Annotated in this window: 43 protein-coding genes, 1 tRNA gene and 2 pseudogenes (2 of these 46 running past the window's edge); 23 read left to right on the top strand and 23 right to left on the bottom strand. The window is 42.1% G+C overall.

The genetic code is table 11. The features are described from left to right. From ftsH2 to CYLST_RS10395, 8 genes and pseudogenes are all read right to left on the bottom strand, one after another. Positions 1 to 1,686: the 5' portion of an ATP-dependent zinc metalloprotease FtsH2 gene (gene ftsH2, locus CYLST_RS10425; RefSeq protein WP_015207685.1), read on the bottom strand. The gene continues 201 nt to the left of window position 1, outside the view; only the first 1,686 of its 1,887 coding nucleotides appear in the window; the start codon lies at positions 1,684 to 1,686; its stop codon lies off the left edge, out of view. A gap of 427 nt (positions 1,687 to 2,113) precedes the next feature. Further along, positions 2,114 to 2,611: a hypothetical protein gene (locus CYLST_RS10420; RefSeq protein WP_015207684.1), complete on the bottom strand. Its 498-nt coding sequence runs from the start codon at positions 2,609 to 2,611 to the stop codon at positions 2,114 to 2,116. A gap of 193 nt (positions 2,612 to 2,804) precedes the next feature. Continuing rightward, complete coding sequence (gene gltX / locus CYLST_RS10415; protein ID WP_015207683.1) at positions 2,805 to 4,250, bottom strand: glutamate--tRNA ligase; 1,446 nt, start codon at positions 4,248 to 4,250, stop codon at positions 2,805 to 2,807. A gap of 81 nt (positions 4,251 to 4,331) precedes the next feature. Beyond that, a tRNA-Asp gene (locus CYLST_RS10410) sits at positions 4,332 to 4,405 on the bottom strand. 267 nt (positions 4,406 to 4,672) lie between these two features. Beyond that, positions 4,673 to 6,199, bottom strand: a complete 1,527-nt coding sequence (locus CYLST_RS10405) for a serine/threonine protein kinase (protein WP_015207682.1) — start codon at positions 6,197 to 6,199, stop codon at positions 4,673 to 4,675. A 93-nt stretch (positions 6,200 to 6,292) separates the two neighbouring features. Then, positions 6,293 to 7,897 carry a serine/threonine protein kinase gene (locus CYLST_RS10400; protein WP_015207681.1) on the bottom strand — a complete coding sequence of 535 codons (1,605 nt, stop codon included), beginning with the start codon at positions 7,895 to 7,897 and terminating at the stop codon, positions 6,293 to 6,295. 373 nt (positions 7,898 to 8,270) lie between these two features. Continuing rightward, a pseudogene (locus CYLST_RS36770) lies at positions 8,271 to 8,420 on the bottom strand (esterase-like activity of phytase family protein); the annotation flags it as partial. 242 nt (positions 8,421 to 8,662) lie between these two features. Beyond that, positions 8,663 to 10,111, bottom strand: a complete 1,449-nt coding sequence (locus tag CYLST_RS10395) for a TM0106 family RecB-like putative nuclease (protein ID WP_015207680.1) — start codon at positions 10,109 to 10,111, stop codon at positions 8,663 to 8,665. Positions 10,112 to 10,201: 90 nt separating this feature from the next. On the opposite strand from CYLST_RS10395, the gene CYLST_RS10390 reads away from it, so the two are divergent. The 7 genes from CYLST_RS10390 to CYLST_RS10360 all read left to right on the top strand — a co-directional run bounded on the left by CYLST_RS10390 (position 10,202) and on the right by CYLST_RS10360 (position 16,476). Continuing rightward, entirely contained in the window at positions 10,202 to 11,368 is a 1,167-nt protein-coding gene (locus CYLST_RS10390) for an aminotransferase class V-fold PLP-dependent enzyme (RefSeq protein WP_015207679.1), read from the top strand. Between the two features lie 2 nt (positions 11,369 to 11,370). Next, entirely contained in the window at positions 11,371 to 12,453 is a 1,083-nt protein-coding gene (locus CYLST_RS10385) for a hypothetical protein (RefSeq protein ID WP_015207678.1), read from the top strand. 84 nt (positions 12,454 to 12,537) lie between these two features. Beyond that, entirely contained in the window at positions 12,538 to 12,951 is a 414-nt protein-coding gene (locus CYLST_RS10380) for a secondary thiamine-phosphate synthase enzyme YjbQ (protein ID WP_015207677.1), read from the top strand. A gap of 247 nt (positions 12,952 to 13,198) precedes the next feature. Next, positions 13,199 to 13,948, top strand: a complete 750-nt coding sequence (locus CYLST_RS10375) for a hypothetical protein (protein WP_015207676.1) — start codon at positions 13,199 to 13,201, stop codon at positions 13,946 to 13,948. Between the two features lie 332 nt (positions 13,949 to 14,280). Further along, positions 14,281 to 15,069 carry a Nif3-like dinuclear metal center hexameric protein gene (locus CYLST_RS10370; protein WP_015207675.1) on the top strand — a complete coding sequence of 263 codons (789 nt, stop codon included), beginning with the start codon at positions 14,281 to 14,283 and terminating at the stop codon, positions 15,067 to 15,069. 312 nt (positions 15,070 to 15,381) lie between these two features. Beyond that, a complete protein-coding gene (locus tag CYLST_RS10365; RefSeq protein WP_015207674.1) occupies positions 15,382 to 15,597 on the top strand; it encodes a hypothetical protein in 216 nt (71 codons plus the stop codon). 567 nt (positions 15,598 to 16,164) lie between these two features. Then, entirely contained in the window at positions 16,165 to 16,476 is a 312-nt protein-coding gene (locus tag CYLST_RS10360) for a DUF6679 family protein (RefSeq protein ID WP_015207672.1), read from the top strand. 170 nt (positions 16,477 to 16,646) lie between these two features. On the opposite strand, the gene CYLST_RS10355 is transcribed toward CYLST_RS10360, so the two are convergent. Together CYLST_RS10355 and CYLST_RS34365 are read right to left on the bottom strand one after the other, a co-directional pair. After that, positions 16,647 to 18,302 (bottom strand): MBL fold metallo-hydrolase, encoded by a 1,656-nt coding sequence (locus CYLST_RS10355; RefSeq protein WP_015207671.1) that lies wholly within the window; start codon positions 18,300 to 18,302, stop codon positions 16,647 to 16,649. A 571-nt stretch (positions 18,303 to 18,873) separates the two neighbouring features. Then, complete coding sequence (locus CYLST_RS34365) at positions 18,874 to 19,014, bottom strand: hypothetical protein (RefSeq protein WP_015207669.1); 141 nt, start codon at positions 19,012 to 19,014, stop codon at positions 18,874 to 18,876. A gap of 296 nt (positions 19,015 to 19,310) precedes the next feature. Between CYLST_RS34365 and CYLST_RS10345 the strand changes: the two genes are divergently transcribed. The 3 genes from CYLST_RS10345 to CYLST_RS10335 all read left to right on the top strand — a co-directional run bounded on the left by CYLST_RS10345 (position 19,311) and on the right by CYLST_RS10335 (position 21,488). Further along, on the top strand, positions 19,311 to 20,078 hold the full coding sequence (locus CYLST_RS10345) for a Uma2 family endonuclease (protein WP_015207668.1): 768 nt from the start codon (positions 19,311 to 19,313) through the stop codon (positions 20,076 to 20,078). A 211-nt stretch (positions 20,079 to 20,289) separates the two neighbouring features. Next, positions 20,290 to 21,066 carry a hypothetical protein gene (locus CYLST_RS10340; protein ID WP_015207667.1) on the top strand — a complete coding sequence of 259 codons (777 nt, stop codon included), beginning with the start codon at positions 20,290 to 20,292 and terminating at the stop codon, positions 21,064 to 21,066. A 14-nt stretch (positions 21,067 to 21,080) separates the two neighbouring features. Further along, positions 21,081 to 21,488: a hypothetical protein gene (locus tag CYLST_RS10335; RefSeq protein ID WP_015207666.1), complete on the top strand. Its 408-nt coding sequence runs from the start codon at positions 21,081 to 21,083 to the stop codon at positions 21,486 to 21,488. Positions 21,489 to 21,522: 34 nt separating this feature from the next. Here CYLST_RS10335 and CYLST_RS10330 read toward each other — a convergent pair whose 3' ends face one another. Continuing rightward, positions 21,523 to 24,546 (bottom strand): Tn3 family transposase, encoded by a 3,024-nt coding sequence (locus CYLST_RS10330; RefSeq protein WP_015207665.1) that lies wholly within the window; start codon positions 24,544 to 24,546, stop codon positions 21,523 to 21,525. Positions 24,547 to 24,699: 153 nt separating this feature from the next. On the opposite strand from CYLST_RS10330, the gene CYLST_RS10325 reads away from it, so the two are divergent. From CYLST_RS10325 to CYLST_RS10315, 3 genes are all read left to right on the top strand, one after another. Then, complete coding sequence (locus tag CYLST_RS10325; RefSeq protein ID WP_015207664.1) at positions 24,700 to 25,320, top strand: tyrosine-type recombinase/integrase; 621 nt, start codon at positions 24,700 to 24,702, stop codon at positions 25,318 to 25,320. A 364-nt stretch (positions 25,321 to 25,684) separates the two neighbouring features. Further along, the gene (locus CYLST_RS10320; protein ID WP_015207663.1) at positions 25,685 to 26,563 is read left to right on the top strand and encodes an ATP adenylyltransferase family protein; all 879 of its coding nucleotides are present in this window, start codon (positions 25,685 to 25,687) and stop codon (positions 26,561 to 26,563) included. A 22-nt stretch (positions 26,564 to 26,585) separates the two neighbouring features. After that, the gene (locus CYLST_RS10315) at positions 26,586 to 27,836 is read left to right on the top strand and encodes a nucleotidyl cyclase domain-containing protein (RefSeq protein WP_015207662.1); all 1,251 of its coding nucleotides are present in this window, start codon (positions 26,586 to 26,588) and stop codon (positions 27,834 to 27,836) included. A 259-nt stretch (positions 27,837 to 28,095) separates the two neighbouring features. On the opposite strand, the gene CYLST_RS10310 is transcribed toward CYLST_RS10315, so the two are convergent. The 3 genes from CYLST_RS10310 to recN form a co-directional block, all read right to left on the bottom strand. Further along, on the bottom strand, positions 28,096 to 29,616 hold the full coding sequence (locus tag CYLST_RS10310; RefSeq protein ID WP_015207661.1) for a hybrid sensor histidine kinase/response regulator: 1,521 nt from the start codon (positions 29,614 to 29,616) through the stop codon (positions 28,096 to 28,098). Further along, positions 29,616 to 35,597 (bottom strand): hybrid sensor histidine kinase/response regulator, encoded by a 5,982-nt coding sequence (locus tag CYLST_RS10305; protein WP_015207660.1) that lies wholly within the window; start codon positions 35,595 to 35,597, stop codon positions 29,616 to 29,618. Before CYLST_RS10305 ends, CYLST_RS10310 begins: the two co-directional genes overlap by 1 nt. Positions 35,598 to 36,343: 746 nt before the next feature. Continuing rightward, positions 36,344 to 38,095: a DNA repair protein RecN gene (recN, locus tag CYLST_RS10300; protein ID WP_015207659.1), complete on the bottom strand. Its 1,752-nt coding sequence runs from the start codon at positions 38,093 to 38,095 to the stop codon at positions 36,344 to 36,346. Between the two features lie 265 nt (positions 38,096 to 38,360). Here recN and CYLST_RS10295 point away from each other — a divergent pair, with 265 nt between their 5' ends. After that, positions 38,361 to 40,340, top strand: a complete 1,980-nt coding sequence (locus CYLST_RS10295) for an ABC1 kinase family protein (RefSeq protein WP_015207658.1) — start codon at positions 38,361 to 38,363, stop codon at positions 40,338 to 40,340. A gap of 76 nt (positions 40,341 to 40,416) precedes the next feature. Here the strand turns inward: CYLST_RS10295 and CYLST_RS10290 are convergent, their stop codons facing one another. Beyond that, complete coding sequence (locus CYLST_RS10290) at positions 40,417 to 40,851, bottom strand: hypothetical protein (protein WP_015207657.1); 435 nt, start codon at positions 40,849 to 40,851, stop codon at positions 40,417 to 40,419. Positions 40,852 to 41,101: 250 nt separating this feature from the next. After that, entirely contained in the window at positions 41,102 to 44,125 is a 3,024-nt protein-coding gene (locus tag CYLST_RS10285) for a valine--tRNA ligase (RefSeq protein WP_015207656.1), read from the bottom strand. Positions 44,126 to 44,187: 62 nt separating this feature from the next. Between CYLST_RS10285 and CYLST_RS10280 the strand changes: the two genes are divergently transcribed. From CYLST_RS10280 to CYLST_RS10260, 5 genes are all read left to right on the top strand, one after another. Beyond that, on the top strand, positions 44,188 to 44,613 hold the full coding sequence (locus CYLST_RS10280; RefSeq protein ID WP_015207655.1) for a GxxExxY protein: 426 nt from the start codon (positions 44,188 to 44,190) through the stop codon (positions 44,611 to 44,613). A gap of 42 nt (positions 44,614 to 44,655) precedes the next feature. Further along, positions 44,656 to 45,921: an MFS transporter gene (locus tag CYLST_RS10275; RefSeq protein WP_015207654.1), complete on the top strand. Its 1,266-nt coding sequence runs from the start codon at positions 44,656 to 44,658 to the stop codon at positions 45,919 to 45,921. Positions 45,922 to 46,037: 116 nt separating this feature from the next. Continuing rightward, positions 46,038 to 46,964: an N-acetylglucosamine kinase gene (locus CYLST_RS10270; RefSeq protein WP_015207653.1), complete on the top strand. Its 927-nt coding sequence runs from the start codon at positions 46,038 to 46,040 to the stop codon at positions 46,962 to 46,964. A gap of 92 nt (positions 46,965 to 47,056) precedes the next feature. Continuing rightward, positions 47,057 to 48,427 (top strand): McrB family protein, encoded by a 1,371-nt coding sequence (locus tag CYLST_RS32255; RefSeq protein ID WP_051056114.1) that lies wholly within the window; start codon positions 47,057 to 47,059, stop codon positions 48,425 to 48,427. Positions 48,428 to 48,519: 92 nt separating this feature from the next. Beyond that, positions 48,520 to 49,719, top strand: a complete 1,200-nt coding sequence (locus tag CYLST_RS10260; RefSeq protein WP_015207651.1) for an McrC family protein — start codon at positions 48,520 to 48,522, stop codon at positions 49,717 to 49,719. Positions 49,720 to 49,946: 227 nt separating this feature from the next. Here CYLST_RS10260 and CYLST_RS10255 read toward each other — a convergent pair whose 3' ends face one another. After that, the gene (locus CYLST_RS10255; protein ID WP_041233050.1) at positions 49,947 to 51,203 is read right to left on the bottom strand and encodes an FGGY-family carbohydrate kinase; all 1,257 of its coding nucleotides are present in this window, start codon (positions 51,201 to 51,203) and stop codon (positions 49,947 to 49,949) included. A gap of 157 nt (positions 51,204 to 51,360) precedes the next feature. On the opposite strand from CYLST_RS10255, the gene psaM reads away from it, so the two are divergent. Together psaM and CYLST_RS10245 are read left to right on the top strand one after the other, a co-directional pair. Further along, entirely contained in the window at positions 51,361 to 51,456 is a 96-nt protein-coding gene (gene psaM, locus CYLST_RS10250; RefSeq protein WP_006196319.1) for a photosystem I reaction center subunit XII, read from the top strand. A gap of 255 nt (positions 51,457 to 51,711) precedes the next feature. Continuing rightward, complete coding sequence (locus CYLST_RS10245; protein WP_015207649.1) at positions 51,712 to 52,122, top strand: slr1601 family putative cell division protein; 411 nt, start codon at positions 51,712 to 51,714, stop codon at positions 52,120 to 52,122. A gap of 205 nt (positions 52,123 to 52,327) precedes the next feature. Here the strand turns inward: CYLST_RS10245 and CYLST_RS10240 are convergent, their stop codons facing one another. After that, positions 52,328 to 53,050, bottom strand: coding sequence for a tetratricopeptide repeat protein (locus CYLST_RS10240; RefSeq protein ID WP_015207648.1), 723 nt, complete (start codon positions 53,048 to 53,050; stop codon positions 52,328 to 52,330). Positions 53,051 to 53,435: 385 nt separating this feature from the next. On the opposite strand from CYLST_RS10240, the gene CYLST_RS10235 reads away from it, so the two are divergent. Next, positions 53,436 to 53,900, top strand: a complete 465-nt coding sequence (locus CYLST_RS10235; protein WP_015207647.1) for a hypothetical protein — start codon at positions 53,436 to 53,438, stop codon at positions 53,898 to 53,900. A 12-nt stretch (positions 53,901 to 53,912) separates the two neighbouring features. Then, a complete protein-coding gene (locus tag CYLST_RS10230; protein WP_015207646.1) occupies positions 53,913 to 54,470 on the top strand; it encodes a glutathione S-transferase family protein in 558 nt (185 codons plus the stop codon). A 41-nt stretch (positions 54,471 to 54,511) separates the two neighbouring features. Here the strand turns inward: CYLST_RS10230 and CYLST_RS10225 are convergent, their stop codons facing one another. From CYLST_RS10225 to CYLST_RS10210, 5 genes and pseudogenes are all read right to left on the bottom strand, one after another. Continuing rightward, positions 54,512 to 55,003 (bottom strand): YajQ family cyclic di-GMP-binding protein, encoded by a 492-nt coding sequence (locus CYLST_RS10225; RefSeq protein ID WP_015207645.1) that lies wholly within the window; start codon positions 55,001 to 55,003, stop codon positions 54,512 to 54,514. A gap of 178 nt (positions 55,004 to 55,181) precedes the next feature. Next, positions 55,182 to 55,601, bottom strand: coding sequence for an MAPEG family protein (locus CYLST_RS10220; RefSeq protein WP_015207644.1), 420 nt, complete (start codon positions 55,599 to 55,601; stop codon positions 55,182 to 55,184). Positions 55,602 to 55,739: 138 nt separating this feature from the next. Further along, a complete protein-coding gene (locus CYLST_RS10215) occupies positions 55,740 to 56,243 on the bottom strand; it encodes a hypothetical protein (protein ID WP_015207643.1) in 504 nt (167 codons plus the stop codon). 81 nt (positions 56,244 to 56,324) lie between these two features. Then, positions 56,325 to 56,501, bottom strand: a pseudogene (locus CYLST_RS35840) (hypothetical protein); the annotation flags it as partial. 94 nt (positions 56,502 to 56,595) lie between these two features. Then, on the bottom strand, positions 56,596 to 57,671 hold the 3' portion of the coding sequence (locus CYLST_RS10210) for a phosphotransacetylase family protein (RefSeq protein ID WP_015207642.1). The gene runs 19 nt beyond the window's last position; only the last 1,076 of its 1,095 coding nucleotides appear in the window; its start codon lies off the right edge, out of view; it ends in the stop codon at positions 56,596 to 56,598.

Here is a 57,671-nt window from a genome sequence, read left to right as displayed (position 1 = left end):
GGATGCGATCGCATCAGAATACTCAGATCGGGTTGTCCAGTCACGACCTAAGAACACTTCACCCTGTTGGCTTTCCAGTGACAAGGGACCTAAAGTGGACATTCCGAAGCGAGTCACCATCTGCCGTGCCATTCCCGACAACTGCTGCAAGTCGCCACCAGCACCCGTTGTCACTTCCGCAGCCCCAAAAATCACCTCTTCAGCGGCGCGACCACCTAAAGCACCAGTAATCCGGGCTTTTAACTGAGAACGGGAAATCAAACCCTGTTCTTCATTGGGGGTAAACCATGTCAAACCTTGAGCTTGTCCGCGAGGAATCAAAGTTACCTTTTGTACAGGGTCATGGTCTTTGATCAAAGTACCCACCAAGGCGTGTCCAACTTCGTGGTAAGCAATCAAGCGCTTGCTCTTGCTATCTACCAAGGGAGTACCTTCCATCCCTGCGACTACCCGATCCACAGCGTCATCAATTTCGCCGAGGGTGATAGCTTCTTTGCGTCTTCTGGCTGTGAGAATAGCTGCTTCGTTGAGCAAGTTAGCTAAATCAGCGCCAGTGAATCCGGGGGTACGCCGGGCGATCGCTTCTAAGGAAACGCTGGGGTCTAATTTCTTATTCCGAGCATGAACGCCTAAGATTTCCAAGCGTCCCTTAATATCTGGTGCATCGACAGTTACCTGGCGGTCAAAGCGTCCGGGACGCAACAATGCTGAGTCTAGTACGTCAGGACGGTTGGTAGCAGCAATAATAATAATCCCTGTGTTGCCTTCAAAACCGTCCATTTCAGTCAGCAGTTGGTTGAGAGTTTGCTCTCTCTCATCATTACCGCCACCAATACCAGCACCCCGTTGCCGTCCTACGGCGTCAATTTCATCAATAAAGATGATACAGGGGGCGTTGTCTTTAGCTTTCTTGAATAAGTCGCGGACACGGGAAGCACCCACACCGACGAACATTTCCACAAATTCTGAACCAGAAATGCTGAAGAAAGGTACACCAGCTTCGCCGGCGATCGCTTTTGCGAGTAAAGTTTTACCTGTTCCGGGAGGCCCAACTAACAGCACTCCTTTGGGAATACGTGCGCCAACGGCGGTAAATCTTTCTGGCTGTTTGAGGAAGGTGACAACTTCTTGAAGTTCTTCTTTTGCTTCTTCAATCCCTGCTACGTCGTCAAATTTGACTCCGGTTTTGGCTTCCATTTGAAAACGAGCTTTGGATTTGCCAAAATTCATCGCTTGACCAGGGCCACCGGGGAGGTTGTTAGAACGGCGGAACAAAAAGAACAGCCCAGTAATCAACAAAACTGGAAACACCAGATTGCCCAACAATCCCCAGATTGCACCATCATTCCGCATCGGATGGGCATCAAAACTCACTCTCTTTTCTTTGAGTTTATTGATTAATTCAGGGGCGTTAGCAGGCAGATCCACCCGCCAGCGTTGGATGCGATTCTCAATATCTTGATCCACAGCTTCGACAATTGCTGTCCTACCGCCGTCGTAGAGATCAACATTGGAAACGCGATCAGCGTCCAAGTATTCCAGAAAGCGACCATAGGTCATGCGGGTATTGGCTGCATTCTTAGTCGCGTCCGCAGGCGCACCTGCAAATGCCCCTTGCCAGAAGAAAAAGCCAATTACCAAAGCCAGCGTAGACCAGAGTGCTACGACTCTCCAGGAGAATTTCATCTTTTATTTGCCTCTAAGTGCCTGTAAAATTCATCAGCCTTAGTAACCGAATAAGGAAGGATGAAGAGTGAAGTATAAAGTTTTCCATTTTAGCCCAACGGCTAAAATGCCCGGTTCGTGAGACCTGTTTTTATCTTTCATACTTAATCTTTCATCTTTCAGTCACTGTGCTGTGTAACGGATGTTTATAAATCCATTTTCTTTAATCTGATATTTGCTCATGCATCACCAAACAGCCAAAAAGGCCTTACGGTAGATTCATCAAGCCTATCAATAATCTTAACTAAATTTAACTTAATTCTCATACAATATTTCATTACAAAAAAAATCGGGCGGTTGTTGAGAGCAGAGCAAGCAGGAGAAATTAGGGGAGAAATACCTTCCTCTTCTCCCCCACTGAGGACTCAGCACTCAGCAAGCCCTTGACCTACTTCGCTTCTGTAATTTCTAGAGTGTAAGGGAAATACTTGCCCTCGTCGTAGGAACCAACCCAAATTTGGTAAGTTCCCTTGAGCCATTCACCAACAATGCCAGGATTTTTGCCATTAAAATCGTCATTACACCAAGTACCGCCAGGCCCCTTGATGATGATAGTGGTGTCCTTAGGGCTTTGTATTTGCAACTTCAGATAGTCAAATTTACTTGTTAGTTCTAGGGTATGGTCTGGTGCTTGATCAACAAATCCAGTACAAGGTCCAGTGGGTGTTTCTGCCCTCCCAGCTACCTGTTTTCCAGGAACAGAGCCGCCACTCATCCCGCGAACTGTCAGGGGGTCTGGGGAGAATTTCTGGTTGATGGTGAGATCTCCAAATATCGGCGGTGGCGCTTCTTGAGCATCAGCAGCAGCATTAATTACCGATGTGATGAAGAGCGTAACTATCATGAACGATAATCTTATCCCTCTATTGAGCGCTGTTTTCGGCATTGTAATTACATTCATTTCTAAGTGTTCTTGAAGACATGAATTTTACACGCCAGGTTCCCAAAATGAGAGGAATTGACTACTTATTTTCGATTTAATATTTGGGATGATGATCTTTGGCTCTACTTGATGAATAGGGGAACACAAATGTGTACCCCTAAAATCTCAAATATTTCCTCGCACCCGCTACTGTGCCTTAATTGGCTGCGGCGATCGCTTGACTCAAGCGCGGTTTATCTAAACCAATCTGATTTAATAATAGCCAGGATTGGATCAGGTCGGGGCCGTGAACATCTCCAGTTAAAGCGGCTCGGAGCGATCGCATTACCAAGCCTTTCTTCACATTTTGCTCTTTCACCACCTGCTTAATCATGTTTTGGGCGGTGTCTGCTGACAATTGGGTTTGAGCTTCCAAGGCTGTGAGAATTCCCTGAAGCACCGCAGCCGAACCAGCTTGTTGAAGTTGTGTACTTCCTTCCTCGCTAAATTCCACGACATCGCTAAAAAACAGTTTGCTCATCGCGACAGCATCCACCAACCGAGTCAGACTAGCGCTCAGTAATGTAACTAGCTCCTCTAACCAAGGGCGCTCTCTGCCGCCAGCAAAATTATACCCGGCTCCTTCCCAGTAAGGTATGAGCAAATCTGTGAGTTTATCTACTGGCATACTGTGGAGATACTGGCTATTCAACCAATCTAGTTTGTCCCAGTCAAACTTAGCCCCCGCTTTATTAACACGCTCAAAGCTAAATTCCTTAGCTGCTGTATCTAAGGTGAATATTTCCTGAGTTGAGTCTGGGGGAGACCAACCCAGCAATGTCATGTAATTCACCAAGCCTTCGGCGGTGAAACCCATTTGCTGAAAGTCAGAAATGGAAGTGACGCCATCCCGTTTAGAAAGCTTGCGCCCTTCCATGTTCAAAATCAGCGGTGTGTGGGCAAATTCTGGGATTTTTGCACCCAACGCTTCATAGAGCAAAATTTGCTTGCCGGTGTTGGCTATATGGTCTTCTCCGCGAATCACATGACTGATTTGCATATCAATGTCATCTACTACAACGACAAAGTTGTACAGTGGTTGCCCAATGCCATCTTCAGAGGCGCGAGCAATGACCATATCACCACCGAGATCGCTACCTTTCCAAGACATTTTGCCCCGTACTAGGTCATTCCAGACAATTTCCCGCTCATCTTCAATTTTGAAACGAATCACAGAAGAGCGACCTTCAGCTTCAAAAGCTGCCTGTTGTTCTGGGGTGAGATTGCGGTGACGGTTGTCATAGCGAGGAGCATCGCCCCTCGCTTTTTGAGCTTCTCGCATCGCCTCTAGTTCTTCAGAGGTGGTGTAGCAGCGGTAGGCTAACTTCTGTTCTAGTAGTTTTTGTACTGCTTCTTTGTAGAGATGCAGGCGTTGGGATTGGTAAAATGGACCTTCATCCCAGTTCAAACCCAGCCAGCGCAGTCCCTCCAGGATATTATCTGTATATTCGGGACGCGATCGCTCTAGATCTGTGTCTTCAATCCGCAAAATGAACGTCCCGCCGTGATGGCGGGCAAACAACCAGTTAAACACAGCCGTTCTAGCTGTACCAATATGTAAATTCCCAGTTGGACTCGGAGCAATACGGACTCTAACAGTCACAGTTTATTCTCTCTTTCACAAAATATTTACGTTAAGAATCCTGAGCATAAAATCATAACACTCAGGACTCATGGTTTTTAACGGGACTGACGGGGCTCGAACCCGCAACTTCCGCCGTGACAGGGCGGTGCTCTAACCAATTGAACTACAGTCCCTCGATTTGCAGCTTTTCCAATTATCTCTGTTTTTTTTCTACTTGTCAAGTAGTTTAGAGCCTAATGTTTGAAAATTTTGCCAAGCTCTTTTGCTGCTTACGCCATACTATAGCATCATGAACTGCTTTGACTTCAGCAGAACAATAACCTCTGTCGTGCTCACACCTCCAGATGTGTTTGGTAAGTTGGCTAGATGAAGCGTCAAAAGCAATGACTCTCGCTTACCTCCCCTGCTTGTAGAAAACCTCTTAACATTACGCGAAATAGTTAAATTGGTTTCGTCGCTATAACTTGAGCCTGAGATTCTAAATTTTGTAATATCTGGGATTGCATCTGTTTATACTGTAGCTTTAACAAATTTTTGCTCAATTGGGGTACAGAAGAGGGTGGTAGCTTCTGACTCTGTTTTAGCCAAGTTTTCAACATTTGCCGCTGTGTGGCAGCAATGCGACTACTGAGAACATTAACGCAGGAGTGGGGTGCTTCCATAGTAAAGAAAATCAAAGGGTGGTGTTCATTTTCCGCCAATGACCACACTAGTCTCTGATTCTGGGAATTTTGCAAATCTAGGTAGCATGGCAACCACTTAGGGCCTAGTTCCCGATTGTAGAGTACTGTTACCCATAGCAACATTGGATGAGGGGATGTGACAAAAATAAACCCGTTATGACGGATTGAAAGGGCCCGGTTCTTGATTTCTTGCTGAGGCAACATCAACCATAGTGCAGCTACAGATCCAGGATTGGTGTCTAAAAATTGGGGAAACACAATCTCCTGAATGGGTTTATCTTGGGGCCATGCAAGTTGCCGACAAATTTCGGCGATTTTCGTTGGTAATCCAGAACCTAATGAACTGCTAGGGGTAGATTTGGCTGCTGAACTTGTGGGCAAAGTCAAACCGATTGACTTCTCCACACTTTCCAAAATTTGGAGAATTTTGGCGATGTTTTGGGGACGGTTGCAGGCTTGTTTAGCAAGACAGTCCATGATTAAATCATTGATCTGTTGAGGTATTTTGAGTTGGGGACTCACATTAGCGATCGCTTGTGGTTGTTCAAAGTGATGTGCTTTATACCAGGCTCCAAAGTAGTCGGTTTCTGGTTTCCAGGGCTTTTCACCTGTGAGCATCTCAAACATCATCACACCCAAACTATAAATATCGGAGCGACTGTCTAATTCTCCCCCTTCGAGTTGTTCGGGAGAACAGTAGGGCAAAGTACCATTAAAACCCTTATTTGTGCTAGCTACTGCTGAATAATTTAAAAATTTGGCAATTCCAAAGTCTAAAATTTTGACTAACTGCCCCAATATTGGATCTGGGATAACTAATATATTAGCTGGCTTAATATCTCTATGTACTAGCGGATAAATTTTGCCATCAATGTTAATCCCTTGATGAGCGCACTGCAAACCTAAACAAATCTGGCGAGAGAGTTTAATAAACATGGGTACAGACAGAGGAATTAAATCCTTTAAACTCTTGCCACATAAATATTCCATGACGTAAAATGGCTTACCATTTTCACTCAAGCCATAATCATAAGCCCGCACGATATGTAGACTTTTTTGACTCAAAGCGGCACTCATGTGAGCTTCACGAGCAAAGTTTTCTTGCAACTTGTAATCTGACATAGTTTGAGACAAAAACTTGATGGCGACTGGTGCTCCTCCTAATAAAACATCATTTGCTAAAAAAACTTCACCCATGCCACCCCTACCAATTATCTGCTTAAGTTGATAACGGTTGGCAAGCAATCCTGTATTGATTGGAGATGAAAATGAGCTTGTATTCACTTCGATATCCTCTATTAATTAGGCAATTTAAAACTAAAGTTTTTACCTACAAATTTGTCTCCGCTATCCATCGATTTCCGGATTTTATCAAAATTAAAATAAATTATCAAATAATTTAGCTATCCAAGCTTTTAAACCTAATGTTTCATTTTTTTGAGGCGTTGCCAATTTTAGATTCACTTCTAACTTCAGTTTTTCATATTCTGTTTTCAGAATAGTTTTGGCTTGGTTGGGCGAAATTAATTCATTTGATTTTTGACTCATATCTAAACAATCAGCGAGTTGTTGGCGCTGGCTAGCCGTGAGAGTAAAAGTCATAACATGGTTGCAGTTAGTCGGTTCTTCTATAGCGAAAAATAGCAGATGATAATAGCCTATTTCTGATAAAATATGCATTAATTTCTGCCCTCTACTATCTTTGAGATCTAAGAAATAAGATAGCCATCTGGTCAGAGAAAAGTTGTCATCATATAGCACTGTTACCCACAAGACCATAGGATATAAATTCATTTTAGTAATAAATTCAGTGCTATGTGTTTTGTCTAAAAATTTAGTAATTTCTTCTCTGGGTAACATTGCCCAAAAAGTTGGTACTGTACCTTGTGGAGTATGCAATAAATGGGGAAAACCAATCGTGGCAACTGGTTTATTTTTAGGCCAAGTCTTCTGCAAACACTCTTTTTCTGAAAATGTTGTTACAGGTACTAATTGCACTGGAGATGGAGGCAGATATTGCTCGATGTTACTAATGGAAGGTTCATCCTCAAGCTGCTCCTTAACATGAACTAAAACTTCTAATATTTGACCCATATTTTGGGGGCGATCGCTTGTATCCTTAGCCAAACAATTCATCACCAATTTTTGTAAGTCCTGCGGAATTCGAGCTTGCGGATTCACTTCTGCAAATGTAGGTGGAGCTTGAAAACGATGTGCCTGATACCAACTACCAAAGGAGTTACTTTTGAGTTGAAATGGATGTTTTCCTGTCAACATCTCAAACATCAGTACTCCCAAACTGTAAATATCAGAGCGTACATCCAATAGTTTTCGTCCTTCCATGTGTTCTGGTGAAGAGTAAGGTAAACTGCCGATAAAAGAATCAGTCAGTGTCATCCCACTGCGCTCTGTTAAAAACTTGGCAATGCCAAAATCAAGAATCTTCACTAGCTCAGATTTTTTGGCATTATCATTGATAAATATATTCTCTGGTTTAATATCCCTATGAACAACAGGATAAATTTCTCCTTTGAGGCTGATACCTTGGTGAGCGCATTGCAAACCTAAACATATTTGCTGACAAATATCTAAAAAATTTGATATTGTTAAAGGCTGAATATTGAGAATTTGTTTTAGGTTTTTTCCTTCGAGATATTCCATGACATAGAAGGGGACTTTTTCTTCAGTAACTCCGTAACTCAATACGCGGACAATATTTTTACTTTTTCGACCCAATTGAGCGCCAATAAAAATTTCTCTGCCAAAGCGTTGTGACATATGCTGATTTATTAGATTTAGCAAGAGAATTTTAACGGCGACTCGCAAGCCACCTTTAGCTGCATCTTCTGCTAGGTAAACCCTACCCATCCCCCCTTTGCCAATTAAATCTCTGATTAAATAGCGATTGTTTAAAAATTTTCCAATGTAAATGTCTAACTCAGCTTTTTGCCTGTCCATATCCTGAACTTTAGTTGGTGGCATGAAATTACTATATTACAAATTTTTTCTAGAAAAATACTTAATACATTCGGTTTTTAGGGAACTTTTACTATTATTCTTTAGATCAAAATATCAATTATTTCCGATAATCAATCATTTCCGATGAAATTGGCTACAAAAAATGTAACCTTCTCACGAAAGTATATTTGCTTTGTCAGCAAAATCTCTTAATTACTGTGTAACATATTTATAAATAGACGCCTATAAGTAATTATACTAAAGATACAAATACTCTGAATTAATTTGCCTGTTTGTAGCCGTAAATAAACGTAAAGACATGATTGCTCTACCGCTTCATTAACACAGGAAAAAAGCGGCAGCCTGATCAGTGGTATGCTGGAAGGAGCCACTAAGGGTCGTTGTTGGCGTTGTAGGTAATTCCAGATAAGCCTCCCAATTCAGATTTTTGAAAGGATAATCCTGTAGCTAACGTAGCTTGTCCAATAAACTAGATGTTGCTTAAGGTAACAGCCCGCGAGGCTAAATTGCTAAGGAAGAAACTGATATAGGACTTACGCAAAATATCTCTCAAACTCTCATTTCTCTGCGTCTTCTGCGCCTGGAGCGGTAGCCTGCGGCACGCCGCTCCGCGTCTACGTTACTCCTTAACTCATGCGTAAGTCCTATGATAATTAGTATCGAAATACTTTAGTGGTAATCTAAAGTGTGAAAATAACCTGTAAAATATCTGACTTAGGTTAAGAGATTACTAATTCTCAATTACCTACATGATTAAAATACTGACATCTATCGATATTCATCTTGAACAAAGTTGACGAGCCAGTCTTTGACATTGCGTGTGGCGCGGCAGTCGTCTTCGTTGTAGCGTTGGATAACTTCTAGTAAGGTGCGATCGCCTGTTTCTAGCCACTGATCATACCAATAGATACATTTGGCACCACTAGCTTCTTTGTCACGCCACTCAAACCCCATCCAGCGGGCGATCGCTTTTAAGGCATAGCTCTCTACTGGTAAGGCGACGCTTTGGATTAATTGTTCATACACATCCACAAACCGATTTAGTACGGGTTTTACTGAGGCGTTGGGTGTGTGATAAAGCTTTGCCATTTGTTTGACTGTATCAAATTCATAAACGCAAAAATGATAAATGGGCGCTTCAGGATATTGCCAAACCAAATCCAGAAATTGCTGCCAAATTAATCCTTCGTCTGCTGGTTTTTCTGCCAAAAAAGAATAAAACTGCTCTGTGTTAGCTTGCCTGTCAACGACCAAAACCCCCAAGAGATAATGTAAATCTAAGTCTGGCTGAGCTTCAATATCAAAGTAAAGCTCTATGGGGGCAGTGAATGTGAGTGTTTCGGCGGGTGGCGCTTTGGGTAAGATAAACGGTCGTTTTTCCAGTACAGATTGGGCTTGTAATACTATTTTGGGTGCAACTTCTCTTTCAAAACCAGGTAGGTTTTCTAGGATACTGGGACTGGTATGGGCGAGAGATTCTAGTGTAGTGATAGAAATTGCTTGGAGTTGATTGTAGCGAACGGGTGTTACACCTGGTAAGAGAGAGAGATGTTGCTGAGAGTGTGCGATCGCATAACAATGATTGTACCAATGGCACAGATTGCACTTTTGCCGGGAAATAAATATCTCTGGGGCATGGGGTAACTCGATAACTTGGGTAAATTCCCCCAAAATCTGCTCCATTTGTGGTATCCATTTGCCTAAATCTACCGCATAACCCTGGTTTTGATGACGCAATATCAACCAACCTGTTTCGGGTAAAACTTCCTGGACTGTTGCCACAACTTGGGCGTGAAATGCAACTACAACTTGGTATTCTTGTTTGGGGCGCTTACCCAGTTCAATATTTGCCGGAGTATACATCCAATCGCCAAAGCAGGATGTCCCTGGCTGTTTCACAAGTAAATCGGGACGACTTAATAAGGTGTATCCTTCAGAATGAGTGGTTAGTAGCACTCCTTTACGAATGTACTCAACTCCTTGTTGCATCAATTCTAAAGTTGCTGCTGCACCTGCTTGCCAGTTTCCTCGTGGATAATCTGGTTGGTGATAAGTCAACTGTGCCAAAACACTCCGGTGATGAGCGATTTTGTCCTGCTGCACTTTTAGCAGCAACTCATTGGGAGCATTTCGCTGGCTTTTGTCACCATGAGTATCTAAAAAAGGTCGCCGCTTACAGCGTTGATATTGCAGTAGGATTTCAGCATTAATTAACATCCTTTTAAACTAACAAGAATTAGGACGCTTTGGCAGTAACCCAGATTACTAAAGTTATTGTGATTAAAAGTACAGCTATCCAAAATTGATATGACTAGCTTGCATCACCACCGAGAACAATTTCCCGCTTTAGCGAATAAGACTTATTTTAACTATGGAGGCCAAGGGCCGATGCCCCAGGGGGCAATGGATGTCATCACTCAAACTCAAGCTCATATCCAGCACATTGGCCCCTTTGGCTCTGAGGCTTATGCCTGGATAGCACCCCAGATCCAAGCTACCAGAGATGCGATCGCATTAGAGTTGAATGCCTCCACTCCAGCAATCACCCTCACAGAAAATGTGACTGTGGGCTGTAATATTGCCATGTGGGGGATCGAATGGCGCAATGGCGACCATTTGCTACTCTCTGACTGCGAACACCCAGGAGTGATTGCTACGGCCCAAGAAATCGGGCGGAGATTTGCTGTGGAAGTTACCACCTGCCCCTTGATGGCAACTTTAAACGTGGGCGATCCTGTAAAAGTCATTGCCCAACACTTGCGCCCCAATACTCGCCTCGTAGTCTTAAGTCATGTTTTTTGGAATACGGGCCAAGTTTTGCCGCTTGACAAAATTGTGGCAGTATGCAGGAATAATCATTCCCTACTTCTAGTAGATGCTGCCCAATCAGTTGGTGCCTTACCTTTAAATTTAACTGAATTGGGGGTAGATTTTTATGCTTTCACCGGTCACAAATGGTTATGTGGCCCGGCTGGTGTGGGTGGCTTGTATGTCCGCCCAGAGGTACGCGAAAGCTTAAAACCCACGTTTATTGGCTTGAATGGCATTGTCGTTGATCGTCAAGGACAGCCTGTGAGTTGGCAACCAGATGGGCGAAGATACGAAGTGTCTACATTAGCTTATCCGCTTTATGTTGGGTTAAGGGAAGCGATCGCCATTCATCGGCAATGGGGAACCCCACAGGAACGTTATCAGCAAATTTGCCGCAATAGTGAATATCTCTGGAGAAGGTTGACGGCGTTACCCGAAGTCCAGTGTTTGCGGACTTCTCCACCCGAAAGCGGTATAGTCTCCTTTCAACTCACCAATCACCAGCCTCTTAAATTGGTGCAATTTCTAGAATCACAAAAATTATTAACGCGGACAATTGCCGATCCTCATTGTATCCGGGTTAGCGTTCATTACTTGACTCTCGAATCGGAAATCAACCAATTGGTAGAGGCGATCGCCAGTTTTGGCCAAATTATTAATTGAATATGGAACGCCCAATTTTATACATAGCCATGACCAATCACGGGTTTGGTCATACTACCCGCACGGCATCTGTCGCAGCAACAATTCAAAAATTATATCCAGAAGTTTTGTTGATTTTGGTGACCACTGCCCCCCGGTGGTTGCTAGAGTGCTACATAGAAGGTGATTTTATCCTGCGTCAGCGGGCTTTTGATTTGGGTGTAGTCCAAGCAGATAGCTTGACAATGGATCAAGAAACCACCTTGGCAAAGTTGCGAGAGATTCAAAAGCGTCAGAATTCGCTGATTGCCTCGGAAGTCAATTTTATCCGCCAAAACCGTGTAAATCTCATCTTGGCGGATATTCCCTTTCTGGCTTCTGGGTTTGCGAAAGCGGCAAATATTCCCTGCTGGATGATCAGTAACTTTGGTTGGGACTTGATATACCGAGATTGGGGCGGAGAGTTTACAGCCATTGCTGATTGGATTAGTGATTGGTACTCAAAATGCGATCGCTTATTTCGTCTTCCCTTCCACGAAACAATGCAGGCTTTTCCAAATATCACAGATGTCGGCTTAGTCGGTGGTTCTCCCCGGTTTGCTGCCGATGAACTGCGCGCTACATGGGGGATAACGGCACAAAAAGAAAAAACTATTCTCCTCACCTTTGGCGGTTTGGGTTTGCAGCAAATTCCTTACGACAACCTGCGGCACTTTCCCGATTGGCAATTCATTGTTTTTGATCAATCTGCACCGGAGTTACCTAATTTAGTGAAAGTGACAAATCGTCAATACCGTCCTGTCGATTTTATGCCCATTTGTGGGCGAGTCGTCTCTAAACCTGGTTACAGCACTTTTGCCGAAGCCTCAATACTCCAAGTCCCTATCGTTACCATCCCCCGTAACGACTTTGCCGAAGCAGCTTTTCTCTTAGAAGGGATTGCTAATTACAACCAGCATCAAATCCTGACCCCATCTGACTTTTTTCAAGGAACTTGGGATTTTCTCTATCAGTTACCCCAACCGCCAAAGCAAAAATATCCAATCGCTAAGGATGGGAATATAGCGATCGCTAACGCTGTCATCAACTATTTGAGCAATCTTTAAACTACTAACAGAGACGTATAATGCAAATAGGCAAGCATTAACCTCAAAAACTCTCTTTAGCCGGAGAATTAACGGTCATTACAAATGACTCATTACCAAAAATTACTGAGAATTCCCACAATTGGCAAATCTTTTTACAACATCACCCCAAAAGTTGCCGCCATAGTTACCGAGTCGGGGGTGGAAACTGGCCTTTGTACCTTATTTTTGCGTCATACTTCAGCCAGTTTAGTGATTCAAGAAAACGCCGATCCCGATGTACTCGTGGATTTAGCTAACTTCATGGCCAAACTCGTGCCAGAATCCGGCAAATACATTCATGATGCCGAAGGTGCCGATGATATGCCAGCACATATCCGCACAGCCCTGACTCACACTTCGGAACACATCCCCATTAATCGCGGTCAATTGGTACTGGGAACTTGGCAAGGAATCTATATTTGGGAACATCGCCAACGTAGTCATCTGAGAGAGTTGGTAGTTCACCTTTCTGCGTAGAGATTTGTGAATGTTTGGTTAATAGTTAAATATAAATATCGGTGTAACTCTGTAGATGATCTCCGCCCAGTTTTTGCCATCTAAACTGCGGTAAATCTCCAGCCAAAAAGTATTTACACCAGCCCTAAATTAGATAAATATTTTATTCTTTTCGTAAAGTAAAAGTTAATTTTTGATATTTTTACTTAATAAAAAAATGCGATCAGATATAAACTGAATATTTATCATCAGCTATATTTTACTAACTATGGAGCCAAACTCAGCGTCAACTAATTGTTTCTGCACGCTTGATCAAATCCTGTCCCAGCACTCTGTGAATCTATTGTCGCTTAATCCCTGTAAAAATTTAACTACCAGCTTTGCCGAACTGGGAGATTTGATTGCTGAAAAAACCACTGACAGTCAACTGATTACAAACCTACGAGAGACATTAGAAATTATTATCTATGCCCAATTAGAAAATTTTCCCGAAAATATATTCTGGGATTTTGATTTTATGGTCAGTAGTATGCTTAGACAAGCTCTAAGAGAGAATGATGGCGCTGTTTTATTTGTAGATACTTTTCGGAAAAAGATGGTGTCTATAACGGAGTTGTTCGGAAAAACAGAAATCCGCTTTCGCTATGTCCATGATTTTATTTACGGCTTTGAATGGGCTAGATGGGTAAACAAAGAGCCACAAAATCGTGCAAACATAGAGCCTTTTAGTCTGATATTTTTGGATTATTTACTTTGCAAAGGTCAAGAAATAATCCAAAAAATTAGCCTCAATCAGGTTACAACAGCTTACAAACTTTCAGAAACAGGCTATCGCAATCCCTTTTGCTTCTCCCGCGAACCGGAGGATGAATACCGTTTGTTAACTTATCTGGCTCAAAAACAACTTATCCCGGTTGCTGTTTGGAATTGGGATACTCAACCTATATGGAATAAACCTTTCCACAGAATGCGCGAACAGCTATCATTAAAACTTAATATTCCGCAACAGACAAGCTGATCACTACTCGCAAGTGAGTTTTTATTTCCCAAACTGCAAGGCAAGCTTCTATACTGTTGTAAATTTTATTAATCTGGTTTTACATGGGTAAATTTCGGAACAATTTGGACAAGGTAATGCTGCTGTGTTTGGTAAATATTTATAAATGTCTCCAGCTAAATGTATCCACTTGAGGAAGATACCTTTTTTTATCTGGCTCATTTTTGCTCAATACAAATCACTGGGGTAATCGTCAGATGGATAATAACTATATTGACACTCTCAGGGAAGACAGCCACTGAGCTTTACGCTTACCGGATATTCCTGTAAAAGTTTACCTAGAAAATAAATAAATGAAAGTTGCTGATTTAATTACCTGGTTTGAAGAATGGGCAAATCCCGCTTGGTGTGAAGGCTGGGATAATTGTGGTTGGCAGATTGAACCGGGAGTTTTGCCGGAAAAAGCACGGGTGTTGGTGTGTTTGACTCCAACTTTAGCGGTGATGCAAGAAGCCAAAGCCAGCAGTGCTAATTTAATTTTTGCCCATCATCCGCTGATTTTTCATCCCCTGAAGTCCCTACGCAGTGGTTCGGAAATCGCGGAAATAGCCCGGTTAGCCTTTACCCACAATATCGCTATCTACAGCGCCCACACAAATTTTGACCAAGTACAGGATGGTACAGCTGATGTTTTGGCTCAGATTTTAGAACTCAAACAAGTCACTCCCATAATACCCACCCAACCGGGATTAGGATATGGGCGCGTGGGAATGCTAGAGCCTTTGATGACATTGCAGGAGTTACTCACGACAATTCATACCCGACTGACTCCACCACATTTGATTTTGTCACCAAATGCTGACTTACAGCAGATAATTTCACGAGTGGCTGTTTTGGGTGGTTCGGGTGCTAGTTTTATCCCAGAGGTAGCCAAAACTGGTGCCGAAGCTTATCTGACTTCTGACTGTAAGTTCCATCAGTTTCAAGAAAGCCGCGATTGTGGACTGATTTTAATCGACGCTGGACATTATGCTACCGAACGCCCCGCTTGCGATCGTTTGGTACAAAAATTTCAGTCCTTAAACTTAGACTGGGTGAAATTAAGTCAAAAAGATGAAGATTTCCGCCAATTTTTTCCTTAGTTTAAGTAGATATTTTGGATTTATTGCAGTTTAATCAGCTTTTCTTTCGGGTTTTCTCAAAATTGACTGTATATTTTGATATTCATCTAATTTCGGGCAATCAACTTTATTAAAGTAGCAATTAGTATGATTTTTGCTTCAGTATACGAACAAATGGGCTTATCTGCTGGATTTTTGTATCCATCTTTGTGATATAGATCACAAATAACCTGTAACTATAATCACTTAATTTAGATGTTTTATATCAATGTAGTCGGGTAGTAAAGTGTTTCACAATAGAAGCAACAAATTGCTTACTATGCCCTAATCATCATGATTCGCACACTCATTGAATCTGCTTTCCAAACTGGATGTCTTAGTGTTGAATCTGAGGGTCTACTTCACCAAGTATTGACAACAAAGTGCTATCAGCCAGAAGATTTGGTTGATCTTGCCGCCCTATACGATGCAGTTCGCACAGGTAAAATTAAACGAGAAGCAACCTCAAAGCTGCTCATAGACCTTCCCATACCTGACAAATCATTCTAGAACCCCGGCAACAGGTGACTCTGTCGGTGTATTGTCTATTTAAAGACGGACGTGTCACCTCAAGCAACAGCCCTAAACGCAAAACTATTCGGGTGTTGTTGTCGAAAACCATGAAGGTCGGCGAGAGAATGAGTTAAGATCAAATACATTAGGGGTAAAAGTAAAGCCGAGTCCCCAGAGTTACCAGTAATGCCCATGAATACAAGTAGGCAACTCAAACAACCGCAATCATTGCTTGTTTCGGAGTACTGTTTATTACAAGATGGTAGTAAGGACTCACCAACAGCTATTAACCTGGATAGGACAACTTCTGAATTGTTTGACTTCTATGAAGTAGACATGAACAGAGAATAAACCTGAAAGAGATTGAGTTTAGCCGGTGCAGTAACCACAATTTTCTGACCCAAGATTCCCCTATTTCTGACAATTACAACTCTGTTGTTGGATTGGGTCACGAGACATACTGGTTCTGAACTATGAATTTTATCTCTTAAGGTGTAATCTACAAGGGTAAGACCCAGATTTTGACAAGTTTAACTACGTTGTTTAAAAAGGCAGAAGCAGTACATGCTACACCGCAAGATTTATCAACTGTGTTGCGACGGGCGGGAGGTATGTGTTTTCTTGCGGGACCAGCAACGCTGGATCGAGCGTGCCCGCATCATCGATATAGAGGGGGATTTAGTGACCCTGCGCTATGAAACAGATGAAGAGGACGAGGTTTGTTCTTGGGAGGAAATGGTTCGCCTCGAAAGTATTGGTGCTGTAACGCAAAAATTAGCTTCAGTGCCACGCGGTAATGTCGAACCTCTAACGACTGAAGATTGTCCTGAATCCGAGCGGATCCGCAACCATTACACTGACTCGAATCCAGATTGATCAGTGCCAAGTACAGAATTATAAGTATTGAGTCATCAAAAGAGTGCTGAGTGCTGACCATTGTATGCTGAGTAAACAAATTAACAATTACACTCAGCAGAAAATGCCCCAAAATCACCTTGATTTATCTATGGGGTACCACTCAGGACTCAAGACTCATAACTCATAATTCAAGAATCAGGACTAGATAAGCCTTCAAAGGCAGGACAGTAACCTTCAAGGGTGACTTTGAAGTTATATAAGGGGGATGCGGGGTTCCAACACCGCTGCCCTCTTTGGTATCTGCAAGTACCGCAGCAATCTACATCAGACAATGTATAGCGATCGCTATTTTGGTTAAGCAGTTCTCTTGGCGATAACCCCCGCAATACTAATTCTTGTCCTTGCCAACGGGCTTCAATTAAACCTGTATCGGCAAATTCCCGCCAACGGGAATCTGCCGTTATTGCTTCCGGGATAGTAATTGTGATTACTGTTCCTAACTCTGTCAGTTCACCTTCATAGTTAGCCTCTGGGGCTGCTGGTTGTAAAAATGTGTCGCCAATCGGCAGTTCTACTAAAATCCCCGCTGCTGGAGAATGTACGTGGTAACGATTTTGTAACTCTTCCAAGCCGGTCAGGTCTGCTAAGTAGGCGGCAAAGCCGTGGACAAAAACGACGTGCTGGGGTCGTAAGTTATGAATTAGCTGCGTTGTACCCGGTCCATCACTATGCTGGGCGAGAAGATAGCTTTCAATGGTGGTAGGTGCTAAATATTCTTTGTTAACTTTAATATCAATTTTTTCTGGGAGCAGGATCAGCCAAGGGCCTGTTTCCGGTTGGCAGTATTTGCCCAAATCATTTGTAGAGTCGGTAAGGATAATACAGGGGGATTTGCCCACTGTAGTCCGATATTCTGGCTGTAGACGCCGCACGCGAGGGCGTACCCGTTCATCCCAAAATAAAGGTTGATGGCGGGCGAAGTTCTGTACTGAAGGGGGGAGATGGGTTAGCAGTTCTAGATAAGCATCGCACCCAATGGCGACAGCACCATCAACCCAAATATCTAAATCCCGTCCCGTGAAGTGATGATGAGAGCGTAACAACATTAGCAGTTCTTGACCTAGCCCTAAAGCGGGTGTGGGCATAAGTACAGAACAATGGTCGGCGATTGCCCGATTAATTCGCTCGGCTAATTGATTTTCTTGATTGCGGCGGTGGGGATGACGGGATGTGCCATAAGTACCTTCAATAATCAGCACATCCAACTCTAATCCCCGCAATTCCTCTAAGCGCAAACCTTCTACCAGCCGGGAGTTCGATAAGAAAAAATCCCCTGTATACAGTAGTTTGTAAGCGCGTTCTGGGGTGGTGTAGGTGAGCAGAATGGCTACAGCCCCCGGTAAATGCCCTGCGGGAAATAATTCCACCACTAGACCGTCTTGTAATTCTACAGGCGATCGCAACGGTAGCGCCTGACAAAATGACGGAATTTCTTCGGGATCATTGTCTAACCAATTCAGCGGCAATAATTTGCTAGTTACTTCGCTGGCATAGATCGGCAATAGGGGAAAAGCTTTGTGTAGTGCCAGCGATCCTCTCGCATGATCTGGGTGGGCATGACTGATTAAGACTAAATCTGCTGGTAGGCTTGTTGATTGCGTTAGTTCCTTCCCAAGCATTGAAATATCTCCCACACCACAGTCTAGCAGGATGCGGTGTGGTCCCATCCGCACTAATAAACATACACCCTCATCCTGATGCTGTACACTATAGGGCAAGCACTCTAATTCACTAGCTGCTTCCCCAGCATCAGAGCGAGAGAATGACGACACACTATCCCTCATGCTCTCCTCCCCTCATACCTCTTATTCATGGATATATCCCAAAAGCCAAAAGTTATAGGGATTTTGGTTTTGTGACCTAGGGGTAAGTTTGATCATCCGCCCCTACACCCTGAGAATGCGGTTTTTTGATTGGGGAGGATACCGATCGTTAAACCAAGTTAGTTCAGAAAATTTGCGTAATCGGCAGCCCACAAACTATTGGCTAAGGAAGTTTTCTGGATTTAATCAGCCGATGTGCTGAAAGTTGTTAGCAGCAGTCGCGTCTACAGACTTTTCTCAATGTGCAGAACCGTTGCCATGATAGTCATCTGAGTCATAAAAGCCATTTTTCGTGCCAAAAAACAAGCACGAAAGCGTAAATATAACTGTTAATCCGGCTAAAATCAGCTTTACTTCCATTTTTTTGCTGTCCTTGACTAAAGACTTTTTTATATTAATTGAGTGATTCTGTATTCGGGCAGAATCACTAGAAAATCTTTACTATGCTTAGGTGGATTGGACAATAGGTAATTTTACTCCAATTAGTCAAATTGTAGAACTTTTTGGCTAAACTGTCCATTAATGTCAAGTGCTATGGAAATAAAGGAGCGATCGCCTCTCCAGCCAGGAGTGCGATCGCCACTAGGAGCTTTCTATCAATTAAAAAAATTCTACTATTTAAACTACTGTTAAGGGTTGCAGTGCCTACACCACCGAGGGACAACACCATCATGTGTCGCACCCATCAGCCCAATTTATATGTTACGCGCTATACAAATTGCTGAAGCGTGTATTCGGCAATTTTATGGGTTTACGTCTTTTAGCACAGCCCTAGGTGATTATTTCGCTTACTAGGACACTATCCATACATAAAAAATAAATGCTCGGAAGTAGAGTTCACATCTACCTACAGATATAGATTATCTCACTCTAGCCTCAAGCGACCTGATTTTTAGGATTTTTGGATTCAGCAAACAAATCTACCCTCCATAATATAACTGAGAGTCTGATCGTCAGGACGGCTTCAAGATGCATCAAACTGACCCGCCACGTTCCCCAAAAGACCTATTCCCGACCATGTATGATCTCAAGAGTGAAGATCCAGAGGAGCCTGGTTTGCCTGATCAATTTCATTTGTTGCAACCGCGTCTCTTGGATGAAACCTTTCGTCTGCCGAATTATCCTAGCGATCGCATTTTTGTTGCCAGTGATTTGAATCTTTATTATGACTTGCATCATCCACTCTGGTATAAACGCCCGGATTGGTTTGCTGTTTTGGGTGTTCCCCGACTCTACGAACAACGGGACTTACGCTTAAGCTATGTGGTTTGGCAAGAGGGAGTTAATCCTTATATTGTGGTTGAATTGCTATCTCCCGGTACTGAAAGGGAAGACTTAGGGCAAGCATTGCGAGATGTTGAGCAACCACCAGGAAAATGGGAAGTGTATGAGCAGATTTTGCGGATTCCCTATTACGCTGTTTTTGACCGCTACAAGTATGAGTTTAGGATGTTTAAGTTAGATGGCGGGCATTATGCTGAGGTGGCACTGTCAGATTCCCGCTTCTGGATACCAGAATTACAATTAGGCTTGGGTGTGTGGCAGGGAAATTATCAAGATATTGAGCAGCCTTGGTTACGTTGGTACGATGGCACAGGTAACTGGGTGTTGACACCTGCCGAAGAGGAAAGACAACGGGCTGAAGAGGAAAGACAACGGACAGAACAGGAACAACGGCGGGTAGAAAGATTAATTGCACAATTGCGATCGCTTGGCGTTGAACCTGATTTAGATTAGGGTTTGCTTGGACACTGGGCTTCAAAGGCAGACTTTACAGTATTATTAGAATATAAAGTTTATCACTTGGCCAAAAATTAACCTTTTTTTGGGAACAACTCTATAAATTGAAAAGTACCCTGTTTAGTTATGTTCACGGAGTATAAGGTACTCAGAATTAACATATATTAATTCTGCCAAGCCGGAAAAATATGTGAGTAGGGAGGTAAATATGTACTCAGTGTTTGAAAATATTAATTTAGAAGCATTTACCGAAAATAAAATCACAAGCGAAGAAGACTTTAATGAAATTAAGATTCAATTAGAGAAAAGTTTTCAAACCAATGAAGGACAAATATTTCTCTCAGCTAAAAAAGAAGAATTAGACCAAGATTTTGATGAAATACATAAGCTATATAATAAATTAAGCAAAACTAGAAGCTTGAAATCAATCAGTAAATTAAATGGTGAATTAAGTCAAAAATTAAATAAATTCAGAATTAAATATAGTGAGTTTATAACCAATGATAAACTCCTCCAGGATACTCTAGAGTTAGAAATTCTCCATGAATATGGAGAAAAAATTATAACAGTCGTATTAATAGTAAAGGATGTTTCTAAACTAGCAAATGAAAATCCCCAAAATTTAGAGTTAAAAAAGATTTTAGATAAATATTCAAAAGCTACAGAAAACCTACTCGTAGCAGTAGAAAAATGTTATAGCGTAATAACGTTTAAAGAATTAGAATCTATTAATGCATTTGTCTCTGAACTAATAAAATTTTCAGACAAGTTCATCAAATCAAGAGAAAAGAATACAGAGAGATATATTTCAATTGCTAAGAGAATAAACAGCACTTGCAAAGCAATTTTGTGGGAACTAGATAAAGATAAAAATACTAATACATTTACAGAAAATAAATCATGGGATTTAATAATAGGAGAACATCCTTATGAAAAATTATTAAAAGAAAGTAAACAAAGAATACATTCGCTAGGTGAAGATTAATTAATCAAAATTAAATGAACTCAGCAATAGTTGTATTAGATACCAATATTTTATCTATCCTAGTGGAAAGACCAAAAAGCTCACAAGTACTAGATTGCATAAGTTGGGTAAAAAAGTTAGTAGCTAATAATATTGCAGTTGTAGTACCAGAAATAGCAGACTATGAGTCTAGGCGGAAATTGCTTTGTGTCAATAAAGATCCAATAAAAGAAACTACTAGACTTGAGAAATTACAAAGGCTAGATAGTTTAGGAAAACAAGGACTAATGTATTTACCCATAAACACAGAAGCAATGCTTAAAGCAGCTAGTTTATGGGCTTGGGCAAAAAATACAAATCAATCAACTGAAGATGGGGTATTGCAACGATTCATGAAAAATTCCGCCATATCGCATGAAACGCTTGCCCAGAGAGAGTTTTAGCGATACCATAACTCTTTCCTCACTTATGCCTATCTCAAGAATTATCTACATCCATGGGAATTAGAGACAGATCATAATCAACATCTGGGGGTTTGCGATTTAAATCCAGGCTATAGCGTCCAAATCGGTTGATATGTTTAGTCAGATATGGACTTAACGCCCCCATAATCTCCTCATCAATGGCATACCCTTCAGCAATTAATTCCTGCAAAATCCTCGTCATTTCAAAGACATTATAGAAAATTAAGCAATTTGAAACCAAATGGTTATACTTAATCATCTTGCGTTGTTCATCTCGATTATTACTAGGAATTAAACCTGATCCACCGAAACTGACCCATTTGGTAAAACCATTAAAAGATTCACTCTTATTTAATGCAGCTTGGATGGTAAGGCGTAACTTTTCATCAGATAAATATGACAACAAAAATCCTGTGCGAATCACTAGCCCTAGCTCAGAGAATGACTGATAGAGTCGATTATGTCTGCTATAAGTTCCTAACTTACGTAAAATGGTTGAGGCGGTAAATTTTCCCGCTTTAATTGAAAGAACAACCCGTAACATATCTGGCAAATGAGTCTCAATCAAATCCCAATCGACTACATCAGAAAAGAGACCATCAATATGGTGGTAACGAGACTCCTTAGTAGGACGATACAACTTTAAATCATGCCAGTTGCGAATGCGAGGCATTAAATTGATTCCCAACAAATAAGCCAACCCAAATACAGGCGCACTTTGACCTTGAGTATCAGCATGAATAACGTCAGGTTGAATTTCTGATTGATTATTTAACAAACCATCAAGAATATAAACGGCTTCCCATACACCACAAGGAATAAAATGACTAAATAAGGCAATATAAGTATCAGAAACATGATAATAACCAATGCCTCCATAACCACCATACCTAATGTGGTATTCTGCTAAAAGATTCTGCTCATAAATATCCCACTTTGTCCCATCGGCTGAAGCTCGTTTTCCAGTTCCCCAAAATTTAGGCAGAGAAAACCGATTATAAGCGTTAATAATTGAAGTAATCGCTTTATCTAAGGTTTCTTCAGTAATATGACGCTGATTAACCCAAGCCACTTGTCGATGGTCAAACGCTCCTAAAGAACGGGCTGTTTGAGAAGCTCCTAAATGACAACCATAACAAAAAGTGGTAGTTAGATAACGAGCAATTGGATGGTCGATTTTAGCTTCATATCCTGAAATTGGGTGAAAGAAACGAGTCCAGTTTAACCAGAGTTCTGTATCGGTGAGAATATCCAGTATGTTAACTGGGTGCAGCCGTTCTCTGATGAGAGACTCAATCAATTTTACTTTTTCCTGGTTAACCTTCTTGTTAGTTTTTTGAATAATTGGTTTGCCATCTTCTAGGCGAACAAACTCATTTTTAGGAAAAGATTTATCTGTCTGGGATGCTACCTGAGAAAGCCACTCTTTTAAATGAACAACAAAGGCTTTTCCTTCAACAGGTAAATTGACTAATTCTCCATAGTTAGCAACTGTCGCCTTATAATCAGACCAAGAAATCTGCTGTTTTCGGTAATCAGCAAAGGCATCACTTCCTTCTACATATAAATCTCCTGATTTCAGTTCCCACATCACCTGTGAAAAAACACAAACCTCAAAATGCTTACGATTAATTCGTGTGGGGTAAGAATGACGGTTTTTCTGGTTGGTGATTAATTGCCACCACTTCGTAGGTATCCAATCTAAGTTGAGTAAATTCCTGGTTTTTTCTTCAGCAGTACCTGGGTTTTCAACTATGATTGTTTTTAACCAATCTTTGCGGCTTCCTTGATGCTTACTCAAAAATTCAATTGCTTCTTCTAAGGAAGTATCTTGGGTAGTTGACTGGAGTTTTACCCATCTGAGAATCTGAAAGAGAGTAGAACGATGACTTTTATAAAATCGCCACAGAAAAGGATAATAATTATTGCCTGCATAGGCAATATGAGCTTCACAATCTTCTAGAAGCTGTTCGGGAGATTCGCCAATAACTGTTTCTATAGCAGTGAATTTTTGGGAGATTTGACCTTCACTGGAGTAAGCAATTACCACATCTCTTAAGGTCGTAATTAATCTGTCACTTCTGGCTTGGTGTTCTTGACGATAACGCGTTAATGCCTCCTGTCCATAGAAATGAATCTTGAGCATTCTTTTAATGAACATCTCCGCAATATCATCCAGTGTTCTTGCGGCTTGAATGGCAATTAAAGTTAATGTCAATGTATAACGTTTATTAAGTTCTAGCTCTTTCATGCGTGCCGCATCTAAGGTCATAGCTTCGGCTGCAAAATATTTAACCTTGCTATCAGGAATATCTGTTAATAGTTTCTGAGCTGGATTAATTTCATCTATCCATTTCAACCGCTCGACTAATGCTTTTAAATTCTTGAGTATGGGTTTACCAGCGTCTTGTTTGAGTTCATACCAAGGAGTTTTGAGATTGAGAATACTCGTCTCCAATAACCCATCTAGCATGACCTTAGTTTCTAGATTTAAACCATCTGCTACTTGTCGATAAAAGATTTGAGAAATAGTTGCTCTAACTCTTCTAGCTGCACGAACTAAAGTTGTGAAAATAGGTAATTCATACTGGTGATGAACTAATTCTTCAATCGCTACATTGATTAAGTCAGCTAGGTCATTTTTGGTTTGTGCTGCTTGTGCCATTGATTTGACGATAATTCGCCTTGCACCGACACCATAGGGGATGATTTTGAGATAATCCCGAATTAGAGTTAAATGTCGCCAGCGTGTTCCTGATCTATCATAATTCTCCAACTTTTGGGGAATAAAGTTGATTTTAACTGCCTCAACAATGTGCTTAATAATTGCATCAGGCACATTTTTGACTAAAACAAAGTATCCCAATCGCTGAAAAGTTTTTAACAGCACTAAAAAACCTAATTTGGCAACTTTACCTTTGGTATGTTGGCTGGCAAACTGAAGTTCAAGGTCAGTTGGGGTATAAATTTCTAAGAGTTCTTTGGAACTAATCTGGTTTTTCAGTCGGGGATAGGCAGTTTCAGCAAGACTTGGCACGGACGTTAAAATTCTCTATGATTAAGGGGTAGTGCGAATTTAAGTTTAAAAGATACAAGCCTCTCGTTTGAGGTAATTTATAACTTTGCCTAGTTCGTCTCTTTTTAGGCAATGTATGCTGGAGATAGCAACTAAGACATGAGGATTTGGCCCATGTCTACCCACACTACTCAACTTCCATTTTCGGCAAAGTCAACTAACTACTCGACTCCACCAGCTAAACGCCCATCTACACGCCAACGAGAATATTTGCGACCGAAAGAAGTTGATGCCATGATCTGTGCGGCTCGTTCTATCGGTCGGCACTCTGTGCGGGATGCAGCGATGATTTTACTCATGTTCCGGCATGGACTTCGTACTGCTGAGTTAGTTGCGCTCAAGTGGTCACAAGTAGATTTGTCAGAGGGTTATATCGACATTCGTCGTCTCAAACATGGGCATGATACTGTTCATCCGTTACGCGCTCCAGAATTAAGAGCCTTGCGTCAATTGCAACGCGATTATCCTGATACTTCCTATGTTTTTGTGTCTGAGCGTAAAGCTCCACTATCAACTAGAGCCGTTCGTCACATTATCGCACGCGCTGGCGAGCGCGCTGGAATCACTGAACCAGTTCATCCCCATCAATTGCGCCATGCTTGTGGCTACTATTTAGCAGCCCAGGGTCATGATACCAGAGCAATTCAAGATTACTTGGGACACAAGAATATTCACCACACCGTGCGTTACACGCAAATGTCTCCCCAGAGATTTGAATCTTTTTGGACGGACTGAATATATCTACAATCCTTTGTGTGTAACCATTTCACTCAATATGGCGGAATTTTTTACGAATCGTTGCAATACCCCAAGATAGCAGAGAACTTGCTGGTGATGCGATACTAGCAGCGCAAACAATAACTTTATCAGAAAAATTGGGAATTTATACAATAATAGCAACGCGAAATGTTGGAGATTTAAGAAGATACACCGATGCTGCTACCTGGGAAGAAATTACAATTGAATATTGTTTAAATCCCAAACCAGCAAAAATTTCAATTTCAATAATTCAGGAAAACCAATTTTAAATATTTCTGAAAGCTTGGTGAGTAGTTGGCAATACTGATAAAATATTTCTCTACGCCGAAAGGAAAATCAAATGGCACTAGGGAAAATATTACTCGAACCTGACACATTATGGAAAAGTGTCAAAGAACGGACTGAACACGCGTTGCAATGTGGGGCGCTGCTGTCGATACCGACAGAGTTTGAATTTGTCGAACAGGATGGGGTGCGGTTCTTGGTGCGGATTTTGTCTAATCTGAACCGCAAAAAAGCAGCTAAGAAGAAACAAGAGAAACAAACCGCTATCTCTGGTGAAGAGTTTAATCCTTTTTTACCTTATGAAGAAGATTTGTTTGTGGCGGATATTTCCGACACGCATGTTTGTATTTTGAATAAATTTAATGTTGTTGACTATCACCTGTTGCTGATTACCCGTGCTTTTGAAGAACAGGAAAACTTGCTCACTTTGGCAGATTTTGCGGCTATGTGGGCGTGTTTGGCTGATTTCGATGGTTTGGTATTCTACAATAGTGGCAAAATTGCGGGGGCCAGTCAGCGACACAAGCATTTGCAAATTGTCCCTCTACCACTTGTACCGTCGGGAGTGCAGATACCCATTGAACCGCTGCTGACAGAAGCAAAATTTCAGGATGGCATCGCAACTATACCAGGATTTGCCTTTGTCCACGCCTTCACCACCCTAAATCCTCTAATGGGTGCTGAATCGACACTTGAGCGTTATCACGGCTTATTGCAGGCTGTGGATTTTCAGCCATCTGGTGCTTATAATTTGCTAGTGACGCGAGAGTGGATGTTGATTGTTTTGCGATCGCATGAAGAGTTTGAGAAAATATCTATAAATTCCCTAGGCTTCGCGGGAGCGTTGTTGGTGCGAAATCAACAACAAATGCAGATTCTCCAAGACTACGGCCCCATGACTATCCTGAGGAAAGTTGCGGTACCTACGCTATAGAACCTGTAGCAGCCATGAGCACATGACTAACAAATTGAGAAAGGATCAATATTCTCCATCCCTGTTTGACATTACCCAAGATATCGTCGGCACGTTGCCACTGAAACTAATTGCCAAGTGGATGGAGAGTGAGCAAACTCAAGAAGTAGCCCAGCAGTTACTTGAGCCGTATAAAGTTAAAGGTTATAGCGTATCTTCTGATTCCGTTGGACTAACCAAACTGACGAAACAAAAAGGCTTATTGGAAATTTTAGCAATCATTAACCAGCCAAAGGAAATCCTCTACGGCTTTGGTATCGCCCTTGGTGGATATGGCGTTGGTATTTGGGCTGCTGACAACACGCAAATGTTTTATCCAGCATCAGTTAATCCGGAAACTCTTTTATCTGCGTTGCTGACAATCCAACGAGAAATTAGCAAAAATTGCCAAATTCAAATTGGAATTGGCGCACATTATGGCGATTTTTACTACATTAATGGTGGATTGTATGGTTTAGAAGCAGACACTATAGAAGAAATTACTGAAAATGAAACAGAAGGCGGAGAAATAGCTATCAGCCAAGGATTTTATCAGAGGTTGCCATCTAACCACAATTTTACTATTGTTCAAAAAGATGAAGTAGAAACAATCATTGGCAATATTTTTCGGGTGTTAGACGGGCCAATTTTAGCTGATGTGCCGCCTGGGAATAAACAATATCCTATTCCCTATTCTCAAATTTTTTATGCAGACTTAATCGCTTATCAAAACCGACAGAATGATCCTATTTTTCGTCAAGAGTTAGCAGATAAGTACTTGCAAAATAAAGTAGTTGTTCTCATTGAGCGGGAAAACAAAGATACCGCAGCCCCTGATGTCTTCATGTTCACTAACTTGGCATTTTCTGCTAAGATGAAGGATATCGGTTTGCGTCTTCTTGCCGAAAGCAATGGTGAGGAAATTAAGGTAATTGGTTCTTTAGGAATTTATATTTTTGATGAAGCTATCGCAGCCTTCAACTTTGCCCAAGCATTTCGTTACGAACTAGCGGTACTAGATATCACTACCCGCATAGGGATTGACACTGGGCAAGTTTTGATTTCTGATTTGGCTGTGGGTGGTAAAGATATTGCCGGAATGCCGGTGAATATTGCTTCCAAAATGGCTCAAGATCAAGGGGAATTTGGAAAGCTGTATGTGAACTCCACAATTAAAGAATTACTGGATTTGAGGGAATTTACAGAAATTACCTATACAGTTTCTGGGGTTGAAATTACTGCCTATCAAGGTTAATTGATTAAACAAATAAACCAGCCTCAAAAAATAATCTAGTGCATCGCGGCAAAAATAACTAACCAGTGAGATTCAACTCAAAAGCTTGTGTAATCTACTTTTTTAATTTTTAATGGTTAATTTTTAATTCCGAGAAAGCGGCACTAGGGTTGTCATGTTGAACGGAGTAAAGCGGAGTGAAGTATCTCTCTCAATTGTGCACTTCACTTCGCTATGTATGCCTGCGGCTTCCGTAAGGGATACAGAATTACAGGGCATTTTATTTCTTGGAGTACGCCAATTCTAGAGAGTGCGAGCGAATCGGAATTTTAATCATAAACTCTGTTCCCTGCCCAGGTGCTGAAAGACACATTATCTGACCACCATGTTTGGAGACAATAATTTGGTGGCTAATCGACAAGCCTAAACCTGTGCCTCTACCTGCGGCTTTTGTCGTAAAGAAGGGGTCAAATAGGCGATCGCGTACTTCCTCTGCCATACCGAGGCCAGTATCCCCAATCCAAATAGTGACAAACTCATTGTCAGTTACTTCGGTGCGAATCCGAATCGTACTGCGGCAAAAGTAAATCTCCTGTGGCGATCGCTCTTTATCGTACTCCTCCAGAGCATCAAGAGCATTCGCCAGTAGATTCATAAACACTTGGTTGAGTTGTCCCGCATAACACTCCACAAGGGGTAGGTCGCCATACTCTTTAACGAGTTGAATACCTAAATAGTTAGAGCTGGCTTTGAACCGATTGTGCAAAATCAGCAACGTACTATCTAGCCCAGCGTGAATATCCATCGGCTTCATTTGGGCTTCATCCACGCGGGAAAAAATCCGTAACGACTGAATAATCTGGCGGATGCGGTCAGCCCCAACCTTCATCGAACTCAGCAATTTGGGCAGATCTTCACTCAAAAATTCTAAATCTATCGCCTCAGTTAGCTTCTGAATTTCAGGTAGCGGTGAGGGAGTGTACTTGGCATAGAGATTCAAGAGATCGAGCAAGTCTTGGGTATATTGATAAGCGTGAGTCAGATTCCCATAGATGAAGTTGACGGGATTGTTAATTTCATGGGCGACACCCGCTACCAATTGTCCCAGACTGGACATTTTTTCACTATGAACCAGTTGGCTTTGAGCTTCTTGAAGTTGGCGAAAAGCAACTTCAAGCTGATTGGCTTGTTTTCGGTAGCGTGCTTCTGATTCTTGCAATGCTTGCTCTGTAAAAATATGCTCTTGGATTTCCTGTTGCAGCAGCTGATTAGATTGCTCAAGTGCAGCCGTCCTTTCTTCCACCCGTTCTTCTAACTCAGATGTAAGTTTTAAGAGTGCGTTCTCTGCCTTAGTTCGCTCTTGAATCTCCTGTTCCAGAAGCACATTTTGCTCTTGCAGTCTCTTGGTCAGATTACGCAGGCTTAAATGGATTTTGACACGAGCTAAAACCTCTTCATGCTGAAGCGGCTTAGTGATGTAATCCACCGCCCCGAGATTCAACCCTCTGACTTTATCCACCGTCTCAGAAAGCGCAGTCATAAAAATCACGGGGATCTCTTTAGTTGATTCCTGAGCTTTCAAGTGCTCGCAAGTTTCAAACCCGTCCATTCCGGGCATGAGTATATCTAACAAAATAAGATCGGGAAGAGCATATTTGACCTGCTCAATTGCATCCTCGCCATCCTGCGCTACCAACACCTGAAAGCCAGAATCAGCCAAGAAATCGAATAATACTCCTAAATTTGTAGGGTTGTCATCAACGATTAAGATAACGCCATTTTCAATCTTTGAAATACTCATTAGTTTGTTCCTATATTTTTCAGAAATTCACGAATTTTTTTAACTTGAAACCCTTTAGCTAATTGACGCACCTCAAAACAAAAAGGTGCATACTTAACATCCAATTCTTCCAAGTGAGTAACTCGCTCCAAAATACCTTTGAGATCGCCTTTCATTGCTAAATTCAACAGAACTGCAATTTCTTCTGCTGAGGGAGCCACCAATGATTGCTGAGGATTTTCTTCTTTGTTGTCTTTATATACTAGACTTTCATCATCATAAATCCATTCCAGTTCTAAGTGAAGCCGTAATTTTTCTAAAAGCTCTGTTATCCGGATTGGCTTAGGTAGAAAATCATTGCAACCTGCCTCTTTACTTTTGTTTAGATCGAAATCAAAAACGCTGGCAGATGTGCCAATCACTATCAGATTCTTTAGTTCTGGCGCTCGCCTGAGCCGACGAGTAGCTTCCAAGCCACTCATCTGAGGCATCAACAAGTCCATTAAGATACAATCTGGATTCGATTCAAATGCCTTATTGAGACAATCTTGACCATCTATTGCTTCCATAATTTCAAATCCCAAAGGCGATAGCATCTTGACCAAAATTGAGCGATTTTCTTGTCTGTCATCTGCTACGATAAGTTTCCGCTTGTAGCCTTTAAAACTTTGGATATTTCGTTGCTCTTTTTTGACAACATCAGCGTATTGAGAAACTTCAGGCAAATCCAAATCAAAGAAGAAAACACTCCCTTTGCCTAAGTTACTCTTCACCTGGATTTCGCCACCCATCATCTGAACTAATTGACGGGTAATCGCCAGTCCCAATCCCGTACCTTCGGCTTTGCGATCGTGATCTCCTACCTGCTGGAACGGCAAAAATATCTCTTCTAATTGCTCTGGTGCCATGCCAACTCCTGTATCTTCCACCTGAAACCGAATTCTCCCTTCGTGATAGCCGACTTTGAAAGCCACGCCTCCAGTTTCAGTAAACTTAACCGCATTGCCTAGTAAGTTAATCAAGGCTTGCCGCAACCGTTTATCATCAGCCTTGACACCTGTAGGAAGTTGAGTAATCTGTTCAAAAATTAAGCAAATACCTTTTTGTTCGGCGCGGATACGGCAGATTTCAGCAATGCCTTCTAGAAATTCTGGAAAATGAAAATCCGTTGGGTGGAGTTCCATTTTCCTTGCTTCAATTTTGGAGAGGTCTAAAATGTCATTGATCAAGTTCAAGAGGTGGTCGCCACACTGATGAATAATACCCACACTATCTTTTTGTGAGTCGGTTAAACTTTTGTCTCGTTTGAGGATTTGGGCATAACCCAAAATGCCATTGAGCGGTGTTCTCAGTTCATGGCTCATGTTAGCGAGGAAATCACTCTTAGCCCGGTTGGCAGATTGTGCAGTTTCTTCTGCTTTTTGCAGATGCACATTTTTTTCCTGTAACTCTAGAGTTCGCTCTTGTACTTTGACTTCTAAGCCAGTGTTGGCTAATTTTAAGTCTTTATAAAGACGAGCATTATCAATTGAAATCGCCGCTTGAGAGGATAACATTTGTAAGACTTCTAAGCGATCTGGCGTAAATGCAGCAGTGGTGAGATTATTTTCTAAATAAAGGAGACCACTAAGTTTTCCTTGATGGATGAGCGGGGTACATAAAACAGATTTAGGTTGATGAGTAGCGATGTAGGTATCTGTGGTAAATGTTCCCTCACGAGTCGCATCGCTGAGAACAACATTTTTCAGGGTTCGGGCTACATAGTTAATCAGTGAAATTGGTAGCTGCTGACTGGTTGATACTGGGGTTCCTTGTAGCACGGTGACATCGGTTTTATCTACTGCACCACATGCTTCTATTAGCAAGTCTCCTGATTTTTCTAAAATTAGGTAGCCCGTTTGAGCGCCAGCATTTTCTAGCACAATTGTCATTAATTTAGCTAGCAACTTGCCTAAAACTATTTCTCCAGAAAGGGCTTGAGATGCTTTCATGACTGTGGCTAAATCGAGCGAGTCTGAAGCACTTTCACCCGTAGAGCTAATGATCCGAGTCACGTCCGTACTGACGGTTTCTCGCTTTGACATCCGAAATAGTTGAGGATATCTTGTTTCCAAGGCTTTGACTTTTGCCTTTGCTCCCCAGCGACCATATCCATAGTAGGCATCGTTGAGATAGGTATTAGCTACTTTCTCTCTACCACAGGCAAAATAGAACTCTGCGGCCAGTTCCGAGGCTAGCGCTTCTTCCTGAATATATCCATGTTGTCTGGCTCCATTTATTGCTCGGTCATAAAACGCGATCGCTTTGACGTCTTGCTCCAATACTCGCGCCTTCTCTGCTTCCACAAGCTCGTACTTATGCTGATAGTTGGCAGGAGAATGCAACGCCCATTGCTTCATTTTTTTCTGATGCGCTGTCACTTGGCTGAGATATTGTTGGCGTAGCTTGCCGCCGTAGGCATCGCTTTTTGATGCGGTGTGATACAAAGCCAAGAGAGTCAGAGAGTAGTAGAATTTGTGTTCGGCTTTGTACATCAACGCTCGTCCGCCTTGTTCGTATTTTTCTGCCAGCAAGGCATCTTCAGCAGCTTGAGCGTAATTTTTAAATAAATAACCTAGAATGACTTTAGAAACATATATAGGATAAATAGCCATATAATTGTTGCTATTTATCAGAATTGGCAACATTTCATCTTCATTAAAACTTTCGCCGATTAATCGGCATGGTTCCGCAGTTTTTCTACTTAAATTCAAACTTGTTTGTCGAACTATGTTAGCATAAATAGTTTGAAACTCTTGTTTGTTTCTTTGCATTAAATCAATATAGTGTGCCTGTTTCTGGAGAACTATTTCTAGATTTTCACCTATAAAGAATAAATGCGTGCAATAAAAACAAGCCGAATAAGAAGCATATTCTAAATCTCCTGTTTCTAACCCTCTTTGGACACCCTCAAGTAACGGTTCTATAGTATTAATAGCTGGTTCTTTCCAGTGCCTGATAAAATAATTAAATGTTTCATAAATTCTCGCCGTCATTTCCTTAGCATTGAATTGATTCAACAGCTTTAAGCCTAGCTGACCGAATTGATAGCCAGAATCCATGTCTTCAAAAGCGCCACACAGGAACATACCATAAAGTACATAGGTATAAGCTGACAGAGAAGAGTTTCCATATTTGAGACAGAGATTGGTCATTTTAAAAACGACCTGTGGATAAAGTTCGGGAGCTGCAATATAAACCGGAGGAATCAGATTTATCAAGACTCGCAGTGCAGCTAATTTATAAGCATCAGTCATTTCTGGCAATTCTGTTAAATCCTCAATCCGTTTCCCTCCTAAATTCAATCTAGTCAGTCTTGTTGGGGGTTTAGCTGATAAAGGTAACCCCAACATTTTCAGGACTTGCTGCCCGGTATTTAACGCGGCTTGCATTTCGTTTTTAGCAATATAAAACTGCATTTTTGTCTCGTACACCTGGACTCGATCAAGCAGGGTTTTTGCCTGTGACAAAACTACATCAGAAAGTATTTCTGCTCGCTCGAAGTTGGTGTTGAGAAATTCTACTGCTGCTGTTTCTACATAAAGGTTGAGTGTCAGGTCGTACTGACACTCCCAGCTATCTGCTACCAGGAGTTCCAAACCTACATTTAAATACTTAACGGCTGATTCATAGGCTGTTGCTGCTTTTGCTTTCTGTCCAGCTATGAGATTGAGTTGAGCCAGTCTATCTTTTTGAGGCTGTTGGGTGATGAATTCAGCACCAACATTCAGTTGGTTGACAATCTCAAAGATATTTTCTTCAATTTCCGTTTCTGAGGTATGTTTTAGTAGCAGTTCGCCGATTTTTAGGTGAGTCTGTTTTTTCTGGTCATCTGGGATGAGAGAATAAGACGCTTGCTGCACTCGGTCGTGTAAAAACTTATAGGTAACGGGTGATGGGTGCTGGGTAATGGGCGATCGCCTGTTCTCAGTCTCCATTTGTTCTGAGTCAAAAACGAGTGGTGTTTTGTATGAATTGTTTAGGGGCATAACCAAACCTGATTGCAGAGCTTCCCACAAATCTGCTGCTGTTTCTGACTGAGATGTTTTATTAATAATCGCCAACATATCTAAAGTAAATTTGTCTCCAATGCAGGCGGCAAACTTTAACACATTCTGTGTTTTATCTGGCAATTTTTGAATTTGACTGACCATCAATTCAACGACATTATCAGTTATGTTAACTCCCTCGATAAACTCAATATTCCATTGCCAAAACCCGCGCTTGAAGTCAAAGTATAACAAGTTATCCTGATAAAGAGATTTGAGTAACTGAGTTAAGAAAAATGGGTTACCTTGGGTTTTGATAAAAACTAACTCAGCTAGCGGCTTTGACTTTAAATTTTCACTACGAAGCGTATCGGCTACTAACTGACCGACATGAGCAATATCCAAAAACCGGAGGATAATGTTATTTACAATCGCACCAGTCTGTTGAATATCCTCCAATGTTTGAATCAAGGGATGAGTGGCACTTACTTCGTTATCTCGATAGGCGCCAATTAGCAATAAATATTGGCTATCTGGGTCGGTCATAATTAACTGGATAAGCTTGAGGGAAGCTGAATCTGCCCACTGCAAGTCATCCAGAAACAAAACTAGCGGGTGTTCGGGTTGACTAAATACATGAATGAATCGTTGAAACACCCGATTAAATCGGTTTTGTGATTCAGATGGATTTAATTGAGGAACTGCTGGCTGCGGGTCAATAATTCGTTCTAATTCGGGAATAACGTCTATAATTACTTGACCGTTGGAGCCGAGGGCTTCTAAAAGTTTTGATTTCCAAACAGCTATTTGGTCATCGGTTTCAGTTAGCATCTGGCGCATTAAATCCTGGAATGCTTGAATTAAGGAAGCAAAAGGAATATTCCGCTTGAACTGGTCAAATTTACCGGAGATAAAATAACCCCGCTGCCGTACAATCGGTTTGTGAACTTCGTGAACTAAGCACGATTTGCCGATGCCTGAGTAACCAGAAACTAACATCATTTCCGTAGTGCCAGCACTAACGCGGTCAAATGCTGACAACAAAGTAGCAACTTCTCTTTCTCGTCCGTAGAGTTTTTGCGGAATAGAAAATTGGCTGTATGAATCTAGCTGACCGACAATAATGGGGGAAATCTCGCCATCCGTCTGCAACTGGGTGAGACAGGTTTCTAAATCGGCTTTTAGTCCTAGAGAGCTTTGATATCTATCTTCAGCAGTTTTAGCTAACAATTTCATTACTATGTCAGAAACCGCTTGGGGAATTTTTGGATTTAGCTCTTGAGGCGGTATTGGTGTTTTTGCAATATGGCAATGAACAAATTCCAGCGGGTCAGCGGCATTAAAAGGCAGCGAACCTGTCAGCATTTGATAAAAGGTAACACCTAGAGAATAGAAGTCTGTACGGTAGTCAATTGACCGATTCATCCGTCCAGTTTGCTCCGGTGACATATAGGCAAGGGTGCCTTCTAGTAAATTGGGATTGCTGATGCTTTGATTTTCTTTTTCTAGGCGCGATGATATGCTGAAGTCGATGATTTTAACTTGCCCGGTTTCTGGGTTAATGACGATGTTGTCAGGTTTAATATCTTTATGAATAATCTTGGCTTGATGCAGTTGAGTGAGAGTTGATGCTAGCTGAATGGCTATTTTTAGAAATTCGGTTAATGACAATTGGCGATCGCTGATATACTTTTTCAGGGATTCTGCACTAAAGTCTGTCAAAATTAGGGCTAGACCGTTATGATGATTTTCTAAAGCTATTGGCTCAACAATTCCTTCTATATCTACGACGGTTTTTAAAATTTTATATTCGTGTCTTAGTCGGGTTAGCTCTTCGAGGCTGGGATACTCGGCTTTGAGGGCTTTAACAATCACAAAGGTTTGATTCAACTGCTTGGAAGCACGATAAATAAAGGTATTCACACCTTCATGCAGAGCTTCAATAAAGTTGTAACCGGGAAGGTTAGGTATCATTTTTCTCAGACTGAGTGTTAGGGTGAACTAGGCGTGAGGCTAATGGGTGGTGTCCAGCACTATCAAACGAAAGGACAATGAGGTGCTTTATTCAGCATTCCCAGCCAGCCAAAAAATTCTCTAAAGCTAAATAAAGCTCAACATTTGGAAATATAAGTTTGCTATTACTCACATCCCAATACGGGAGCTACGCGAAAATATGACGTGCTAAAAATCAGGGAGGTAAATAACCCATTGGGACTGTTATTTTGGGTCTGTCTTCTTGCCACATCTTCCAAGAATTGGCGCATTTTTCTTATCCCCTCATCCCTTTTTTCCTCACTAATTTTTTCAGTAATTTTCTTTAGATCTTTCGAGCCACCAAATAAAGTAACCTGAGTTCTACGGCTGATGTGGTGTTCGCCAAATGAGCTAAATCAAAGACCTCTCCCTGGTTTTGCTATCGCTTTACTTTCCCTCTCCGAGTCGGAGAGGGATAAAGGGGGAGGGATAAACTTGAACTTTAGTTCAAGTCAGGGAGAGGTTTATAGAACTCGCGTTAAAGTAGATTGTTGACCTTTTTTGAATTCAAAATGCACTCATAGAGCCGTAGGCTCTATTTTTAATTTTGAATTGGAGCGAAGCGACTTGACCGAATATTGCTTTATTGGAGTAATGCTTTTCGTTAGCAGAACCTCATTTTTGCTGAAATTTTCAATGAGAGATTATAGAAAATTTACTGATGTAATTTTTTGAAGTTCTTAAAGCTACTTCCCTCCCTTTAGTTGACGGTGATTTGCAGCTTGCAATAGTAGAGATTCTGCAAATGCGATCGCTTCATTTGCCGATTTACCCCCAGCTAATTGCGCTAGTTCTTCCCGTCGAGTGGTTAAATTATCCAAGTTAGTGACTCGCACCACAGTCCGCTGTTCCGCGCTGCCGTTGTTCGCTTTGTTACTATTGGTTTGATTGATTGTTTGCTTATCAACGCGAAAATGACGGTCTGCCATTGCCGCAACTAAAGGTTGGTGAGTCACACATAATACTTGGTGGAGTTGTCCTAGCTGGTGTAATTTTTCGGCGATCGCTTGAGCCACCCTTCCGGAAACGCCGACATCAATTTCATCAAAAACCATTGTTTGAGCGGTATCAGCTTGAGAAAAACAAGCTTTGAGCGCTAGTAAAAAGCGGCTCATTTCCCCACCAGAGGCGATCGCGATCATCGGTTGTAGTGGTTCTCCGGGGTTGGGACTGAACATAAAGGTAATTTTATCTGCGCCGGCAAGGGTTGGGGAACTAGGCAAAATTTCAACTTGAAACTTGACTTTATCCATCGCTAGAGGTTTGAGTTCAGCCACCAAGCGAGATTCTAAATTACCAGCAGATTGACGCCGCAGTTGAGTTAACTGCTGACAGAAGAGGGTGAGTTGATGCAGACAAGTTTGTTGTTGCTGTTCTAAAGTTTCAATAGATTGTTCGCTGTCATTCAGTTCCGCTAATTCTCCTTGGATACGCTGGTAATATGCGATCGCTTCCGTGAGAGTCGGGCCATACTTGCGACAAATCTGCTTTAATTCCCGAATCCGCTCTTCTACTTCCTCTAACCGCTGGGGATCGGCTTCCAATTCTTCCCCATAAGCATTAATCTGCCTTCCCACTTCCATTAATGTTGCTTGTGCGTCTCTCACCAAGTCCAACAAAGGTTGCAGTTGGGCGTCATATTCCACCATGTCATTTAAAGTCGTCTCGCTGTCTCCCAATAAATCTGAGGCGGCTGGGGTTTCATCTTCATTTTGATACAAAGCCTGATAAACCTTGTAACTCATCTGTTGCAATTCCACGACATGATTCAGCCGTTCTCGTTCTTGCAGCAGTTGTTCCATTTCTTGGGCATCACTGAGGTTAGCTGTGCCTAATTCCTGCACTTGATAAGTGAGCAAATCCAGTTGTTGCAAGCGTTCCCGTTCTGATATCCGGCGTTTTTCTAGTGATAAATGCGCTTGTTGGTATGCGGTAAAGGCGATCGCCACTTTTTGCCGCTGTTGCATCAAAGAATCGCCGCCATACAAATCTAACCAGTCTCGGACTTGGGCAGATTGTCCCACTTGTACAGTTTGCCCTTGGGCGGTAATTTCCACCAAGCGATCGCGCAGTCCGCCCATCATCTGTCGATTCACCAATACACCATTCACCCGTGAGCGACTGCGGATATTACTCGCAGTGACGCTGATTTCTCGGCTAATAACTACAGAATTATCATCAATAAAATCGATTTCCTGTTCGTTCAACCAAGCAGCTAGGGGGGGAGTAGAGGCAAAAGTAGCTTCTACCATTGCCCGATTAGTGCCAGTGCGAATCACTCGGCTAGAGACTTTACCACCCAAGACAGCATCAATGGCATCCAAGATAATCGATTTTCCGGCGCCGGTTTCCCCTGTCAATACATTCAGTCCAGGGCCAAATTCCAGTTCCAGTTGGTCAATCAGGGCAAAGTTTTCAATTCGCAGGCATAGCAACATCAGGCAAAATTCTCCGTAAGGGTAGATGCCGGATAATTCCAACTTTCAGCAGTATGAACTTGATCTTTCAGCAACCAATAATACCAACTAATATTGAACTAGCACGCCCACTTAAGTGTAGCAAACCTGTTAATTGCCTCTGCCTGGTGCAGTCGAATTTTTTTCCTTAGCTAACTGAGTACTCAATCTCTGCTCAGGATGATGCTGGAATCGCCACATATTGTTACAATATTTTACATATTCAATCCCACCGGTGGCTTTTTTCATGATTGTGAAGACACTTCCCCCTAGTACCCGACCAAATCCGGAGGATAGTCTCAGCGGCGAACTATCCGTGATTGATGTAGTGCCAGAAAAAGTTACATCAGACAAAGTGGCGCGATCGCCAAGACACTTAGCAACGGCTGAACCTGAGGCACTGGCTTACAATCCTGTGGAGATAGAGGCCCATTACGCCAGCAAACCCCTGCAAGTTTTGCGGCGGATTTTCGCAGTTTTGCGACCAACTCTAGCCTTGGTTTTTGGGCTGTGGTGGGATAACAAACGGGGAATTGTCGTCAAAAGTGACCGCCGTCGAGCGATTCAGCTCAGAGAATTGCTGACACAACTCGGGCCTGCTTACATTAAAATTGGCCAAGCTTTGTCCACCAGACCAGACCTAGTGCCGCCAATGTATCTGGAAGAACTAACTAGGCTGCAAGACCAATTGCCACCCTTTCCTAACGAAATTGCTTACCAGTTTATCGAAGAAGAACTAGGAGCGCCTCCAGAGGAGGTTTACGCCAAAATTTCGCCCCAACCAATTGCTGCTGCTTCTTTGGGACAAGTCTATAAAGGTAAGTTGAAAACTGGCGAGGAAGTCGCCATTAAAGTTCAACGCCCCGACTTGCGAGAGCGAATTACCATTGATATGTACATCTTGCGTCGCATCGCCGCCTGGGTTCAGCAAAGAGTAAAACGGGTGCGGAGTGATTTAGTCGGGATTCTCGATGAATTAGGCGATCGCATCTTTGAAGAAATGGACTACATCCATGAAGGCGAAAATGCCGAGCGCTTTTTTGAATTGTATGGTCACATGGAAGACATATATGTGCCAAAAATTTATTGGGAATACACCAACCGTCGCGTGTTGACGATGGAGTGGATTAACGGCATTAAATTAACCCAGACAGAAGAAATTCGCGACCAGGGGATAAATGCCCGTTATATGATTGAAATTGGTGTACAGTGTTCCCTGCGCCAGTTACTAGAACATGGGTTTTTCCACGCCGATCCTCATCCAGGTAATTTGTTAGCCACCCCAGAGGGTAAATTAGCTTATCTCGACTTTGGGATGATGAGTGAGGTTAAACCAGCCCAACGCTATGGTTTAATTGAAGCGATCGTCCACGTTGTCAACCGCGACTTTGAAGGGTTAGCAAAAGACTACGTTAAATTAGATTTCTTATCACCAGAAACAGATTTAACACCAATTATTCCAGCTTTTGCGCGAGTATTTGCTGATGCTCAAGGTGCCAGCGTCGCCGACCTCAACATCAAAAGCATCACCGATGAACTATCGGCTTTGATGTATGAGTATCCTTTCCGTGTACCACCATACTATGCCTTAATTATTCGCTCCCTCGTCACCCTGGAAGGCATTGCTATTTATATAGATCCCGATTTTAAAGTTCTGAGCGAAGCTTATCCCTATGTTTCTAAACGCTTGTTAACCGACCCAGCACCAGCATTAAGAGCTTCACTGCAAGATTTGCTGTTTAAAGATGGCAGATTTCGCTGGAATCGCTTGGAAAATTTGTTAACCAATGCGCGGAAAAATCAAGAATACGATCTCAGTTTGGTACTGAATCAGACGGTAGAGTTTCTATCATCTGAACGCGGCTCATTTATTCGTGACAAGTTGGTAGATGAATTTCTCAATGGACTTAATGCTGTAAGTAAAAATGTCCTACATAACTTCACGCATCTGCTATCAGAAGCAGGATTGACAGCAATCAATGAAACTCCAGGAGCAACAGTCGAGCAACAACAAACCTTAGAGCATATCAAACGCATCGTTAAAATTCTCCAACAAACCCGTGGGTTTGATCCCGCGCAACTTGCTCCCCAAGTAGCCCAAATACTTGTTAATCCAGGCGTGCAGCGTTTAGGTCAACAAATAGCTAGCCGCTTTGCTCAAAAGGCTCTAGCTAGGTTAATTCGGGAACTATTGGCGGCAGAAGAAACTGTAAAGTATCAAAGATGAAGATTGAGAACCGCAGGGGTAAGAAGGATTTTTATTCCTGCGTTGAGTAAAGATAGTTGACAACGCTGAATCAAGATCATTCATCATCCTGATGATGACCGTTTCGCTCACGTTTAATACTTTCTTCTAGAGCTTGAATTTGTTCGCGACGCGCCTCTAGTTCCAAGGAACGACGCGCTAAATCCTGGTTTTGCAAAGTGAGAGATTGTCGCCAATGTTCGGCTCGCTCTGCTTCTTGTTGCAAAAATTCTGGAGTAACGCCAGTGGTGAGGTAAGTTTGCACTAGATAAAGTACCCAGTTGGTAGCGTCTTCGAGTTTTTCGATCACACCTGCGGGGGAAAGCTCTACTAAGACCAGTAATTTCTCAGTCATGGTGTTTCCCTTACCCAGGAGAATGAAAGCCTCTTCCGAAATTACTGCCCAGAGGTTTTCAGCTTCCTGGCGCGCTAACAAGTGCAACTGGTACTGGTCTAAAAACTCATTTTTACGCACCTGGGCTAGGTATAGCATGATAGTCGCTTTGCTCCAATTAAAAATTAAAAACTTGTACTGAGCTTGTCGAAGTATTAAAAATTTGATATACAAAAGTTAAGTATAATTTATTTATAGCAATCCTAAATCATCAGCCCTAACCCTTTGAGAGCGGGCACGCATTTGACGGAGACCAAGCCGAAGTCTACACGAATGTGAAAATTTTTTGCCTCTTGCCTCTTGATAATGGGTAATTGGGAATTGATAAATTTCCCATTACCCATTGCAGCTATACTAAACCACGAAGGCGATCGCGCAAAATTTCTGCTTGTTTCTCTGCCTCTGCCAAGGCATCACGCGCTCCCTGGACTACATCGGCTGGCGCTTTATCCACAAAGCTCGGGTTGCTTAATCTAGTACTTAATGACTTAGCTTCCGCTTCCGCTTTGCTGATGCTTTTCTCTAGCTTGGCACGCAGGGCTTCAATATCTACCACACCTTTCAGGGGAATTAGTACTTGTACTGTACCCACAACACCAGCGATACTGTTATCTGATTCCTGCGGCTGTTGTGATTCTGTCTGGGATAGATTGTTGTCAGCGGCTGGTTTAAACAACTTTGCCCATAACTTTTGTCTCGCCTGAGCCGTAATTAAATTGCTAGCAACAAACCACGTTGTATAAAGGAGACCAACTAATTCAAAAAAGCTTCCTAAAACAGGAACCTGATTAATTGTATCCACCGCAGCAAAAGCCAAGCGAACGAAGACAATTGCTAAGATAATTAAGCCTATCGTCTTTAAACCCCTGAGAGGCGATTTCGCCGCCACTTTTTGGCTCTCTTGTTCATCAGTAACGGTTTCGTCAGTTATTGTTAAACTCTCAACCTTGGCTAAATCTTGAATGTAAGACTGTCCAGCCGTGAGGATATACCGTTCTTGAGCATTAGCAGTTTGCAAATTCACCGTTACTTTTACCCCTGGCTTAATATCCGCTTCAGCCCGCAAATTCCGAATGGTGCGGATAGTGTTAATTAATAGATCAAACTGTTCCTCAAGTTGCGGATTGATCAAGTTTGCGTCTGCCTGGGGATAAAGTTGTAATGGTAAAATTTGCGGTGCATCTACTGGTTGCTGGGTGAGAGTCTGCCAAATTTCCTCAGTAATATGGGGCATAAAGGGATGCAGTAGTTTTAAAATCCCTTCCAAGACGTAGGCTAGGGTTTGTTGCACTACTCGGCGGGATGCAGGATCAGCATCTTTTTGCAACCTAGATTTAACCAGTTCAATATACTGGTCGCAAAAATCGCCCCAGATAAATTCATACAGCCCCTTTGCTGCTTCCCCTAACCCGTAGTTGTCGATGTAATTGGTAGTTTGTTTAACTACTTGATGATAGCGGGAAAGAATCCACTGATCGCTGAGTTCAGTAGCGACTGGTTGACCTAATTGTGGCGGTGTCTGTCCATCTAGATTCATCATCACAAACCGGGCAGCATTCCACAACTTGTTGGCAAAGTTGCGGGAAGCTTCCACTGATGAAGATTCATCCTTTTTGCGATCGTACTCCAAGCGGATATCTTGCCCAGCCCCCGCTACTTCCTTAATTAAGGTGTAACGTAAGGCATCAGTGCCATATTTGGCAATCAGCAACAGTGGGTCAATGCCATTATTAGACGATTTGGACATCTTTTTATTATTCTCATCCCGCACCAAACCGTGAATATAAACGGTTTTAAATGGCATTTGTCCTGTAAAATGTGCCCCCATCATCGTCATTCTGGCAACCCAGAAAAAGATGATGTCAAAGCCTGTTACAAGGGTGGTGGTGGGATAGTAAGTTGCTAAATCTTGAGTTTGTTCTGGCCAGCCCAAAGTGGAAAATGGCCAGAGTCCAGAAGAAAACCAAGTATCAAGCACATCTGGGTCTTGTTCTAGCTGGACATTTTCACCAAATTGTAATTTGGCTTTTTCCTCAGCTTCCCCTTGGTTTTGCGCCACGATAAAAGGTGTCGAGTCGGTAATTTGTCCGCCGGTTTCACTAACAGCGTACCAAGCGGGGATTTGGTGACCCCACCACAATTGTCGAGAGATACACCAGTCTTTGAGGTTCACCAACCAGTCACGATAGACCTTTGTCCAGCGTTGGGGAACAAACTCCGGCGAATTTTGCTGGTTGAGGAATTCTAGTGTTTTGTCAGCTAAGGGGCGAATTTTGACAAACCACTGTGTTGAGAGGAGGGGTTCAACAGGTACTTTGCCGCGATCGCTAAATGGCACCGTATGCTTATAATCTTCCACCTTCACCAAAACGCCATCTGCCTCAAGGCGAGAAACCACATTCTTTCTAGCCACAAAGCGGTCTTGTCCTTGAAACTCCCCGGCATTTTCGTTGAGAGTCCCGTCCTTATTCATAATGTTGATAAACGGCAAATTGTGACGCTTACCCATTTCAAAATCATTAGGATCATGGGCGGGAGTCACCTTCACGCAACCCGTACCAAAAGCGAGATCAACTAATTCATCGCCAATAATCGGAATTTCCCGTTGCATAATTGGCAGAGTTAAAGTTTTGCCAATCAGGTGCTGATATCTTTGATCATTGGGATTAACCGCCACCGCCGTATCACCCAGCATCGTTTCAGGTCGAGTCGTCGCCACCTCCAAATAACCAGAACCATCACTGAGAGGATAGCGGAAATACCAAAGATTCCCGTTAACCTCTTGATTTTCCACCTCCACATCAGACACCGCTGACTGGGAAGCTGGACACCAGTTAACTAAATACTCACCGCGATAAATTAAGCCTTCCTGATACAGGCGAACAAATGCCTCGACCACAGCTTTCGACAAACCCTCATCTAGGGTAAAGCGTTCCCGCGTCCAGTCAACCGAAACGCCCAAACGTCGTAGCTGATTAACAATTGTCCCCCCAGACTCCGCCTTCCATTGCCAAGCGCGTTCTAAGAACTTCTCGCGACCCAAATCGTAGCGAGTTTTACCCTCAGTCTTGAGTTGCTTTTCCAGAATTGCTTGCACAGCGATGCTAGCGTGGTCAGTTCCAGGCAACCACAAGGTATTACGCCCTTGCATCCGGTGGTAACGCACAAGGGTATCAATTAAAGCACTTTCAAAGGCGTGACCCATGTGCAAACTGCCGGTGACATTTGGCGGGGGAATGACGACGCAGTAGGGTTCGCCTTTATGGTTGGGGTCAGCTTTGTAAACTTGGTTGTCTTCCCAAAATTTTTGCCATTTGGCTTCAGTGGAGAAGGCTTCGTAGAGACTGGGGAGATTAGGAATAGTTGCGGTCATGCTGGGAAAACTAAGTTTGGAAGGACTCTACTAAATTTTGCCACAGGGTTGCAGGGGGATTTATGGAAACGAACCGCCAAGACGCCAAGGACGCCAAGAGAAGAGAGCCAAGTCAAGAGGTAGATAGGCTGGTTCATGGGGTGATTGGGGCGGCGATTGAGGTGCATCGCGTGTTGGGGCCAGGGTTTTTGGAGGAAGTGTATAAGGAGGCGCTGGTTATTGAATTTATGAGGTGCGGCATACATCATGAGGTCGAGAAGTCAGTAAGTGTTATATACAAAGGGCATGAGGTAGGCAAAGCAAGATTGGATTTTTTGGTGGCTAACTGTTTAGTAGTGGAATTGAAAGCAGTCCAAACCCTAGCCCCCATTCACGAAGCGCAAGTCCTCTCCTACCTCAAAATGACTAACTGCTCCTTAGGACTCCTCATCAACTTTAACGTCCCCCTTCTCAAAGACGGCATCAAACGCATTATCCTATCTTCTTAAGATTCTCTTGGCGTTCTTGGCGCCTTGGCGGTTCGTTACTCCATGAAACCTCAAACCCCCACCCGTTCCCCCTGGACTTACATTCCCACCCTATACTTTGCCGAAGGCGTACCTAACGTCATCATCAGCACAGTTGCCGTAATTTTTTACAAAAAACTCGGCATAGATAACGAGCAAATAACCGCTTGGACAAGCTTTCTCTATCTCCCCTGGGTGATCAAAATGTTTTGGGGGCCACTTGTCGATATTTACTCAACCAAAAGAACATGGATACTTATCACTCAATTTGCCATGTTTTGTTGCTTGACTTTGGTCGCCTTATCTTTACAACTACCAAACTTCTTTTTCTTATCCTTAGCAGCATTGACACTTGGGGCATTTATTTCAGCCACTTATGACATTGCCACAGATGGCTTTTATATGCTGGCTTTAAATCCAGCACAGCAAGCTTTTTTTGTAGGTATTCGTTCACTATTTTATCGGCTAGCTGTCTTATTTGGTAGCGGGTTTTTAGTAGTGTTAGCAGGTCGCCTAGAAAAAAGCCTGAATAATATTCCTTTAAGTTGGAGTATATCTATAGGCTTCTCTGCTGTTTTATTTGCGATACTTTTTATTTTTCATCGCCTTATTTTACCATTACCTGAATCAGATGCCCCACGTCAACTAGAAGTAGAATCAGAAAAAATACCTTTTTGGGAAGTAATTAGCACTTATTTTCAGCAAGAGAAGATAGGAGCAATTTTAGCATTTATCTTATTCTACAGATTAGGCGAAGCAATGCTACTCAAAATAGCGTCTTTGTTTCTAGTGGAAAAAATAGAAAATGGGGGCTTAGGTTTATCAACAGAAGAATTTGGCTGGGTATATGGAACTTTCGGTGTACTTTCCCTAATTATCGGCGGTATTTTAGGAGGAGCACTAATTGCTAGATATGGGTTAAAAAAATGCTTGTTTCCAATGGCTTTAGCATTAAATTTACCCGACATATTTTATGTATATATAGCTTATGCTAAACCATCGTTGACATTAATTTATCCCCTGGTTTCTTTAGAGCAATTTGGCTATGGTTTAGGATTTACAGCTTTTAGTGTTTATTTAATGTACACCGCCCAAGGTAAATACAAGACTTCACATTATGCCATATCTACTGGATTAATGGCTTTAGGTTTAATGTTACCCGGAGCAATTAGCGGCGTAATTCAAAAAGCAGTAGGTTATCCATTATTTTTTGTTTTGGTTTGTTTACTAACCGTTCCGGGAATGATAACTCTGTTTTTTATTCCATTAAAAGAAGATAAATCTCTTTAATCGAAGAACCTCACCCCTCAACCCAAACAGAGAGTAAATCTAAATTACTCGTTCCTAGCCTCTGGCTGGGAATGCTATCCGTGAGGCTCTACCTCATCTAAATTAAAAGTTTTATCATGAATTACGTTTTAGGAATTGATGGCGGCGGTAGCAAAACTGTGTGCGTTTTAATGAATGAGGCACGTCAAGTGTTAGGGCGCGGGGAAGCAGGCCCGTCTAATTACCAAAGTATAGGTATTGCAGCAACGTTACAATCAATTAAAGATGCAATTGACGAAGCGATAAAAACTACAAATAATGTAAATATTTCAGCAATTTGCTTGGGTTTAGCGGGTGTAGGACGTACAGAAGATATTGAAATTATCAAAAAATTAGTGCAAGAATTGCCTATTAACTGGGAATTGCAACCAGAGAATATTGTAATTTGCAATGATGCTTTAATAGCTTTAATGGGTGGAATTGGTCATGATGTAGGAATTGTAGTTGCAGCGGGTACTGGTTCGATAGTTTTCGGGCGAAATCATCAAAAAAAAACCAAGCGAGTTGGCGGATGGGGTTATATTTTAGGTGATGAAGGTAGCGCTTATAAAATTGCTGTTGCCGGGATGCAAGCTGCATTGAAATCTTATGATGGACGTGAAATATCAACAACTTTAGTTGAAGATTTTAAACAGCATCTTAGTCTAGCGAGTATAGAAGATTTAATAGAATTAATATATCGACGAGAATGGGGAGTTAAAGAGATAGCAGCTTTAGCACCAGTTGTAGATTTTGCAGCAGCATCAGGTGATGAAATAGCGAATCAGATAATTGATGATTCTGTGAAAGAATTGGTAAAAGCTACAGCTACAGTTATTGAAGCAATTTTTAATTCTGAGTCAGTTTTAGAAGTAGTCACAACGGGAAGTGTTTGGCTGGGTAGATGCAAAATACAAGAGAGATTTGCAGCATCAATTATTAAGAATTTTTCTTTTGTGAGAGTTATTTATCCCCGGTATGAACCTGCAATTGGTGCAGGTTTATTGGCATTACAGAGGTTATAATTTATAATTAAAAACAACCTTAATTTAAGTTTTACAAGGATATGGTAAAGAATATAAATTCTAGATGCTTTTTTATAAGTAAAACATTTGTAATGCTTGAAGAGATTAATGGTAATAATATATTTACTTATATTGAAAATAACGACTTTTGGGAATATCTCGAAAAGCCATTTGAATCTCTTGTCGAAGAGGTGTATAAAATATTGCCAAAAGCATTATTAAATCATCTAAAAGGAAATCATAACTGGCATTCTCCCGCATTTTTACATCCCTTTAATGAAAATGATAAAAGACCATTTTGTTTATATTATGATTTTCGGCTGAATAGTAAACTCTGCGCTCCCGAATTATTCATAAAACTAAATAATGAAGGGATAAAAATTGGCTTTAGTATAGATAAGCATAGTAGTGATTACGGAAATATTTTTTATAAAAACTGTGAACTTTATCAGGATGAGTTAGACTATATCTTTGATAAAATCAAACTAAAGTATCATGCTATATATAATTATTCCCCCGAAGATAATCAACCCCTACATGCTCTAAAACATTTTTTAAAAGAAGCTAACTTTGATGAATTTAGTGGAGAAATTACTATATCCAAAGAAAAAATTCTGCAAATAAGTTTTGAACAGTTAATAGCTCAAATATTAGAAATATTACAAGTATTATCTTCATTATTTTTATTAGGAATTCCAAATGATACTATGCAAAAAATTTACAATTATCTGGATATTAATCCTATTGATACCATACTTGAATTAGCCGATTATATTAGCTATAGCAAACAAAATATAGAAATTTGGTTACGTGTAATTGAGCGCAAAAAACAAGCCATATTTTATGGTTCGCCTGGAACAGGTAAAACATTTATAGTTGAAAAAGTAGCTAAATACTTAATCAGTGGTGGTGATGGGTTTTCAGAACTTCTACAATTTCATCCAGCATATTCTTATGAAGACTTTATTCAAGGTATCCGTCCTCAAAGCCAAGATGGCAATTTAACATATCCACTTGTTCCAGGCAGATTTTTAGAATTTTGTAAAAAAGCTGAATCTTGTCAAGATACTTGTGTCCTCATTATTGATGAAATAAACCGTGCAAATCTTGTACAAGTTTTTGGTGAATTAATGTATCTGCTAGAATACCGTGAAAGAGAAATTCCATTAGCTGGAGGTAACACCTTTCGCATTCCCAAAAATGTGCGTATTATTGGTACAATGAATACAGCAGATAGGTCTATAGCACAAATAGATCATGCGTTACGTCGCCGCTTTGCATTTATAGAACTTCGCCCTAATTATGATGTGCTAATAAAATATCACCTAAAAACTGGTTTTGCAGTTATAGATTTGATTAAGATTTTGGAGCAAGTAAATCAGGCTATAGCAGATAAAAACTATGAAATTGGTGTTTCATTCTTTTTAACTGATAACCTACGGGATGATATAGAAGATATTTAGCGAATGGAAATTGAGCCTTATTTAGAGGAATACTTCTTTAACCAGCTAGAAAAATTAGATAAGTTTCGCTGGGAGAATATCGTGAATTTGCTATGCATATAAATCCAGCACAATCAAGAATTATTCAAATAACTGAATATGAAACTAAATCATTTCAGCATGATGAAATATCTGATTTAGCTGGAATTGAGTTATATGAGAAATATAAAATTCAAGTAGATGTGGAATTTCCTAACTATAAAACTCGTAATAAGTGGCAACTAAAAGCTAAGGGATGGGTTGGCTATATTCCTTTAAATTCCGGATTTGCTCTAAAAATTAACCCCAAAGTGCCTATTCAAAACCTCTTGGGAATGCTGGAGTATGCTTATAATTTAAAGAGTTTCAGCTTTCTCGAAGGGCTGATAAATTGTGAATCTATAGAAGATTTTTATAATCGGCTAGCTTACATATTAGCCCAGAAAATTATAGAAAGATGTCGCAAAGGATTATATCGCGCTTATGTACCTAAAATTGAACAGCTTGCCTATGCACGAGGAAGGATAAATTTACAACAAATAATTCAAAAGCCTTGGAATGTTAAACTAAAATGTGAATATGAAGAACACACTGCTGATATTATAGAAAACCAAATTCTGTTTTGGACACTTTTTAATATTGGTCATAGCCGTTTTTGTTCAGAAAAAGTATCACTGATAGTCCGACAAGCTTATCACGCTATGCAAGGGATGGTAACTCTACAACTTTGCAATTCAGCAGACTGTATTCATAGACAATATAACCGCCTCAATGAAGATTATCGAATATTACATTATCTTTGTCGATTTTTTTTAGAAAACATTGGGCCAAGTAATGAAAGGGGAAATCACAAAATCCTACCCTTTCTTGTCGAGATGGCGCGTTTATATGAAATGTTCGTGACAGAATGGCTGAAGGAAAACACGCCACAAGGCTATTTTTTCAAACAGCAACATCTAATGCAAATTGGTCAGAATCGACAGTTTAGCATAGACCTATTATTGTGTGATGCTGCTACAGGCAAAACACTAGCAGTTTTAGATACCAAATATAAAACACCAGAAAAAGCCGCAAGTTCTGATATTCATCAGATGATCAGCTACGCTAACACAACACAGTGTAAGCAAGCCTTTTTGATATACCCGAAAGACTTGACACAGCCACTAAATATTAAAAGCGACAATATCCAAGTTCGCAGCCTCACCTTTTCCCTCGAAAACAACCTCAATCACGCAGGCCAAACCTTCCTAAAAAACCTCCTTCCTCCCTCCTAACTCCTCTCTCTGCGCCCTCTGCGCCTCTGCGGTTCGTTAATCCTAGGACTTACGCATTGACAAAAAATGCTAAATATACATGCTATTTTTATTTATTGAAAATCTTAATTCGTGCTGGGCAGCACCCTACGGGTAGGATGCTTCCCCTGATGCATCAAAACACCATTAAAAAAGCCCAAAATTAGGTTGAATTTCCAAAGGAAGTAAGTCCTAAATCCTTAAATCCCCTATCTCCTAACCCCCCGCATCGCCAAAAGTGCAGTCCCATAAGCCGCTTCCGTGTGCTTCGACGCAACTACAGACACCTTTAAATAACGCCGACGAATATTAGTCCAAGTAGGATTTCCCGCACCGCCACCGGCAGTATAAACACGCTTCAACTTGTCAGAGCCTAGCTGTTGTAATAATTCATAACCCCGTGACTCAATACGGGCAATACCTTCTAACAAACCATGCAGAAACTTCTGTGAGTTGTCTGGGCGCGGTTCTAATCTTGGCGGTAGGTGGGGATCATTAATCGGAAAGCGATCGCCACTCTCCAATAAAGGATAATAATCCAAATCACTGGCAATACTGGCATCTATCCCGCCGCTAAGGCTTTCTAACTCCTCATCAGTGAAAAAATGCCGTAACACCCCACCACCCGTATTAGAAGCCCCTCCAGTCAGCCATAAATCCCCCAAGCGATGGCTATAAATCCCATACCTGGCATCCTCAATCCGGGTGCGACTCAAGAGTTTGAGAACCAACGTCGAACCAAGGGAAGTCACAGCTTCACCAGGCAATTGTGCCCCACTGGCGAGAAAAGCGGCAATACTATCAGTCGTTCCCGCATACACTACACAATCACGGGGGAAACCCAACCTAGCTGCAATCTCCGGGCGTAATTCGGCAATTGGCGTACCAGGGGCTAAAATTTTCGGTAGCTGAATCGGTATTTGCAGGTTTTCTAGCCATTCTGGGTATTTTAACTTTTCAACGTCGTAACCCAGCTTTAAAGCGTTGTGGTAGTCACTAATCCCCAATTGTCCATGCAGGAGAAACGCCAGCCAGTCGGCTTGATGGATTAAATATCTAGCTTCGCTAAAAGAGGGTAATTGCCTCATCCACAGCAGTTTAGCTAGGCTAGAGGTGGCACTTAATACGGTATGGTTTGACGGGGCGATACTTCTTAACTGCTCTAGCATCTCTGCTCCCCGCGCGTCGTTGTACAATAACGGTGCATCTACAGGCTTTCCGGCGGCATCCCCCAGTAAAATAGTGGAAGATGTGCCATTAATTGCGATCGCCTTAATTTCTCGCCGTAATTCACTAGGTGTGAGTTCCAGTAGGGTAAACAGAGCCGTCTCCCAGCAAGTTACCCAGTCAGAGACCGCCGCAGTTTCCCAAGGATAACGCACCTCAGCCAGGATAGTAGCATCATCGTCAATTACCACACCCCTGGCGCCAGAGGTGCCGAAGTCGATACCCAGATACAAACCCATAATCTGATCAGTTTTTCTCAAAAAGGCTCACTAACGAATAGTCTTTAATCATTGTTTTTGTTGCATCTTGTAACAAGATATTCCCCAATCTTGGCAAAACAGTGAAAAGTAGTAAACGAAGTGTTGAAATTTTATTGAACTTAGGAGGTTTACCACCATGCCCATATCAGATACTCAAGTGTACATCGCTCTGGCTGTGGCGTTGATTCCAGGAATTCTGGCTTGGCGGTTAGCCACAGAACTTTACAAATAGCCTCAAAATGTGACGGGGAATGAGTAATGGGTGCTGGAAATTTGGGATTGGGTACTGAGAAAAAACTTTTACCCATAACCCATGACCCATGACCCATTACCCCTTTCTCCGTGTGTCAGGTTATTTATTAACTGGTGCAACACGTGTAGCAATTTCCCAAAAATGAAGTAACATGGCAGCTAAATCAAGCCGCAATTAGCGCCAGTGTGCTTTTGACGGTGCTTCCCTTCAATTAGCGAGGCTCTTTTTAGCATCATGAACGCGTTTCAATCGTCCAGACCCGCGCTACAACCAGAACCAAAACGTCGAGTTGTACCTCGACCAAAACGACACCTTCGCCAGCGTTCTTACCAGGTAATGGGACTAGAAACCACAGCCAAGATAGCGGTTAACCTTGGTCTTTCCGCAGTAGCTGTATCTGCTCTAGTGCAACTTTTGCCTTATCACTGGTTACAGCAAGAAAAGTTGCGAGAAATCAGCACGGAAGTCAAACTGATGGAAGGGCGTGTCAATAATTTGCAGGCGGAGTTTAGCCGGAATTTTGATCCCCGGCAAGCTAAAAGTATCATGCAACAACAAGCATATCGATTTGACCCGAACCAGCGTCAGATAGTGATCCTGAATCAGGAAGTCAAAGAAGTTGAACAATCAAATTCAGCACCCTAAGTACAATTGAGGTGTTTGCTGATTTTGTCCGTGTATCTGGATAAATTGCTGATGAATTTGTATCAGTGCTAACAGCTAATAGTTAACTGCTAATTTTTCTTTTATTAACTACTTAGCTATACAGAGTTGCTGTGCTCCAATTCAAAGCTTAAAAATGATTTTTTTGATGGGGAATTTTGAATTTAAAATTCAGCCATCTACTATACTAATTAAGATTTTCAGGAGACAGCAACTCGTTTAGCCAAGTTTCTAGTTGTAAACGCAAGCGATAACCAGAAACGTCCCGATTATTGTTCAGAGAAGGCAGTTGTGTGAGGGCGCGGTAATAATCGGCGATCGCACAATTCCAATCGCCCCAAAGGTGGTAAGTCCTGCCACGTTCAGCCCAAATGTGACCTTCTAGTTGACCGAACAGCAGTGCAGTCTCAAAATTCTCAACTGCTTCATAATATTGTCCCAAATCACGCAAGGTAATGCCCCGGTTAATCCAGGCTCGAACATGGCGGGGATTCAAATCTAGCGCCTGATCGTAGTCGGCAAGTGCGACTGCTAATTCTCCACAAGCCGCGTGGTAGTTTGCCCGATTGTTATAAGCACTAGCTAAAGTAGGATTTAGTTGTAGCGCTGTGTTATAGTCACAGAAGGCTTTTTGCCCTTCTCCGCTTTGAAAATAAATCAGCCCCCGGTTATTGTAATCAACTGCATTTTGGGGATGGCGGTAAATAAGTTGGCTTAACAGCGCGATCGCCTGAGTGTAATCTCCTTGTTGCGCTGACTCCAAAGCACAAGAACGTAAGTAGTTGTCTTCTACAGCAGATTCAACCCGACAATACACTTCGTGTTCTTGAGTATAAAATGTATTATCTTTAACAAACATATAACGTCTATTTTGCTGATCACCAGATGCTAAAAATGAGTGAATATCCATACTGTCCTGCCTGAGCTGCTTGCTCTGTGAAATCAAATTATAGTTTTTTCGCTGCTAGTGGCGTTGCCACTGTGTCACTTGTTCAGGAGTCTATGATTACTTAAGCGCAAGTATCAAGACTGAAGTTAATGTACTCAAACAAATGATCTTCCAACCTATTAATGGATACTTCATCCCCAAGTTAAATTCCAGAAACTACAAATATTAATCCTCAAGACTATTCAAGTAGTGAGAGCGACAACTTGGTAGAATGCCAACAAGCCGTTCATGCGAAATGGGCTAGAGTTCACACACGGCACTCCAGTTGAATGTAACAGCAATCTCTCTGCATCTCCTTAACCCCCACTCCCTAGATTTGATTTTTAAGTTTTGAGAAAATTTTCTGATGACAACAGCAATTTCTTATCCCAATGCTTCTGACTTAGTAGCTGATGATTACATTGTCCTCGGCTTGGCAACCTGCTTCTATAAGGACGACGAAGGAGTTCATCAGATAGAAGTCATAGAACCTATTCCCTCTGCGGCTTTGGAAGCAATCTTAAAGGGCATTCCCACGTCCTATAAGCTAGCTTATGCGACAACATTGGGATCTGTACTGGATGGTGACACACTGTTATTGCCAGAGGGCTTCCCAGAATCATCTCAGTTTGGAGATGAATTTGTGCCCAGGGCGTTTGCAGCTGCTCGCACCTACAAGCGTCGTGAATCGGCAAAAACCCTGATTCCCCTGGGTGCAACCAATACTGACTTGAAGTATTCCACTGAGCGTAAACGAGTTCTAAATGCTGCCAGGGTTGTGACAAAAGAAGACAATGTCAAACAGCATTCTCACACTCACAAAGTTCTTTAATTTTAAGTCATTATGCTAAAGCTTTATGGTGGTGCGCGTAGTCGCGCATCAATTGTCCACTGGTATTTAGAGGAACTAAAAGTTCCCTACGAGTTTATCAAGCTCGATATGCAGGCTGGTGCTCACCTCCAGCCTGAGTATCTGGCAATTAACCCAATGGGTAAAGTGCCGGCAATTGTTGATGGAGATTTCCAGCTTTGGGAATCTGGGGCGATTTTGCTGTATCTTGCAGAAAAGTATGGCAAAGCCACCCATTCTGTTGAAAAACGTGCTGAATTTAGCCAATGGGTATTGTTTGCCAATGCCACCCTGGCTACAGGAATTTTTGTGGAAGCTAATCGGGAGCGAGAAATGCCCCGTTTGTTGACTCCCCTAAATGAAATTTTCGGACGGCAACCTTTCTTGCTAGGTAATGAATTTACAGTTGCCGATGTGGCAGTGGGGTCTATCCTGAGTTATATTCCCATGATGCTGAAGCTAGACCTTAGCGCCTACCCAGCAATCTTAAACTATCTGAAGCAGCTGTCTGAGCGGTCAGCCTTTCAAAAAAGCCTTGGCAGTCGTGCTTAATTGATTTGGTGGGCAATTACGCCCACCATTACCTGGATTTTTTAACGATAATTGGTAAATTGCAAAGCCACAGGCAAGTCTTCTTGCTTAACTCGCTGCATAACAACTTGCAAATCATCTTTAGATTTAGCTGAAACCCTAACAGCATCACCTTGAATCGAAGCTTGCACTTTTTTGAATTCGTCGCGAATCAATTTGGAAATTTGTTTAGCTAGTTCCTGGCTGATGCCTTTTTTGAGTGTGATTTCTTGACGCACGCGGTTACCGCTGGCTGATTCAACTTTGCCAAAATCAAAGATCTTTTGGGAGAGGTTACGTTTAGCCGCTTTTTCCCGCAGTACAGTGTGCACAGATTCTAAGGTAAACTCGCTGTCAGTATTAATGGTAATGTTTTCTTCACCTAATTCGACTGTCGTTTGAGTATCTTTAAGGTCGTAACGGCCTTTGATGTCTCGCACAACTTGATCGACCGTATTGACCAATTCTTGGCGGTCAAATTCACTCACAATGTCAAAGGAATATGTAGAAGCCATAGAAGATTTTGGTTGTGAGATGATGATGGGTGATGGGTGATGGGTAATGGGTAATGGGTAATGGGTAATGGGTGATGGTAATGGAACTACAAACGGCGAATATAGGGGTTATCTGTTGCTTGTTACTTGTTACTTGTTACCTGCTACCAATTACCAATTACCAATTACCAATTACCCATTAGCTAGTTGCTTGGATGATACTCAGGTAGATGAGCGTGCCAGAGCAAAAGGAGCCGATGCCAAACATGAGCGATCGCAAAAGGGGTATATTCAAAATATAAAAAATTGAGTATAGCAACCGAGCTGTGAGAAATGCGATCGCCGCGTTTGCTGCCATAGGAGAATTCACGCCTGTGACATAAGCCATCAGTGCTGCTGCGGCAAAAATCATAAACGCTTCAAAGGAGTTCTGGTGTGCCCAAGTAGCTCGTTGGGCATAAGGTGGCAATTTATCAAACATGGCGCGAGGAGCAGAAAGATCAAACCCAACAAGCACACGAGCATAAGCTACCAACAAAAACGGTAGATAAATGAGAACGGCAGCGGCGGCGATAGAGTATAAAAAAATAGCAGATACAGGGAGTTGCGACAGCGACATCAACCTAATAAGTAGTGGTAGTAGTTTTTGGTTGGTAATTGTGAATGGGTAAGGGGCAATTCGGAAAACACTTATTACCCATTACCCTTTGGTAATTTCCCATTTCTCTCATGAGCTTCGCGTTGACTAAGTTTCAAGTTAGTCAAAGTAGAAGAGCGTCACCACTTTTCTTTGTTCTTCTGCATCTTTACAAGTTTGTAGCAGAGTGCGACTGTCATGAAACGCAAAGCAAATCAGTTGCTGGCAACGGGAGACAATCTCCTTGTTGCACAGGTAACTAGCTTCAGCTAGGGACAGATTGTCGTTACTGGGATTTTCCACTAGATGCATTACCTGCTCTAGTTGCTGGCGCGATTCATTGGGCTGGCGTTCTAAGCTTTGGGGTAGAATCACCGTCAACAAATTCGGGTCAGCCCGTGTTGCTCCCCGGATGGCAGCTGAATTAGATCCTGTAGCACCAGAGGTGATGACGCGATTGCCCGATAAAACTAGGGCATATGTCATCATTTCAATCAGACTCTGATGTGTAATTGGCACATGACGGGAACCCAGCAAGGCGATGCGCTTAGAACCCGTTTGCTGGATAGTCGCTAGTTCTTGCGCTAATGTATCAAGGTTGATGAGGTCTGTAGACTGGCTCAAAGATGGATTTAATCAGATTAAACAACCTAGATATTTTACCAAACAGCGTGTAGATGCGAAGCCTACCTGAGTTAGATATTGCTATATTTTCTCGATAGATTTGCTCAGTAGCTGGATCGCTTGGTCACACCCAGCCCGGCAATGTGTTTGATAACTGATACCATTCAGGAGCGTCAGATACTGAAACTTTGCTGGTTCTGGTAGTTTTTCCGGAATTAACAAATTTATCGCCCTCTCCAAATGGATTCCGACAGCGAGGGTGAGTCGGTGGCTAGTTAGTCAAACAACCATCTAACACCACAGGTAAGGATTTACGCTTTCAATAAACTAGCAATTTGGCAATTTGCTCAGGCTATGACAAAGACTTAGCTGGATTTAACCCTAGCTGAGATAACAGACGGTCAGTATCAAAATGCTCTGCCATCAATTGGCGAAGGCACTCGACTTTAATCATTTCGTGGACACGGACTTGACCAAAAGTGCGGTTAACAATTTCCACTGTGGTCAGGGTATCGAGATCAACGGACAAAATGGGGATTTCTAGCTCTTCGGCGCGATTTAGAATGAAGGCGGGTGGTGGTAGTTGTCCGGTAAGGATCAGGCATTGGGTCGAAGTTTCCAAAGCTGCTTGCTGAATTTCGACGCGATCGCCCCCTGTCACCACTGCCATATTCCAGCGTTTGCGGAAATATTTGACAGCGGAGTTGACATTCATCGCCCCAATTGCCAGACTTTCCACCAATAAATCTAGGCGATCGCTGCGACAGAGAACTTCGGCATTTAACTGCTTGACGAGTTCGCCAACGCTGACACTTCGCAGCAAGTCGCTTTTTGGTAGCATTGCCAGCACGGGAATGCCTTGCTGTTCTAAAAACGGGCGCAACAAAGTGTTCACCGCTTCTAGTTGTTCGCGAGGAACTTCGTTGATGGCAACACCAATCAAGCGATCGCCTACACGCTGTGAAGCAGACAATATTGCCTCAACCGAAAGTAGTGACTGATAGCGAGCTACCAAAAGCACAGCAGCATCCAATGCTTCAGCCATTTGCAGTAAAGACAAGCCAAACAATTTGCCTTCTGCCAAATCACCAGGGCCCTCTAACAGCACCAAATCTCCTTGGGACATTTGTAAATACTGCTGTATTAGAGACTGCTGATAATTAATGTTATCTTCCCCACATAAGCGTTTTTGCACACTGACTTCGTCTAAAGCTAGCATTGTCGGTGCAACACGGTTTTCTGGCAGATTGAGGCTTTGAGTAATAAACTGGACATCTTCTTCGACCACAGTTCCACTAGATACATTCAAACAAGTTCCTAGTGGTTTGCCGTAGGCAATATCCAGTCCTTTTTGCTGTAGCTGGTGAGACAAACCTAAAATTGTTGCGGATTTACCGCTGTAAGTCTCAATTGATCCAATCAGCAAAT

The sequence above is a fragment of the Cylindrospermum stagnale PCC 7417 genome, assembly GCF_000317535.1.
Lineage (GTDB): Bacteria > Cyanobacteriota > Cyanobacteriia > Cyanobacteriales > Nostocaceae > Cylindrospermum > Cylindrospermum stagnale.
This window is presented reverse-complemented; position numbering and strand designations above follow the sequence as displayed.

Excerpts from the sequence above, each read along its gene's own strand:
- CYLST_RS10255 (WP_041233050.1), bottom strand. The coding sequence starts at position 51,203 with ATGGGTTTGTATCTGGGTATCGACTTCGGCACCTCTGGCGCCAGGGGT.
- CYLST_RS10360 (WP_015207672.1), top strand. The coding sequence starts at position 16,165 with ATGCTACACCGCAAGATTTATCAACTGTGTTGCGACGGGCGGGAGGTA.
- CYLST_RS10340 (WP_015207667.1), top strand. The coding sequence starts at position 20,290 with ATGTACTCAGTGTTTGAAAATATTAATTTAGAAGCATTTACCGAAAAT.
- CYLST_RS10235 (WP_015207647.1), top strand. The coding sequence starts at position 53,436 with ATGACAACAGCAATTTCTTATCCCAATGCTTCTGACTTAGTAGCTGAT.
- CYLST_RS10380 (WP_015207677.1), top strand. The coding sequence starts at position 12,538 with ATGACTCATTACCAAAAATTACTGAGAATTCCCACAATTGGCAAATCT.
- CYLST_RS10390 (WP_015207679.1), top strand. The coding sequence starts at position 10,202 with ATGACTAGCTTGCATCACCACCGAGAACAATTTCCCGCTTTAGCGAAT.
- CYLST_RS10295 (WP_015207658.1), top strand. The coding sequence starts at position 38,361 with ATGATTGTGAAGACACTTCCCCCTAGTACCCGACCAAATCCGGAGGAT.
- CYLST_RS10320 (WP_015207663.1), top strand. The coding sequence starts at position 25,685 with ATGGCACTAGGGAAAATATTACTCGAACCTGACACATTATGGAAAAGT.
- CYLST_RS10385 (WP_015207678.1), top strand. The coding sequence starts at position 11,371 with ATGGAACGCCCAATTTTATACATAGCCATGACCAATCACGGGTTTGGT.
- CYLST_RS10375 (WP_015207676.1), top strand. The coding sequence starts at position 13,199 with ATGGAGCCAAACTCAGCGTCAACTAATTGTTTCTGCACGCTTGATCAA.
- CYLST_RS10370 (WP_015207675.1), top strand. The coding sequence starts at position 14,281 with ATGAAAGTTGCTGATTTAATTACCTGGTTTGAAGAATGGGCAAATCCC.
- CYLST_RS10230 (WP_015207646.1), top strand. The coding sequence starts at position 53,913 with ATGCTAAAGCTTTATGGTGGTGCGCGTAGTCGCGCATCAATTGTCCAC.
- CYLST_RS10400 (WP_015207681.1), bottom strand. The coding sequence starts at position 7,897 with ATGCCACCAACTAAAGTTCAGGATATGGACAGGCAAAAAGCTGAGTTA.
- CYLST_RS10240 (WP_015207648.1), bottom strand. The coding sequence starts at position 53,050 with ATGGATATTCACTCATTTTTAGCATCTGGTGATCAGCAAAATAGACGT.
- CYLST_RS10335 (WP_015207666.1), top strand. The coding sequence starts at position 21,081 with ATGAACTCAGCAATAGTTGTATTAGATACCAATATTTTATCTATCCTA.
- CYLST_RS10325 (WP_015207664.1), top strand. The coding sequence starts at position 24,700 with ATGTCTACCCACACTACTCAACTTCCATTTTCGGCAAAGTCAACTAAC.
- CYLST_RS10275 (WP_015207654.1), top strand. The coding sequence starts at position 44,656 with ATGAAACCTCAAACCCCCACCCGTTCCCCCTGGACTTACATTCCCACC.
- CYLST_RS10355 (WP_015207671.1), bottom strand. The coding sequence starts at position 18,302 with ATGAGGGATAGTGTGTCGTCATTCTCTCGCTCTGATGCTGGGGAAGCA.
- CYLST_RS10420 (WP_015207684.1), bottom strand. The coding sequence starts at position 2,611 with ATGCCGAAAACAGCGCTCAATAGAGGGATAAGATTATCGTTCATGATA.
- CYLST_RS10260 (WP_015207651.1), top strand. The coding sequence starts at position 48,520 with ATGCATATAAATCCAGCACAATCAAGAATTATTCAAATAACTGAATAT.
- CYLST_RS10310 (WP_015207661.1), bottom strand. The coding sequence starts at position 29,616 with ATGAGTATTTCAAAGATTGAAAATGGCGTTATCTTAATCGTTGATGAC.
- CYLST_RS10220 (WP_015207644.1), bottom strand. The coding sequence starts at position 55,601 with ATGTCGCTGTCGCAACTCCCTGTATCTGCTATTTTTTTATACTCTATC.
- CYLST_RS10305 (WP_015207660.1), bottom strand. The coding sequence starts at position 35,597 with ATGATACCTAACCTTCCCGGTTACAACTTTATTGAAGCTCTGCATGAA.
- CYLST_RS10315 (WP_015207662.1), top strand. The coding sequence starts at position 26,586 with ATGACTAACAAATTGAGAAAGGATCAATATTCTCCATCCCTGTTTGAC.
- CYLST_RS10245 (WP_015207649.1), top strand. The coding sequence starts at position 51,712 with ATGAACGCGTTTCAATCGTCCAGACCCGCGCTACAACCAGAACCAAAA.
- CYLST_RS10225 (WP_015207645.1), bottom strand. The coding sequence starts at position 55,003 with ATGGCTTCTACATATTCCTTTGACATTGTGAGTGAATTTGACCGCCAA.
- CYLST_RS10365 (WP_015207674.1), top strand. The coding sequence starts at position 15,382 with ATGATTCGCACACTCATTGAATCTGCTTTCCAAACTGGATGTCTTAGT.
- CYLST_RS10290 (WP_015207657.1), bottom strand. The coding sequence starts at position 40,851 with ATGCTATACCTAGCCCAGGTGCGTAAAAATGAGTTTTTAGACCAGTAC.
- CYLST_RS10395 (WP_015207680.1), bottom strand. The coding sequence starts at position 10,111 with ATGTTAATTAATGCTGAAATCCTACTGCAATATCAACGCTGTAAGCGG.
- CYLST_RS34365 (WP_015207669.1), bottom strand. The coding sequence starts at position 19,014 with ATGATGGTGTTGTCCCTCGGTGGTGTAGGCACTGCAACCCTTAACAGT.
- CYLST_RS10280 (WP_015207655.1), top strand. The coding sequence starts at position 44,188 with ATGGAAACGAACCGCCAAGACGCCAAGGACGCCAAGAGAAGAGAGCCA.
- CYLST_RS10270 (WP_015207653.1), top strand. The coding sequence starts at position 46,038 with ATGAATTACGTTTTAGGAATTGATGGCGGCGGTAGCAAAACTGTGTGC.
- CYLST_RS10345 (WP_015207668.1), top strand. The coding sequence starts at position 19,311 with ATGCATCAAACTGACCCGCCACGTTCCCCAAAAGACCTATTCCCGACC.
- recN (WP_015207659.1), bottom strand. The coding sequence starts at position 38,095 with ATGTTGCTATGCCTGCGAATTGAAAACTTTGCCCTGATTGACCAACTG.
- CYLST_RS10285 (WP_015207656.1), bottom strand. The coding sequence starts at position 44,125 with ATGACCGCAACTATTCCTAATCTCCCCAGTCTCTACGAAGCCTTCTCC.
- psaM (WP_006196319.1), top strand. The coding sequence starts at position 51,361 with ATGCCCATATCAGATACTCAAGTGTACATCGCTCTGGCTGTGGCGTTG.
- CYLST_RS32255 (WP_051056114.1), top strand. The coding sequence starts at position 47,057 with ATGCTTGAAGAGATTAATGGTAATAATATATTTACTTATATTGAAAAT.